Source organism: Bacillus sp. JJ1122, from assembly GCF_036964885.1.
In the GTDB taxonomy this organism is placed as follows: Bacteria; Bacillota; Bacilli; order Bacillales; family Cytobacillaceae; genus Mesobacillus.
The window spans coordinates 142,612-199,918 of the sequence record NZ_JBALQL010000006.1 but is presented as its reverse complement, the minus strand read 5'-3'; the positions used below and the strand labels follow the sequence as shown (position 1 = coordinate 199,918).

Genomic DNA, 57,307 nt, shown 5'->3' with positions numbered 1-57,307 from the left:
GAAACAGCATTCCTGAACCTTGAACGCAGCCAGTTCAAAAAGGCATTGAGTATGTTTAAAAATCCTAAAGCCTTCTTTGAGAAAAACGAAAAGAAACTAATGAGCGATGAAGTAGAAAGACAGCTTCAGTCTCCTGCTGGAGAGTATCTTGAAACAGAAAATACTAGGCTTAAAACACATTATATCCATGAAATGAATTTGGCTTTTGAAAGCATCCGGAATGATATTGCAGAGCAAATCAATGACTATTTTGAGGGAATAAGTTCAGCCCTTGAGGACAATTTTTCAATTGCTATAGTTAAAACTTCATTGGAAAAGATTAAAAACTATCAATAAAGGTGTATAAAGTATGAAGAATAGCCGATTTCATGCATGTGCTACCTGCATTCATTTCAGGCCGGAAAAATCCGGCGACAGTCTGAAGTATTATTGTGCAAGACTGGGCTTTGAAACGAAGACACATTATCAGTTTGACTGCTGGAATCCAAAAGAAAATATTAAAAAATTAATGGCCAGAGAAAGCCAGGTAAACAGGGAGTGATTTTCATGCAATATCAAGTCGACTCCAAATGGTTAAAGGACCATCTAGTTGACAGGAATGTCAGGATCATTGATTGCACCTACAAGCTTGGCGAACCGGAGGCAGGGCGAGCGCAATATGAACAGTGGCACATCCCAGGAGCGGTATATTTCGATTTGGAAAAAGATCTTTCGGGTGCAGTGGAAACACATGGCGGAAGGCACCCTCTCCCTAAGCAGGATCAATTGAAAAAAAAGCTTGAAGATTCGGGAATCTGTAATGATACGATATTAATTGCCTACGACTCGAAAGAAGGAGCATACGCTTCCAGGTTCTGGTGGCTGCTAAAGTATCTAGGGCATGAGAAGGTTTATATACTTAACGGAGGATTTCAAGCATGGAAGAATGCGGGATATCCAGTTGATCATGAAATTCCCAAATATGATAAAGCGGATTTTGTTATTTCTGTTAACAAGGATATATTGGCTTCCTATGAAGAAGTAAAGGACATTGTTCTTAATGGGGATCGGGATACCGTGCTTATTGATTCACGGGAACAAAAGCGCTATCTCGGTATCGAAGAACCAATCGACCGAATTGCTGGTCACATCCCCACGGCTATAAACAAGGCATGGATGGAAGGTCTTGAAAGTGGTTTTTTTAAATCAAAAACTGAACAGGAAAACAGGTTTGCAGATATCGCAAAAAATAAGCAGATTATTGTTTATTGCGGTTCTGGTGTAACTGCTACTCCAAACTACATTGCATTGAAGGAAGCGGGATACAGCAATGTCAGGCTATATGCAGGAAGCTACAGCGACTGGGTATCATATGAAGAAAATCCTGTGGAGAAGGAAAATGCAGGGAGCTGATAGATTGAGAAAAACAGCTCCAGTTTTATGGTATAATAGACAGGTTGAACCACATGCTGCGCTTGCTGAACAGGCAAGAGGCTTCTGAAATTTATGATTAATGGAGGTTTCAGCTTGGAAAATAATAATAAGACTTCACTAATGCTTATAGACGGGATGGCATTGTTGTTCAGGGCGTTTTATGCCACAGCCGTTTCCGGGCAATTCATGATAAATTCTAAGGGTGTGCCGACAAACGCAATTCACGGTTTTGTTAAACACTTTGCTACTGCAATTTCAACATTTAAACCTACCCACGCAGCAGTTTGCTGGGATATGGGAAGCAAGACCTTCCGCACAGAAATGTTTGATTTATATAAGGCAAACAGACCAGAGGCGCCAATTGAGCTTATTCCTCAATTCGACCTTGTGAAAGAAGTCGTTGAAGCTCTTGATGTACCTAACATTGGACTCCCTGGATATGAGGCGGATGACTGCATAGGTACGATCGCAAGGACGGCAAGCCAGGTTGATTCAGTTTCGATCCTGACTGGTGATAAGGATATACTCCAGCTGATTGATGACCGTGTTTCTGTCGTTTTACTGCAAAAGGGTTATGGAAACTATGTCGTCCACAATCGTGAAACACTTTATGCTGAAAAAGGAATTTGGCCTGAACAAATGATCGATTTGAAAGCTTTCATGGGGGACCCAAGTGATAATTATCCTGGAGTCCGCGGGATTGGTGAAAAAACAGCGCTGAAGCTGCTTCAGGATCATGGCAATGTGGATGGAGTCATTGCAAACCTGCATCAATTGACTAAATCCCAGCGCGCAAAGATTGAGGCAGACATGGAGATGCTGCATTTAAGCAGGCAGCTGGCAGAAATTAAATGCGATGTGCCGGTGGAATGTTGTATCGATGAGGCGGTCTTCAGAATCGACAGAGAAAAGGTGCTGGCCAAGTTCAGCGAAGTCGAGCTAAAAGGGCTGCACCGATTATTTGAGAACGACACGATGTATGCATAAAAAGAAAACGGCTGACAACAGCCGTTTTTTTATTGCTTTGTTCTAGCTGAACTAGGCAAAAATCTCAGTATCTTACTTAGTATTTTTCTTCTTAGCGGCATTTTCAAGCTTTGACTTTGGTTCTTCAGCAAACTCTGCATCCTGTCCAAAGCCTTGCGGATTGACACCAGGTGCCTTTGTTCCTCTGTTTCGTTTTTTGCTCATCATTCTTCCCTCCTGAATTTTTTTGTTTAAGATGGCCTGAAAAAGTGAATTAACCTTTATAGGTTGTCTACTAACTGCTTGATTCTTATTATGAACTGCCAAGAATAAAAGCACTCATTTTTCTTCAAAATAACATGGAGGTGACAGTTAATGAATAAAGGTGTAATCATTGCTTTATCAAGTATTGGCCTGGCTCAGGCCTTAAAAATACCGATTCATTATGCAAAGACGAAAGAATGGAAGCCTGATTTGTTTTTGGCTACGGGCGGGATGCCTAGTTCCCATTCGGCTGGTGTTTCTTCACTGACTACCTATATCGCTCTCAAAAAAGGGGTGCGAACAGTTGATTTCGCACTTTCCCTGGTATATGGAATGATCGTCATGTACGATGCCCAGGGCATCAGAAGACAGACAGGCGAGCTGACCCTTAAGGTGAATGACCTGGATGAATTGATCGATAAAATTCACGAAGATGATCCCGTCGAATTTGAAGAAAAATCTCCTGACCCTTTGAAGGAAATGCTCGGACACCAGCCAAAAGAAGTACTTGGAGGTGCGCTTTTTGGGGCGCTGATGGGATTTGCTGGATACCATCTTACAAAAAAACGGTAGAAAATCCTCGACTTATGCGGTAAGATTTTATTAGAAGATGGCTTGAAGAGAGGATTGATTAAGTCAGTGCGGACAGTTGAAGATTACTTGCTTCACTTAAAGAGCAAAGGGTTTCAGTTGCGTGAAGATGCGGTTGGATTTATTTATTTCGGCCAGCACTATACGGATTCTACAGATGAGATCACCAATGCAGCAATCGAAATCACCCTTAAAGCTCAAAAGAATTTTGACGGAAGCTTTTATATTTCATTGCTGGAAACGTTCGCTTCTAATAAAATACATTCTCGCAAAGCAGCTCTGCAGTTTGTAAAAGAGATTGAATTATTGGCTGTATAAAAAAAGCTGACTTCGAAGCAATCATGCTTCGAAGTCGGCTTCTTTTTTTGGATAAATTTTTCTTATCAGACTTTCGAATCGTTGTGGAGGTAATTCAGCAAAGACCATACCTGCAAAAATGAGGCCGCAGCCTATGAGTGCGATGAATGTAAGTCTTTCTCCAGCCCAGAAGAATGCTGTAATCGCAGCGAAGACCGGTTCCATTGCAAAAATAAGAGCTACACGGGTCGCTGTCGTATGCTTTTGAAAATTGGTTTGGATGAAGAATGCGAGTGCCGTAGCAAGAACAGAAGTAATCAATAAGGCAGTAATTACTTTTCCTGTGAAAATGATTTCTGGATTGAAAGCCTTACTCCAATCCTCGAAAAAAACGGCAGAAATCGCAGATAAAAAGGCTACGGTCGCAATTTGTACAGTTGTCAGGAGCAGTGTAGGATAGCTGCTGCTGAATTTTCCAGTGAACAATATATGGAGAGCGAAACCTGCTGCACATATAAGGACAAAACCATCACCGATATTAAGGCTTGTTACATCGGACATTGTCAAAAGATACAATCCTGCAGTGGCAGCAGCAACCCCAGCAATCGAATTTATCCCAGGCCTCTGCTTCAAGACCGCTATCAAGAGCAAGGGAACAAGGACAACGCTGAGACCAGTAATGAAGCCTGCTTTTGAAGAAGTGGTATATAGGAGTCCAAGCGTTTGAAACGCGTATCCAATGAATAGGAAAAAACCTAACATCATGCCAGACATCATCAATTTTTTATTAAGTTTTTTTAGCTGTTCACGTTCAAAAACAACAAGCCAGAAACCTAAAAGAATAGCAGCTGCTGTAAAGCGTACAGCGTTAAAAGAAAGTGGTTCAAGAAATGAAATGGCATTTTGGACAAGAACAAATGTTGCACCCCAAATCAGCGCAACAAATAAAAGGCTTAAATCTGCAAACGTGGATGCTTTCATTATTATTGAGTTCCTTTCATGTTGTTTTCCCTGATGGCTTTCCTGGCAAGCTCATCTGCTGTTTTATTCTCACTTGAAGGTATCCATTTCATGAAAAAAAGGTCAAATTGTCCAGCAAGCTGAAGTGCTTTTTCCAAAAGGGGAGCATATAGTTTATTCTTAACAAATTCCTTTTCCACGGCAGCATTAACCAGCTGTGAATCCGTCCTGAACGAAACTACGCTGAAACCTTTTTCGAGACAAATTTCCAAAGCTTTTATAAATGCATGATATTCAGCTTCGTGGTTAGACATGACGCCAAGAGGAATTGAATGCCTGTATACTTCCCCTTCTCCTTTTATGAAAATGCCTGCTCCGCTGGGACCCGGATTGCCCGCACTCGCACCGTCAATGTAAACTTCGATCAAAGAAGACCCCTCCTGGTTGTTTATACAGATAATAGATAGTGTATCATAATAGGACTGCCTGAATATAAAAAATTGCAATTTCGCAACCGAGGTAATATGCAACCTTTTCATTGTAACTCGCATACAAAATGGGTAAGATAAATAAAAATAATCCAAACGCCAGGGAGGACTCAGGACCCAAGGAGATGGTGAGGGTGAAATCATGAATTATAAATTAGAGTGGGAATTTAAAGCAAAAGGAATAGAAACCATTCTGTTCAGCTCTGACTTCCTTGATGGGGAGCATGCATTGCAAGCCGGGGAAGAGCTCGAAAGATCAGGCAGGGCAGGTGAGATTAACTTTATAGATGAAATCGGCACTTCATGGAGTATGAAAGAGATGCGGAAGCTGCTTGCTGAAGTAGAAGAGGAACCTCATGACCTAACTGTCTATTTTGACGGCGGTTTTGACAGGGAATCAAATAAGGCAGGGCTTGGGGCAATCATTTATTTTAAGCAGGGCAAAAAAAAATACCGGCTGCGAGCCAATGAATTATTTGAAGACCTTGAAACGAACAATGAAGCTGAGTATGCTGCTCTTTATTTTGCGCTTACAATACTGGATGAGATGGGCGTTCGCAATATGTCATGCGAATTTAAGGGAGACTCTCAGGTCGTACTTAAACAGCTCGAAGGAGAATGGCCTTGCTATGAAGAAACTCTTAACCGCTGGCTGGACCGAATAGAAAATAAAATAAAGAATCTCGGCCTGTATCCAAAATATAATCCCGTTGGCAGAAAAGAAAATAAAGAAGCGGACAAATTAGCTACACAGGCACTCCAAGGGAAGTTCATCAACAGTAAAATGCAAATATTATAAAGCCAATGGGAAAGGAAGGCGGGAAGAGTTTGACGCGGAAGGAAATCCTTGCTGAGGTAGAAACATTGCTCAGTACTTATTGTAACGGCTGTTTTTTGAAGAAGCACCACCAGGTAGAAAAGGGGAAAAGGTTTGCGCATAGGTTCTGTATTACTGAATGTACAGTCGGGAACCAAATCAAATCCTGCGGGAATAGACTTAAATAAAATTTTCGGATTATAAAAATATCAAAAAAGGCTGGCGTCGAGCGCCAGCCTTCAAAATTTTTAATTAAAGTTTCACTACGTTTGCAGCTTGTGGTCCACGGTTTCCTTCAACGATTTCGAAAGAAACTTCCTGGCCTTCTTCTAATGACTTATAGCCATCTCCCTGGATTGCTGAGAAGTGAACGAACACATCGTCTCCGCCTTCTACTTCGATGAAGCCAAAACCTTTTTCATTGTTGAACCATTTTACTTTACCATTTTGCATGCTAAACTTTCCTCCCATGTCTTTCGAGACACAAAGCTTGTGTCAAAGTTGTATATTACCATCTAAAGGATACACTTGCTTTTTATCCATTAGGCAAATATATACGTTAAATGATGTATTAAATATACAATAATGGGAACTAAACAGTCAAGAAATGAAAGCGCATTTAGTTATAATAATCTAAAAATTTAATAAATTATAAATAAATTGATTTTTATCTCATTCCCGTTCCTATACACTGAAAAATTTGTTATTATTTTCTTATTAAGGCTAGATTTCTTTTTTATGTTCCATTTGAAAGAGTATAATCTGGAGCCGAAATTATAGCGATTATAGGAGGGTACTAATGAAAAAAGCCGCTCCCTCAGCTTTAACTTCTTTATCAGATCAGGAGATAGACAGGTTATTAGATTCTATAAGAAATAGTGATGTCAATAAGAGCCAGCCAGTACTACGTCAGGTAAATAGCAATCTAGATGAAGTTGCCAAAAAAATTAATGCTGCTTCAAGACAAATGGAAGAAATATTTGATATCGTTGCCAAAACTGGTGTGGTGCCGATTAATGAAATCAAGAATGATATTATGCCGGCAATAAGACAAGCTGCTGAGATTCCACATATTTATCATTTATTCTATGAATTAAAGAGTAAAGACGAATATACTTACAGACATACTGTTTGTGTCGGAATCATTGCAACATTAATTGGAAAGTGGCTGAATTTGAGCCAAACAGAATTGTTTGACCTTTCACTTGGAGCTACCCTTCATGATATAGGGAAAGCAAGAGTGCCTTCAGTTATCCTTAATAAGCCTGGCAGGCTGACTCAGGAAGAATACAGAGAAATGAAACGCCATACAGTGTATGGTTATAAATTGCTGCAGGATATTCCAGAAATAAACGAGCGGGTGGCATTAATTGCCCTCCAGCATCATGAACGGGAGGACGGCGGAGGATATCCCTTCCATTTGCAGAGCGAAAAAATAGACAAGCTAGCTAAAGTCGTCGCAATAGCTGATGTTTACCATGCGATGTCATCATCCAGGGTTTATCATCAGGCTGAACCATTCCACATCGTCATTTCGCAAATGCAAAATGATGTCTTTGGTAAGTTTGACCCAAAAATAATGATGGTTTTCCTGTTTAAGATAATGGACAGCCTTGTTGGCCGCCGGGTGCTTTTAAGCAGCGGTGAAGAAGGTACGATTATTATGGTAGATCCATATGAGCCTTTAAGGGCCCTGATCAAGTCTGAAGATACGCTAATCGATTTAAGGCTGAACCGAGGGTTGAGGATTTCCAGGGTTTTAAATGATTCCATCGTAGGGGTATAATTCCCGGCTGCCATTCATATCTTTTAATAGTCTATTAAGATCTTTAAAAGGGTGAGGGCATGTACCGTTTTTCAATTGGCGATGAGAATTGGATCATAATTTTTTCTCCGCATCTTTCCCTTGAAGCAAAAGAAAAAGAGGACATCATCCGATCGATTGCCCTTATGGGGCAGCAGTGGGCAGGTTTTTCACATGGTGAGTCCTTTGTCATTTTCCATCAGCTGATTGGGGCTATAGTGATCAGGATAGAAAAAGTCCCTTCTTTAATCTTGACAGTCTCCGCTGTTGTTTCCAGGGATCGGTGGTACATCAATGACCAAAACACAATTGAACCTTTTGAGAAATAATTTTTAGAGGGCAGCTGAGGAATCAGCTGCCTGTTTAATTTTCCGAGAAATTCTTTACAGTCTGGTTCATCCTGAGATAAAAGTCCTTTACGCTATTGTCGACGAACATATAAAATAGAATTCTAGACTGAAATTCTAAGAGCTTATTAATGTAACACAGGAGGAGAATATGAAACTGATTGTTGCGGAAAAGCCTGACCAGGGCAGGACGCTGGCCTCCGTATTTAAAACGAAAAAAAGGGAAGGATTCATAGAAATCCTGCCTAACGACATATTTCCAAAAGGGGCATATGTTTCTTGGGCGATTGGACATCTAACTGAGCTGTCTTCCCCGGAAAAATACAACCCTTCGTGGAAAAAGTGGTCACTCGAAACTTTGCCGATCATTCCAGAGCAATTTAAATATGAAGTTGTTAAATCGAAAGCAAAACAATTCACTATTATAAAAAAGCTGGCCTTAGATCCCCAGGTTTCGGAGATTATTCATGCAGGAGATGCTGGGCGAGAAGGTGAGCTGATCATCCGGAACGTTCTCCGCCTTGCAGGATGCACGAAACCGATGAAAAGACTTTGGATCTCTTCGCTTACTCCAAAAGCAATAAAAGAGGGGTTTCAGAAATTACTAAACGAGTCAGATACTAAAAACTTATATTTTGAAGCCTATACAAGGGCATGTGCTGATTGGGTTGTAGGAATGAATGCTTCAAGGCTATACACCATTCTCCTTCAGAAGAAGGGATATTCGGACGTGTTTTCGGTAGGAAGGGTACAAACGCCAACTCTTGCCTTGATTGTCAAGAAAGAGCTGGAGATCGAAAATTTTGTCTCTGAGCCGTTTTGGGAAGTGTTTGGGAAGTTTAATATCAATAGCAAAAAATACAGCGGAAAATGGGAGAAAGATGGAGATTCAAGAATTTCCTCTAAGGAAATGGCTGAGAAGATTGCCGCTTTTTGTAATGGGAAAGAGGCAATTGCTGCTGAAGTGAATTCCGAGAAAAAGGAATTTCTGCCTCCGTTATTGTACAACCTTTCAGCGATACAGGCTGAGGCGAACCGCCGTTTTAAAATGTCACCGAAAAAAACACTGGATATCTTGCAGGGACTCTATCAAAGAGGTATCGTTTCCTATCCTCGTTCCGATTCCAGGTATGTTACACCAGGAGAAGCTGAAGGCTTTCCTGCAATTTTAAACAAATTGCAGACAATATCTGATTACGAAGCTTTTTTCCCTCTGCCGATATCGTCAATTAAAAATAATAAGCGGTATGTGAACGAAAAGAAGGTAACCGACCACTACGCCATTATCCCGACTGAACAGGTGCCTAATCTGAACAGGTTGTCAGGAGATGAGCAGAAGCTTTATGACTTACTTGCGAGAACTTTAATAGCGGCTCATTATGGACCTTATGCCGCGGAGTATACAACGATCAAAACCGTTGTCGATGGCAGGGCTGAATTTATTTCAAAAGGGAAGGTTCAGCTGGAAGAGGGTTGGAAGAAAGTGCTTCCGCAAAAAGAAGCAGATAAAGAGCCTGTGCTTCCGGCAGTTCAACAAGGAGAAACCGGCAATGTAGTGAAAGCTGAGGTAAAGGAAAGTAAAACACAACCGCCCAAAAGACTGACAGAAGGCCAGCTGATTACACTTATGAAAACAGCTGGAAAGCATATAGAAGATAAAGAACTCGAAAAGGTTTTGATGAAGGCGGAAGGTCTTGGAACTGAAGCAACCAGGGCAGGCATAATTACAATGCTTAAGGACCGCGCTTATATTGATGTTAAAAAGAATCTCGTCTATGCAACTGCCAAAGCGAAAATCCTCGTTGCTGCTATTGGCGGACAAGTCCTTGCCTCACCTGAAATGACTGCCAAATGGGAACAGCGGCTGCACCAAATCGGCGAGGGAGAAGCGTCACCTAAACAATTTATTGACCAAACCTCTAAAATGATAAAGCACCTTGTAACTGAAACATCTGAAGGGTCATCGGGCTGGACATTCTCTGAGGAATTGACCAGTGCCTTCGTACCTGGGAAGAAAAGCGGTGGCGCTCGCAGAAGCACGAGCCTCGGCAAATGCAAGAAGTGTGATGGGATGGTAGTCGATAAAGGGGCTTTCTATGGCTGTTCTAACTATCAGAAAACAAAATGTGATTTCACGCTGTCGAAACAGATCCTTGGTAAAACGGTTACACAAAAAAATATCAAAAAACTGTTAGCAGAAGGTAAAACGGAAGTCATTGAAGGTTTCCAGGGAAAAGATAAACAGTTTGCCGCCATGCTATATTGGGACGAGCAGGAAAAGAAATTAAAGTTTGATTTAGCACCTCAGCCAATCAAGCAAGAAGGATAGCGCCTTGTCACTCCTGTTCTTCTATAGTACACTTTAATATGGCTATTGTTTAAGCATTGGAGGTCAAGGGATGACAACACCCAGTATGGAAGATTACATTGAACAAATATATAATTTGATAGAAGAGAAGGGCTATGCCCGTGTATCGGATATCGCAGAAGCATTATCCGTCCATCCCTCCTCGGTAACCAAGATGGTCCAGAAGCTTGATAAGGATCAATTTTTAGTGTATGAAAAATATCGCGGCCTGATGCTGACACCAAAGGGAATTAAGACCGGCAAGCGATTGGTCTACCGCCATGAATTGCTGGAACAATTACTCAAGGTGATTGGCGTTAAGGATGAGAATATTTACAATGATGTTGAAGGAATTGAGCATCATTTAAGCTGGGACGCAATCGACAGAATTGGGGACCTCGTTCAATACTTTGAAGAAGATGAATCCCGAGTAGAAGAGTTAAGGGCAATCCAGAAACAGAATGAAGAAGATTGAAAAAACACCTGACATTAGTCAGGTGTTTTTTAGTATATATCTGGAAATTGATTTAACTCTAGTCCATCAGCAGAAACCAAAGATGCAGGACCCTCTTCAGTTTCATTGATATTAACTCCAGTAATGAAACCTGCTTCAGCTTCATTCAAAGCCTTTCGATAAGAAATAATCCGTCCGCTTGAGGTCTGGAAGCTGATGATCTCTCCGGCATGGTTTTTGTGAATCGCAACTAATTGCTCTGGATCCATAAAATCCTCTCCTTTCATCCTTCTAGTCTTGCACTTAATATTGAAAAATAAACTAAAAGGAAATTATGTTTTTATCGCGAAATAACTAAGGATGCAGTTAATAGAAACTAGGCAGGTGAACAAGAGGACATGTTCAATTGGGAATTGGAATCAGAGAAAAAATGGGACGAAATGGCATCGTCCTGGAACTCCCGAAGCAGGGGAATGTGGGAAACAGGAAGCAGGAAAGATATTGTCCCTTTCATTAAAAAATACGTTCCAGCTGGCGCCGCTGTGTGCGACTTAGGCTGCGGAGATGGAATTGGATCAGAGAAATTAGCAGAAGAAGGATATAAAGTAACAGGAATCGATGTTTCGGATGAAATGCTGGGAAAAGCCCGGGAGAATCCCCGAAATGAAAATATTGCATTTCATAAAGCGGAATTATCAAATTGCGGAATTCGGAGTGAAGCATTTGAAGCGGTTATGGCGATCAATTCCTTTGAATGGACAATAAGTCCATATAAATCATTAAACGAAGCTGCCAGGATATTGAAACCAGATGGCTTTGCCTGCATTGGCATTTTAGGGCCGACAGCGGGTCCAAGAATTAATAGCTACCGAAGACTATATGGCGATGATGTGATTTGCAATACAATCATGCCCTGGGAGCTTGAAAGGCTAGCGGTTGAAAATGGCTGGAAGAAGGTAGGCGAGTATGGTGTTTATAAAAAAGCTGCGGAACAGCTCGCTCTTGGATCACTGCCAAACGAACTTCAGCAAGCCCTTTCCTTTATGTGGGTCTTTATGTTTCAACTGAAATAAGTTAGGAGGAAAAGGGAATGAGCCGATATTCAATCAATGAATTTGTGAGTAATACGAAACAGCAGGATAAAGGCGAAGGGTTATTCGAAATTGAGACTCCTAGAATGCTGGAAATTAACTTGAATGGGCAGGTGTGGTCGAAAGCGGGGGCGATGGTGTCGTTCCGAGGAAATATCAAGTTTGAACGAGAAGGAATTCTCGAGCATGGTCTGGGAAAGATGTTCAAGAAGGCTTTGACAGGTGAGGGTACGTCACTCATGAAAGCAACCGGGAATGGGAAGCTTTATTTGGCAGACCAAGGGAAAAAAATATCGATTTTAAACCTTCAGAATGAATCTATATTTGTTAACGGAAATGATCTTCTTGCATTCGAACCTTCTATCAGCTGGGATATCAAACTGATGCGGCGAGTGGCTGGACTGCTGTCAGGAGGATTGTTCAATGTTCGGCTAGAGGGAACAGGAATGGTAGCAATTACGTCTCATTATGAACCATTGACACTTCTTGTCAGCCAGGATAATCCAGTGTATACAGATCCAAATGCGACAGTGGCATGGTCAGGGAATTTGCAGCCCGATTTCGTCACTGATATTTCGTTAAAAACCTTCCTTGGCCGGGGAAGCGGAGAATCGATACAAATGAAATTCAGCGGTGATGGATTTGTCGTTGTCCAGCCGTATGAGGAAGTATACTATTCTCCTCAAGCATAAACAAAACAGAGGCATCGACCACGATGCCTCTCTTTGCTGTTAATCCCAATCATAAGGTGTTTCCTGGTATACGTAATAATTGAGCCAATTGGAAAAGAATAAGTGTGCATGCGACCGCCAGCTGTTTAACGGCGTCTGAACCGGATTATCCTCGGGAAAATAATATTCAGGCATATGGATTGAAATCCCTTTTGCTTTATCACGGGCATATTCTTCGGCCAATGTAGAGCCTTCGTATTCCAAGTGGCCAGTAATCATGATTTTTTTGCCATCAGCTGATGAGATGATTAAGGGCCCTGCTTCTTCTGAAGAGGCGAGCAGCTTAAGATTCTTATTTTTCATCAATTCATCAATTGATACATCAGTATTTCTCGAATGTGGTGCTTTGAATACATCATCAAACCCTCTCAAGAGTTTCGCTTTCCTATCCAGCACATGATGTATGTAAACCCCAGAGCACTTTTTTGGAAGCTCGTATTTTCCGATTCCATAATGGTAGTACAATGCAGCCTGTGCACCCCAGCATATATGCAATGTGGAGGTAACATTCTGATCTGCCCAGCTAAAAATTTCCGTGAGTTCCTCCCAATACTCAACGCTCTCGAAATCGAGGAGCTCAATAGGTGCCCCAGTAATGATCATCCCGTCAAATTTTTTTTCCTTAACCTGTTCAAAGGTCTGGTAAAATTCAGCTAGATGATAACTTGATGTGTTTTTGGATTCATATGAAGCTGTTTTTAAGAAATTGATATTCACTTGGAGAGGAGTATTCCCAAGCAGTCGAAGCAACTGTCTTTCTGTCTTCTCTTTCTCTGGCATCAGGTTAAGGATTAAAATATTGAGAGGACGGATATCCTGTTGTGCTGCCCGGCCTTCATCCATGATGAAAATATTTTCCTTTTCCAGAATCTCTCTTGCGGGAAGATGATATGGGATTTTTATTGGCATGAGATAACCTCCTTTAAAAAGCAGCTCGAATTGTAATAAAGTTTATTATAATCTGAATTCTTTGACGGAGCAATTGACTAAAGGGGTATTTTTGTGTCATATGAATATTTTTATCCTGATTGCTTTGCTGTGATGGTAGAATATAAATTGGTAAGCATATATAGAATATCTGGGGGTATTGAGGATGGAAACGAATATTCAAGTTAAGTCAGATATTGAAATTGCTCGTGAAAGTAAAATGAAACCAATTACGGAAATTGCAGCTAAGCTCGGCCTCGATGCCGATGAAATTGAGCTGTTTGGAAAATACAAGGCTAAGCTCTCAGCAGAAGCTCTTGCAAAACTTAAAACGAAAGAAAGCGGTAAGGTCATTCTTGTTACTGCAACTAACCCAACTCCGGCAGGAGAAGGAAAGTCCACAGTGACTGTCGGCCTTGCAGATGCTTTGAACAGACTCGGCCAAAAAACAATGATCGCGATGCGTGAGCCCTCTTTAGGACCGACAATGGGGATCAAGGGAGGAGCAACGGGTGGAGGGTTTGCACAAGTTCTTCCAATGGAAGACATCAACCTGCACTTTACTGGTGACCTTCACGCGATAACAACTGCCAATAATGCTCTGGCAGCATTGATTGATAATCATCTGCAGCAGGGCAATCAGCTTAATATTGATCAGCGGAGGATCGTTTGGAAGAGAGCGCTTGATCTTAATGACCGCGCTTTAAGAAAAGTTGTCATTGGTCTTGGAGGACCTATCCAGGGAGTTCCTCGTGAAGACGGCTTTGATATTACAGTTGCTTCTGAAATTATGGCGGTTCTTTGCCTTGCCAGCGATTTGAAAGATTTAAAGCGCAGGCTGGCGAAAATGGTCGTAGCTTATGATTATAACAGGCAGCCTGTCACTGTTGGAGACCTTGGAGTTGAAGGTGCGTTAACACTTCTGCTCAAGGAGGCAGTAAAGCCGAATCTCGTTCAGACAATTGAGCATACTCCTGCATTGATCCACGGCGGACCTTTTGCGAACATTGCCCATGGGTGTAATAGTGTAATAGCGACGGATGCGGCTTCGAAGCTTGCAGACTTTGTCGTAACCGAAGCAGGATTCGGTGCAGATCTGGGTGCGGAAAAGTTTCTTAATATCAAGGCAAGGACTGCTGGAATCCAACCTGCTGCTGTTGTGATTGTCGCTACAATAAGGGCCCTCAAAATGCATGGCGGGCTGAAAAAAACTGAGCTTGTAAAAGAAGATGTGCAGGCATTAAGAGATGGCTTTAAGAACTTGAAGAAGCATGTCGAAACAATTGCCGGTTTCGGTCTTCCGTATATTGTGGCGATTAATAAATTTATAACTGATACCGAGCTTGAAACAAATACATTACTGGAATTATGCGGAGATGCAGGAATTCCGGCTGCGCTGACTGAAGTGTGGGAAAAGGGAGGAGCTGGAGGTCTGGCACTGGCAGAAACATTGCTTGATGTAATCAGCAGCAAAGAAAATACCTTTGCCCATTTATATGACTTGTCAGACCCTCTGGAAGTGAAAATCCAGACAATCGCCCGCCAGGTTTATGGGGCAGATGGAGTAGAATTTTCACCAAAAGCTAAGAAACAGCTTAGTGAGTTTGAAGCCTATGGTTGGGGAGTTCTTCCGGTATGTATGGCTAAAACGCAATATTCTCTTTCGGATGATCCGCAAAAGCTTGGAAGGCCTTCAGGATTCAAGATTACAGTGCGAGAATTAAAGCCATCTGTGGGTGCAGGGTTCATCGTGGCCCTGACAGGTGAAGTGATGACAATGCCTGGACTCCCAAAACTTCCGGCTGCACTCAATATGGATGTTGATGAGGATGGGAACGCAGTAGGACTTTTCTAGGCAAAAAAGGAGTGGGAATTCATGTTTGACCCGACAGCATTTGAAAATATCAAAGTCGTGATCGAAGGCGCAATTTATGACAGAGATTTAAGTGGCGAAATATTGGTCATAGACCGAAATGACTGGATTAACACTGCAAAGCTGTCGCGAAAATATGAAATAACATGCTGTTTGCCTGGAGATGAACATTCAGGTGTGAATGCGACCATGACACTCGAGGCGGGACTTGAAAATCTTTCTGCCGAGCTGATGGACATGAAACATGCTGCGCACCTTGCAGGATGTAAAGTCGTTATTCACTTTTCACTGATCCATCGTAATGAATCAAGTCTTTACAAAAGGATTCATACTGTTTTAGAAGAGATTTGGGGATCTGGCCGGGTAATTGAACAAATCGTCCAGATTCACGCTTTAGAGGACTCATCCCTTGTAAAGAATAAAGCATCAATTTCATTTAACAGACTCATTTACGAGAATCAGATTGACGATCTCACAGAAATGATTGGTTATATGATTCAATCCTTGGTAAAGCTCAAGGCTTCATTGTCCTAAAATTTCAATAGATTCAATGTTTCCTGCCGTGATAGGCAGGAATTCGTCTGCAGTTTTCAGAATAATCTAGTAATACTACGGAGAAATACATTTATTTTATAGACTGTGTTAAAGTACAATGATGATTTTTTAGCACCTGTTGATTGGAGCGGAAGGCGCGAAGACTCCTGGGGGCTCACCTGACGCCCCCCGGAAAGCGAAGCGCCTGGAGCGGAAATCAACAGACAAGATTAACACAGCCATTTTATAAAAGGAGGAAAGCGTTTGAAAAAAATCGCATGGGTAACCGATAGTACAGCTTATTTAGATGAAGAACTAAGAAATCACCCTGATGTATATCAAGTGCCAATGACCATAGTCTTAGACAATGTAGAATATTTAGATGGCAAAGATTTAACTGCTGAAGAATTATACGAAAGATTAAAAAGCTTAAAAACACCACCCAAGACATCACAGCCACCAGTAGGGGTTTTCATGGAATTATACGAGCAGCTGGCAAAAGATTATGATGCGGTTTTTTCTATTCTTGTCTCAGCCAAGCTAAGCGGAACAGTTGCTTCGAGCGTACAGGCTTCTCAATCAGTCGAAATCCCTGTACTAACATTCGACTCGAAAATATTAACATTCCCGCTGACATCCCAATTAAAAAAGGGCATTGCATTGGCAGAACAAGGTGCAAGTATTGAAGAGATTATGGAAAAGCTCGAGATATTGCGCAATTCAAATGAAACGTATGTAATGGTTGGCAGCCTGCAGCAGCTCCATAGAAGCGGACGTATGTCAGGATTACAGTTTTACCTTGGCAGCATGCTGAGCATTAAACCAATCATCAGTATCGAGGACGGCGGCTTAAATACAAAGGATAAGGTGCGAAGCGACAAAAAAGCACGGGAAAAAATGTTTGATTATTTAAGGTCATCCCATGAAGTGTATAAGGTTAAAGAAGTTTATATCCTTTACGGTCTGCATAAAGAGGTAGCGGATGACTGGCAATCCCAGCTGGAAAACGAATTTCCTGATATTAAATTCAAAAGCTGCCCAATAGGAGCAGTCATCGGCGTTCATGCTGGCGAACATACCATAGGTATCAGCTGGAATAACGCAAACGTTTAAGTGCCAATTGGCACTTTTTCTTTTTGGAAATATTAAAAATCTGCATTAGAATATGAGTGGCATGAAAATCGGGCGGTTCAAGATTCAAAAAGGTCCTCTGGAACAAGACATAACAGGAAAACAGATAACAGTAAAACAGGGCAATGAATGATACAACAATGTCCATTGGAATAATGTATGGCAAGAAAACAGGGGAATGAATGTTTCAATAGGTTATTCTCCTATGCAAATCCGTTCTTCCATGGTAAAAATACATATCTACAGTCGATTGCATTCTATATGGTAAAATAGTTTCCGAAGGAAAGTAGGTGCAGTAAATGAGAGAGAAGATTGAAGCCGCAGAGGCATTTGTAAAAAAAGAATTAGGCAAGGATTCATCCGGGCATGACTGGCACCATATTGACAGAGTCAGGAAGAATGCCCGTTTAATATGGAGCAAAGAACAAAAAGGAGATTGGTTCATTATAGAAATGGCAGCCTTGCTTCATGACATACCTGATGAAAAGTTGAACGAGTCAGAAGAAGCCGGATGGTCTAAGCTGGATTCATTTTTGTCAGAACTTGAGCTTGAGAGCAATATTGCCGATTTAATAAAGGATTGTATCGAAACGGTTTCCTTTAAAGGGGGCCGAGAGATCGAACTTAGCAGCCTTGAAGCTGAAATAGTCCAGGATGCAGACCGCCTGGATGCACTTGGGGCGATTGGGATTGCCCGGACATTTGCATATGGGGGCAAGAAAGGCCACCCTATTTTCGATCCTGGCATTTCTGTCAGGGAAGATATGACCCTGGAAGAATATCGTACTGGCGATAGTTCTTCTATCAATCATTTTTATGAAAAATTATTGAAGCTGAAAGATAAAATGAATACTGAACAGGCAAAGAAGCTTGCTAAGGAAAGGCATGCATTCATGGAAAGCTTCCTTGCACAATTTTACAGTGAATGGAATGGTAAGGCATGAAGATGATCACGATTGAGAACGTGACGAAAACATACGGGGAAAAAGAATTATTCAAAGGGATTTCCTTTACGGTTGGTGAGCGTGAAAGAGTTGGTCTTATTGGAGTGAACGGTACAGGTAAATCCTCATTACTTAAAATTGTCGCTGGCATCGACCAGCCTGATTCAGGAGAAATAATATTTGCTAAAGACTATAAAATTTCCTATCTTTCACAGCAGCCAGAAATGGAACCAGGGCGGACGGTCCTTGATCAAGTATTCAGCGGGGATGCGCCAATCCTCAAATTGATGAGGGATTATGAGTTGGTTCTATCTGATTTGGGCAGCAAGCCTGAAGACAATGTACTGCAGGAAAAACTTTTTGAATTGCAGAGGCAGATGGACAGCTCAGATGGATGGGATGCAAATACAGCAGCAAAGTCTATTTTAATGCAACTGGGTATCACTGATTTCTCGAAGAAAATGCATGAGCTATCAGGTGGACAGAAGAAGCGTGTTGCACTGGCGCAAGTTTTAATAGAATCACCAGACTTGTTAATACTCGATGAACCTACGAACCATCTTGATTATGAAACAGTAAAATGGCTTGAAGACTATTTGTCGAGATATTCAGGATCTCTTTTACTCGTGACGCATGATCGTTATTTCCTGGACAGGGTTACGAACAGGATTTTTGAATTGGATGGAGGATCTTTATATAGCTATAAAGGGAACTATGCGAGTTTCCTTGAAGCCAAAGCAATCCGGGAAGAAAATGAAGCTGCATCTTTTGAAAAAAAGAAGAACTTATTCAGGCAGGAGCTTGAATGGATCAGAAGGGGAGCCAAAGCCAGAACGACCAAACAAAAAGCAAGGATCCAGCGTTTTGATCAGCTTGACGACGAGGTTTCAAATGTGAAGTCATCTGAAAAACTGGAAATCTCACTTAGTGGAAGCAGACTGGGAAAACAGGTGCTTGAATTAAAAGATGCTACCAAGAATTATGATGGAAAGGTCATTCTAGATCAGTTCAATTTGCTGGTAAAGCGTGGCGACAGATTGGGAATCATCGGCCGAAATGGCACCGGCAAATCGACTTTGCTGAATATCCTTTCTGGCAGGATACAATTGGATTCAGGAGAAATCATTACAGGACAAACCGTAAAGATAGCTTATTATACACAGGAAAACGAAGATATGGATGAAAATCAACGGGTGATCGAATACCTGAAAGAAACGGCGGAGATTGTCCATACGACTGATGGAAAGACCATTTCAGCCGCGCAAATGCTTGAAAGATTCCTGTTCCCTCCCTATGCTCATGGTACTCCTATCCGGAAACTTTCAGGAGGAGAAAAGCGTCGGCTGTATCTGTTAAAACTATTAATGGAAGAACCAAACGTCCTGCTCCTGGATGAACCGACGAATGATCTTGACACCCAGACTTTGACTGTATTGGAAGACTATCTTGAAGACTTCCCCGGCGTTGTCATAAGCGTATCCCATGACCGCTATTTCCTTGATAAGGTTGTTGATCAGGTATTGGTGCTTGAAGGCGAAGGCAGAACAGCACTTTATTTTGGCAATTATTCAGATTATCTCGAAAAGCGTCCAAAGCCAGCAGCTGATCTTGCTGTTTCAAAGAAAGAAAAAGCAGAACCAGCCGAAAAGCCGAAGAAAAAGAGAATGAGCTACAAGGATAAAAAAGAGTTCGAAGAAATTGATGATAAAATAGCCGAAACTGAAAATCGTCTTGAAGCAATCCAGGGTGAGATGGCGAATATCGGCAGTGATTTTGAAAGAGGACAGGCTTTGGTAAATGAAGAGACTGAGCTGAATGAAAAGCTTGAGTATTTGATTGAAAGATGGAGTTATTTAAGTGAACTTGCAGAAGATGAGTAAAAAGACTGACTCAAAAGGTCGTGAATGTGACCTTCTGAGTCAGTTTTTCTGTTACAAGGGTGAAATCCACGACATGTAACTAAGTATAATACATCAACATAGGTATTGTTGAATTTAGCTGGAAGGTGTATTTGGAATTGCTTACCCATGATAAGTGACTCTCGATGCTATCCGCATAATGTTATGTTAAAATGGCTTCATTCCTAATAATTACAAAGGGGTGGGAATGTGAAAATTTTATCGATTGAACCAACACCGAGTCCGAATACAATGAAAATAAATCTGGATGAAGAGCTTCCTATGGGCAAAAGCAATAATTACAAGAAGGATGCTGCAGCCGGAGCACCTGATGTTATTGTTAAAATACTCGACATCAAAGGTGTGAAAGGTGTTTACCATGTTGCAGATTTCCTTGCAGTAGAGAGGAATGCAAAATTTGACTGGCAGGCTATTTTACCCGAGGTGAGAAAAGCCTTTGGTCAGGAAACTGAGGAATCAAGCGATGGCACACCAAAAATAAATGAGCATTTTGGAGAAATTAAAGTTCAAGTTCAGGTGTACAAAGGTATTCCAATGCAAGTTAAATTAACAGATGGAACTGAAGAGAAGCGCTTCGGCCTTCCGGATCTTTTTATAAAGAGCGTTGGCGAAGTCCAGTCTCCGGAAGATAATATCGTTATGGTCCGCAGGTGGAAGGAGCTTGGAGCCAGATACGGCGAATTTGAACAGGTAGGAAATGAAGTGGTCGAAGAACTTCTCGCGGCCTATCCACCTGATAGGCTGAAGGAGCTTGTAACAGTTACACAAAATCCTGCGCAGGAAGCACAAATAAAATCTGCGAAGAAAAAAATAAGAATTAAAGCAGACGATTTGGATGATCCAGATTGGCGTATAAGGTACCAGCTGCTAGAGCAAATGGAGGCTCCAACTGTTGAGGATTTGCCAATGCTTGAAAAAGCGTTGCATGATGAGAAGCCATCCATTCGCAGGCTGGCAACAGTTTATCTCGGTATGATCGAGGAAAAAGAAGCACTGCCGCTGCTATATAAAGCATTAAAGGATAAAACTGTCACAGTGAGAAGGACCGCTGGGGATTGCTTGTCAGATCTTGGCCATCCTGAAGCGATGGATGAAATGATGGTGGCCTTGAAAGATCCGAGCAAGCTTGTGCGTTGGCGTGCTGCGATGTTCCTCTATGAGGTTGGAGACGAAAGAGCACTACCTGCTCTAAAAGAAGCCGAAAATGATCCGGAATTTGAAGTTAGCATGCAGGTGAAATTGGCAATCGTCCGAATTGAACAGGGTGAGGAAGCCAAAGGATCAGTATGGAAGCAGATGACTGAAGCGAGAAAGCAATAATATTATTATGTAAACAGAGCGGCCAGGGTGCAATTTGCAACCTGGCTATTTTTCGTAAGCCACTAAAAACTCAAAAATTGTGATCTGCTTTATGATCTAATAGGTAATTTTTCTCATTGTAAAAATGAATTCGCTTACATTATTATAATTTTTCGAAAATTATTGCAATTGAATTTAAAAAGGTTTATTGTAATGAATAAAAAATCGGGAGGTACATCCAATGGTAAAGGATTTAAGGATAAAGAGTCATGTATTCAGTGATGATGCGAGAAAGGCACCGAACAGGGCGATGTTAAGGGCAGTCGGCTTTAGTACAGAGGATTTTAAGAAGCCAATGATTGGCATTGCAAGTACCTGGAGCGAAGTGACTCCATGTAACATACATATTGATAAACTAGCTTTAAAGGCAAAAGAAGGAGCAAGAACAGCGGGTGGGGCACCGCTTATTTTCAATACAATTACGGTTTCTGACGGGATATCGATGGGTACAGATGGCATGCGTTATTCACTGCCAAGCAGAGATTTGATCGCAGACTCGATCGAGACGGTTGTCCAGGGTGAAAGTCTTGATGGGTTTGTTGCAATCGGAGGCTGTGATAAGAATATGCCAGGATGCTTGATGGCTATTGCCAGGATGGACCTGCCATCTGTATTCGTTTATGGCGGGACGATCAAACCAGGGAAATTGGATGGGAAAGATATTGATATTGTTTCTGCCTTTGAAGGGGTCGGTGAATACAACAAGGGTGCAATTGGCGATGAGCAGCTTCAAAAAATCGAATGCCATGCATGTCCAGGTTCCGGTTCTTGTGGCGGAATGTACACTGCTAACACAATGGCGAGTGCTATTGAAGCCCTTGGAATGAGCTTGCCAGGCAGCTCCTCCAATCCGGCAGAAACAGAAGCCAAGCACGATGATTGTTTCACAGCAGGTCAGGCCGTCTACCAATTGCTTGAGCAAGACATCCGTCCAAGACAGATTTTAACCAAGAAGGCGTTTGAAAACGCGATTACAGTTGTCATGGCACTGGGCGGATCCACTAATGCCATCCTCCATTTAATGGCAATTGCCCATTGTGCTGAAGTTGATCTTAAACTTGAGGATTTCAATAGACTACAAGAAAGAGTACCTCATATTGCTGATTTAAAGCCGAGCGGCAAGTATGTGATGCAAGATTTATTCGAAGCAGGCGGTGTCCCGGCGGTAATGAAGCTGTTATTAAAAGAAGGCTTGTTGCATGGCGACTGCCTGACCGTTACTGGAAAAACGCTTGAAGAGAACTTGAAGGAATTTCCTGATTTAAAAGCAGGTCAGCAAGTAATCCACCCAGTAGGCGAACCTTTAAGAAAAGACGGTCCGTTAGTAGTTCTTAAAGGAAATCTGGCTCCTAATGGGGCAGTTGCCAAAGTTTCAGGCTTAAAGGTAAAGAGTATGACGGGACCTGCCAAAGTGTTTGATGATGAGGAATCTGCTTCAAAAGCTGTTATGGCAAACCAAATTGTCGCAGGTGATGTCCTGGTTATCCGGTATGAGGGCCCTAAAGGGGGACCGGGAATGCCAGAAATGCTCTCCCTGTCTGGGATTCTTGTCGGAAAAGGCCTTGGAGAAAGTGTAGCTCTACTGACAGATGGAAGATTCTCGGGAGGAAGCCATGGACTTGTTGTCGGCCACATTGCCCCTGAAGCTCAGGTATGCGGACCGATAGCCCTGATAAAAAATGGAGATCTAATCACCATAGATAGTGAGGAAAAGTTATTGAGCGTTAATTTAAGTGATGCTGAGCTTGCGGCCCGGAAACAGACGTGGAACCCACCAGCATTGCCGTCAAGGGGTACTTTGGCAAAGTATGCAAGGTTAGTATCCTGCTCATCAAAAGGAGCAGTTACCGATTCATTTGAAGAAACAGTGGCAGAGCATCCTGTCCATTCTTGAGATTGTTCTTTTATTGCGTTGAACATTGATAATATAGTATGCTAAAACTGAATTATTGTTGGGAGGGATCCTTTAATGTCAATGGCATATGAAGAATATATGAGACAAATGGTAAAACCAATGCGTGAAGAGCTGACACGTGCTGGATTTCAAGAATTACTGACAGCTGAAGAAGTAGAAAAATTCGTTGAGAACACAGAAGGAACTACACTAGTTGTGGTTAACTCTGTATGCGGATGTGCTGCTGGCCTTGCTCGTCCTTCAGCTACACAGGCTATATTAAGATGCGAAAAGAAGCCTGATCATCTTGTAACAGTGTTTGCAGGCCAGGATAAAGAAGCTACAGCTAAAATGCGTGAATATTTTACAGACATCGAGCCATCATCACCATCAATGGCATTATTAAAAGGGAAAGAAGTTGTTCATTTCATCCCACGCCATGATATCGAAGGCCAGCCGATGGAAGCGATTATTGATAACTTGATTTCTGCATTTGAAGCGAACTGCTAAAGTTTTCTGAAAGGATGTCATTTGACGTCCTTTTTCTTTTCTTCTGGGTATTTAAGTCTTTTTAAAATGATTTGAGGTGTTAAGGGTGTTTGTGACAACAGCGGGCAGAACGAATGAAGAAATGACTGCCCACGCCAGAAAAATTGCTGGTGATTTAAATGCGGAATTTGTTCCAAGAAAGAAAAGATCGATCTTCGCAATACAAGAAAAGCTCTCTGATCATTGCCTTGTTATTGGCAAGGAACGCCTGGAACTTTACCCGTTCGGAGAAAAAGAGCCATTCTTTTTTCACCCGAATTCTGCAATGTTCCGAATTAAAAGGCTGATGAATGGTGAAAGCGACCCTCTCACTGAGAGTGGGAAATTGGCAGAAGGAATGAGCTTTCTCGACTGTACACTTGGTCTTGGGTCAGACAGCATTGTAGCCAGTTATGCAGTTGGTACGACAGGTTATGTAACAGGAGTAGAAGCCCGGCCGGAACTGTCTTATCTTGTTAAAACTGGCTTGAAAAGCTGGGATTCCGGCTACAAAGCCATTAATCAGGCGATGGCAAACATTAAGGTTGTAAATGGATATTCCCATGATTTTTTGAAAAGGCTGGATGATAACAGCTTTGACTGTGTTTATTTTGATCCGATGTTTGATGAATCGATTCTTGAATCAGACGGAATCAGAGGATTAAGCCATTTTGCAGTTTATGAGGGGCTATCTAAAGAGATGATGGATCATGCCCTTCGGGTAGCGAAGCAGCGTGTCATTCTTAAGGATCATTTTCGAAGCACAAGGTTTGATGAATTTGGCTTTAAAGTAAACCGCCGGAAATCAGCTAAGTTCCATTTTGGAGTTATCGAAAAAGAATGAGGGGAATTCCCTCACTCTTTTTTATGATGTTCCATTTTAATCTGCGATTGACAAATACACAAAATAGGCAAGCATTAAGAAACTTATTGCAACAATACCCCACTCCATAGATTTAACCTCCTTATAAATAAACGAAAATACTGCCATAATATTTCCTTATAACCATTTTTGAAAAATTTGAAACCCTTTACCCAATTTTACGTATAAACAAGTTATAATAATGCTACAAATATTTTTTACTCTTTTCGGATATTTTGTTATAAGAACATTGATTTAATGAAAGCTCATAAATAGTTTAACTGATAATCAAATTTCTAATACATAAAGGAAGTGATCCACATGCCAGCATGGCTTCGCAAATCGCTAGTCGTCCTGATTTCCATCTTTACATTTGGGATGGTTTCACCAGCCCAGGCGAATGGATTCCTGACAACAACGACTGACCGGGCTGAAAAATCTGCATCTGCTGAAACTTCATATTATGATACTATGGATTCTCCTCTAGATGAGGAGGCCGAAAGGGATAAATTTATAGGCAGGGCAATGAAGGAAGCTGAAATGCAATCGTTTCAGAAATTCGGCAAAAAGATTGGACCAGTAATTGAGGACGAGTTCCGGCAAACGATCCTGCCAAACATTGAAAAGGCAATTGAAATGGTAGCTGTTCAGTATCCTGGAGAAAGATTAAATTATCTTCGAATCACCGAGATGCCGGGCGGAGGGGAATCAGAAAAGATTTTCCACATCATTGATGACAATGGCAAAGACATCATCCGTTTTCACGTAAGGCGAGACCAGCCGCCAAAAGAGGGCTTCTGGTTTAACTTCCATTACCATACTTATCATGATAGTTTCCAGACACATTACGAACTGGGAACGATTTTCTGGGCCAAAAACACACCGCCTAAGTGGAAAAGTTGATATATTTGAATTTAAGAAGGATTTGTGAAAAAATATTTATAGCAAAATGAAACCTTTCTTATAATTAAAACGTAAAAAACTAACGAAATAAATATTTGGAGGTAGAAAAAATGGCAATCAGTTTATCAAAAGGCCAGAAAGTGGATCTGACTAAAACAAACCCTGGTTTAACAAAGGTAGTAGTAGGTCTCGGATGGGATGTAAATAAATATGATGGCGGAAATGATTTTGACCTTGATACGTCCGTTTTCCTTTTGGGAGATAACGGAAAAGTAACTTCTGAAGCCGACTTTGTATTTTACAACAATACGACTGGCGGAAATGGTTCTGTCGTACATACAGGAGACAACCGTACCGGAGCTGGAGATGGTGATGATGAACAAGTCACCGTGGATCTTGGAGCAGTCCCAGCACAAGTTCAACGCGTTGCTTTTACCATAACTATCCATGATGGCGAAGCTCGCCGCCAGAACTTTGGCCAAGTGTCTAATTCATATGTAAGAATCTTGAACGCTGGCTCGAATGAAGAAATAATCCGTTATGATCTTGGAGAAGATTTCTCAATCGAAACGGCAATCGTTGTCGGAGAGCTATACCGCCACAACAACGAATGGAAATTCAGCGCAATCGGCAGCGGTTACCAAGGTGGATTGGCAGCACTTGCTACAGACTTTGGACTGCAAGTAGGGTAAAATTATATAAGTGAGATGAAGATAGGCCCGGCCGATGCCGGGTCTTTCTATAGAGAATATATTCAACATAGTGGGAGGAACTACAAGAATGCCTGAAATAATACAAGGATTTATAGATACTTATGCCCAGTTTTTTGAGTGGGATATGTGGGTTCGAGTTCTAACGGATCCGGTCAGCTGGGGATTGATTGGTACGCTGGTTATCCTGGAAGGTCTATTGTCAGCCGACAATGCGCTTGTTTTGGCTGTAATGGTTAAGCACTTACCGGAGAAACAGCGAAAGAAAGCATTGTTCTACGGTTTGCTTGGAGCCTATGCTTTCCGTTTTATCGCAATCGGCATTGGTGTTTATTTGATCGAATTCTGGTGGGTAAAAGTAATTGGAGCCGGCTATCTTGCCTGGCTGTCAATTAAATACTTCATGGATAAGAGAAAAGGTGAAGAGCCAGATATCGAAGAAGTTGAAGGTGTTAAGCAGGGCGGGCTGCTAATCCGTTTATTCGGCACATTCTGGGGTACTGTTGCAGCTGTTGAAATAATGGATATTGCATTCTCTGTTGACAGTGTTCTCGCGGCATTTGGTATCAGCCAGGAAGTTTGGGTGTTATTACTCGGCGGTATGATTGGCGTATTGATGATGCGTGGAGTTGCCGGTGTATTCCTGAAATTGATTGAACGCGTACCTGAGCTGGAAACGACTGCTTACATCTTAATCCTGATCATCGCTGCAAAAATGTTTGCAGGCGTTTTTGGATTCCATATTGATCACATTTACTTCTTCATTCTTTTGCTTGTAACATTCGGAGCAACATTCGTTGTCCACTATATGAATAAGAAAAAAGCGGAAGAAAATGAGCAACAGAAAAACGTACAATAAAAAATATTACTTTTATTAGGGAACTGACTTAGGTCTGCTCCCTTTCTTTTTATCTATAACACCCAAAAGGGGAATTTTTCCGTGAAATTATTTTCAAATTTATATGAAAAAGAATTGGAAAACCTGTTTTTTATCAAACCAACCAAATTTAATAAATATACAGATCGGGAAGTTTTAGCCTTTGCCCTTGGAGCGACTCTTTACATGCCTGCTACCAGAGAAAATATCCATCAGGAATTGCTGGTAAAGAAGCATGATGGTCTTGCATCAATGGTGATTTGTCTTGAAGATTCAATTGCCGACCATGAAGTGGTAAAAGCAGAATTGCAATTGGTGGCTGAATTAAAGCACCTTAAAGAAGCCCTTGGCAAAGGTTTTTTTTCAGAAGATGAGCTGCCGTTAATTTTTGTAAGGATCCGCAGTCTGGAACAACTTCAACATCTTGCAGAATTAGCAGGGGATGCATTTAATGTTCTCACAGGTATCGTCATACCTAAATTCGATCCTGCTTCAGGCAAGGGGATTTTAAAGTTTATTAAGAACTTAAATGCTGATGGGTCACTTTTATATGCTATGCCCATCCTGGAAACAAAAAGAATCATAGAAAAAGAGACAAGGCTGGAAGAATTGCTTGCCATCAAATCTGTGGTGGACGACTACCGGGAGCTGATTTTGAATGTCAGGATTGGTGCAACGGATTTCAGCGGATTATATGGAATCAGAAGAAATGCAGATACGACAGTATGGGATATAGGCGTTATCCGTGACTGTATTTCAGATATCGTGAATGTGTTCCTCCGTTATGACAGTCCATATGTTGTTTCCGGTCCAGTGTGGGAGTATTTCTCTTCCACACAAAGAATGTTAAAACCACAGTTGAGACAGACTCCATTTAAAACTGCATTCGGGCAGGATGGGTTAAAATGGCGGGCAGAATTGATCGACCGGCATATGGATGGCTTGATCCAGGAAATTTTGATGGACATAGCAAATGGGCTGACTGGAAAAACCATTATCCATCCAAGTCATATTAAAACAGTCCATGCATTGAATGCTGTCAGCTACGAAGAATACATTGACGCAAAAAACATAGTGGATGAGGCAGATAACCACAATGGCGTTAGGAAAAGTGCCTTTGCCAATAAAATGAATGAAATAAAACCGCACTATTACTGGGCACAAAAGATTTTGCGGAAATCACAGGTATATGGGGTGCTTCAAGATGGAATCACAAACATCGATTTACTCAAACAAGAAATATGCATATCGAATTCTTGATAACCTTTCGATTGAATTAGAAATTAAGGAAAATCCGTATAGCCTCCCGTTAGAGGATTTATTTATCATGGCTGCAAGGCGGAATAAAAAACGCTCCTTCTTGTTCGTAAGCAGAATATTAGGAAAACATTTGCCGATAATCCCTTCAAAGGGACTGCTAACTGGCTCGCTCCTGGCAGCCCGATATGCAGCCAAGACGGCAGATTTGGAACTAGGCAAGGAATTCAACCTTCAGGAAAAATTTGCAGAGGAGAATCCAAATGTGCCAGAAGCATTCATACCTTCTGAGCTGTCACCTGTTATCATTGGATTTGCTGAAACAGCGACTGCCCTTGGACAAGCATTCTTTTCCGCATTCAAGAAGGCGGATTATTTTCACACAACCAGGGAGATGCTCTCCAACGAAGATCCTATTATTACGTTCGAAGAAGAACATTCACACGCCACTTCTCACCGCTGCTATATTTCAAGGAATCTATTAGATAACAGAAGGGAAATCGTCCTGGTAGATGATGAGATGTCAACAGGGAAGACGGCTATTAATATTATCCGATCCATCCAGGCGGAATATCCGCGTGACGTTTACTCAGTTGTTTCTATTCTTGACTGGCGTTCTGACGAAGATGTGCAGAAATTTAAAAAGCTTGAAGACGAACTAGGAATTAACATCAATTGTGTAAGTCTATTAAGAGGAAATTTTACCATATCCGGTCATTCACCAGAATCTGGGTTGGATGCAGATGATGAAACATTCGGCATACCCGAACAAAGGGTGAAAAAACATTACGTCGATCAAATAAGTCACGTGCCAAGCTCCAGTTTTTACGGGGGCAAACTTAAAGAAATCCCATATTCTGCTTCCAGTGGAAGATTTGGAATGGATGAAACAGCAAGAAATTTACTTGATGAAATACTTCTGGATGTGGCAGCAAAGCTTTCCGCAATGTCACAAGGAAAAAGGGTATTGTGTATAGGCACAGGAGAATTTATGTACTTTCCAATGAAAACGGCTGCCCTGATGTGTGGGGATGTAAGCTACCAGTCAACAACCAGAAGCCCCATCCATATTGTGAACAAGGAAGGCTATGGTGCTAGATACGGAATGGCATTCCCAAATCCGGAAGATTTAGAAATTCAGCATTACTTGTATAATGTCGCTCCCTTCCAGTACGAAGAAGTTTTTATTTTCTTCGAAAGAGAGGTTCCGGATGAATGGCTGGAACCTATGCTGAAGGAGTTTCAAAGAACTGGCATCCAAACGATTAATCTGGTCTTCTTTCACAGCAGGATGGTGAAAAATAAATGAATGATGTTTTGTACGGTTCCTATGAAGCAGAAGATGTCACCTTTCTTCTAAAGGACCTCTCTGGCATTAACCTGGAAGGTTCATCAGAGGTCAGAGAGAAACAAATTCAAGCTGGAGGCCATTACAGTGAATCGCTTCCTATTGAAGAGAAGCCGGGCAAGGAATATATGGACCTTTTCGGGGGCCTGCTCGAATCACATAAAAAGAGAGTTGCATTATATACGGGTATAGTGGCTGAGCAAATCTATCATAACAAGGGTAAGAATATTGTTCTAGTATCATTGGCGCGTGCGGGCACTCCGATTGGCGCATTGATAAAAAGGTATATTGAGGATAAATACGGGGCTATCCTTCCTCATTACAGCATTTCAATAATCAGGGGCAAAGGACTGGATGAAAATGCACTCCGCTTTATTTTGGCGAAGCATCAGGGTAAGGAAATCCAGTTTATCGATGGGTGGACGGGCAAAGGGGCTATCTCACGTGAACTGCAAAAATCTTGTAGGGAATTTCAGGATAAATACGGGGTTGATCTTGACGACAATATAGCTGTTCTTGCAGATCCGGGCTGCTGCTCGACCATTTACGGGACAAGAGAGGATTTCCTGCTGCCCAGCGCATGCCTGAATTCAACTGTCTCAGGCCTGATCAGCAGGACAGTGCTGAATGAGGAGTTCATAAAGCCTGACGATTTTCATGGAGCAAAATACTATAAAGAATTTGAAGATATTGATGTCTCAAAGCATTTTCTTGAAGCGGTCAATCAGGAGTTTCCCTCCATATTCCTTCTTGCCGAAGAAGGAGCATCCAGGATAGTGGAGAGTCGGAAAAAGGCAGATTTTGCAGGGCTGGAGATTGTTAATGAGATAGCCTTAGAGTATGGGATTGAAAATATTAACCTAATCAAACCTGGTGTGGGGGAGACGACAAGAGTGCTTTTGAGGAGAGTTCCCTGGAAAATCCTCATCAAGGATTTTCACAATCCGGATATCAAGCATATATTATTGCTTGCAAAACAGAAAGAGGTTGAGCTCGTGCACTATCCAAATATGGAATATGCATGCTGCGGCCTAATAAAGCAGTTAAAGGGGTAAGGCATCATGATGTTTGCAACCGACCTGGACAGGACCATTATTTATTCAAGGAAGGCACTTGAAGATTTAGGTCCCTCTATTGATAGCCAAATGCGTGCGGTCGAAAAAAAGGAAGGCAAGTCTATTGCCTTCATGACACAGAAAGCGTTTGAGGAGCTCGAAGAAATTTCGCAGGATCTATTGCTTGTTCCAGTAACGACGAGAACGACGAATCAGTTTAAGCGAATTTTTATTTTTGAGGAGCATATTCCTGTAAAGTATGCTATCACATTTAATGGAGCCGAGATCTTGTATGAAGGAAATCCACTTCCGGATTGGCGTGAAGGAATTTCCGAGAGATTGAAAAGGGAAAGTGCTTCTATTGAAGAATTAAAGGAAATTCTTAAAAAGGATTTTTTCCATGTCAATGGTGAACTAAAATTTGCAGAGGGCCTTTTCCTATATTATCTGCTCGAGGAAAAACTTGAACCTCATCAGATCCGGGAATTTAAGAGAGCGGCCTCTGCATATGGCTGGAAAGTTTCCTACCAGGGGCGGAAACTTTATTTTATGCCTAACCCAATCAGCAAAGGGGAAGCAGTATCCTTTGTTAAAGAGAGGGAAGGAATAAGCACATTGATTGGTGCAGGAGATTCACTTTTGGATGAAGACCTCCTGGTAAAATGTGACCATAGTTTTATCCCTGCACATGGCGAACTCGCCAATGATAATGGATTGTTGACTTATATTGATACAGAGCAGCGAGGGGCATTAGCTGGAGAGGAAATACTAGAAAAAATAAGAGTCATAATCAACGGAAATGTTTAAAGGTGCCGAGCTTATTCATTGCCTTCCGGACTATAAAAAACAGACATGCAAAAGAACTGTACATGAATAAGAACAAGGTGCCAAAATGAACAAATCCTGCATGCACCGGCATGAGTAAAAGAGCAAATATGAATGAATAGAAGAGCAAATCAAAGAGAACGAGGCCACCTGAGCACATTGCTTGCCGGACATCCCGAATTTCCATGTGCAGCTCTTCAGCGGGGGGCCTTTTATATAAGAAACGCATGTGAAATCCACCTTCCTGATCGTGGTACTCAACTATATGCATGGACAAGAATAAAGGTGAAAAATCAGTAATTCTGTGGTTTTATGAAACTTTTAGACGGTTTCATCCGTACTAGCTATTACAAAACGGGAAAAATGAGCTTTATGTATGTTATGATGGTAAATAAAGGCTGTTACTCTTATAAATTGTTCTCTCACAGACGGAAACAATGGTGAACAAAAGAGGCCTATGTTTATAAATGGGAAATTTGACTTTCTCTCTTAGTAGGAAGTGATTTTATGTATCCATCAATCAACCAATTAGAAATACATACATTACCTGTTACATATGACAATTGGTTAAGCATTGTCGAGAAAAAGGCAAGTGAGCGGCAGCTTTTTAAGAAAGAGGGGACCGCCCTGCATATCGGCCAGGTCCTTGCCAGGTTCATTGGCATACCTCTTGATGAAGATGAGTATTACAACCAGCTGTTTGATTATGTGCAAAAACATGGCCTTATCTTATTAAGTGAAGAATCACTTGATAAAACAATTGATAACGCACATTTCCAGTCAATCCAAAAAATTATTAATATCAATAAAGAACAGAATCTTTCTATAAATCGGTTTGTCGCCTTCCTGGATGGCGAAAAATTGATTATATCTTCTAGCAATTCGCTTATTCACAGGAAAATCAGGGAGGCAGCAATCAGTATGATTGAATTGTTTGCCCGCACCGAGGAAGGCGGATTGAAGAGCCCAGAGTTAAGAAGGATCCTAGTTGATGTCATTAAGTGGTCATTCAATCATCTTGAGACACCTTTGAAGAATGCAAATCCTGAGAACAACATGCCAGGTTTCCTGTGGTATGGCAATTTCAACAAAAGCCATCAGTACTTCCTTTATTTCCTAATGAAAATTGGGTGTGATATTGTTTCTTTCACCCCTGAAGGAAATGATGTGTTTTCACTTGCAGATCCTCAAAAAGAGCAAACTTTTGTTCATTCTTTTCCTGAAAAAAAGGCTCCTGAGCCCTTTCCAGCTGAAAAGAGAAAGCGAACGGCAACGGTTGCTTACAGGGCATCCCGAGAAATCGAGAACATTTTGAATCATGAGGGCTCGGGACTTTATAAGCCTTGGCAGCTAAGAGACTATGAGCCATCGTCCGTAACTTTGAAGACAACCTATGATGAACTGTTTTTGCTTGCCAGGGAAAAAGCAATGATACGGCCGAATTTTGAAGTGAAGAATGGGACAGTCAAGATTCCCGCCCTCTTCTCAAAAATTAATGGCGTCAGCAGGAGCCGCCGGGAATATTGGGATCGTCTTCACGCCTTAGTTGGATATGAGAATGCAGTGTTGATCAAGAATTTTCCTTTTTCATCGGGTGCCAACAGTGATTTCCGCTTTCACTATCGAAATGCATTAGGGATGGACGGACTGCTTGATCCTGATAAAATGGCTGGAACTCATTATTGGAAGTATAACCACTTGCCAACTGGACTTCAAAAGGGTCTGGCAGCTGCCATCAGAAACCTTTGCGCTAGACCTAAAATAAAGCCTCAGCATCATGAAAATGAAGAGGAGTTAAGAATCTATCTTTTCACTCAGGCTATGCAGGTGCCGGAAAATATTTTAAAGATGCTGCAAAAGTTTGATTATTCCCAGGACATTCCAAAGCTGATTTTATACAACAATGAACTAAATGGGACGATGACAAGATCGGATGCCGCACTGCTGTTATTGATGAACCAGCTTGGCGTTGACCTGGTTATATACAATCCTCCTGGGCATAATGATGTCGAGAATTTTATCGATGGAAGTGCTTTTGATTCACATTGGCTCGAGGATGTAGTTTTTGAACAGGAATTCAAAGAACCATCGATTATAAAGAAAGTTCTTTTTCAAGGTATATTAAAAAATTTAAGGGGAGATTGACTTGATGAACCAAACACAGAATCAAGATATCAGCCTTGCAACTGCAAATCCTGACGATAGATTATCCGAAGCGAAGGTTTCGGATTTAAAGCTTGCCCTCCGGAACGAGCCGGAGGTACAAAATCTAGCCCGCAGCATTGATGAGCGTGACCAGATTCAAATCCTTGAGTTTGGTAAAGAGCCAGCAGTAGAAATCTCCAGATTTTCTGACCAGATCCTTGGCAATATGCGGACAACTAAGGTAGAAGATTCCGGAGAACTTTTGAAGCAGCTTGGCAAAATCATGGATCGCTTCGATAAGAAGGATTTTGAGAAAACATCTGGGGGGCTGTTTGGCAAGCTGTTCAAAAAAAGCGAGAAGCTTGTTGAAAAGCTTTTTGGCAAGTACCAGACAATGGGCAGGGAAATTGATAATGTTTATGTTGAAATCTCCAAATACCAAAGTGAGATGGTTGAATCAACAACCATGCTGGAACGTATGTATGATCAAAACTATCAATTTTATATGACGCTCGAAAAGTATGTTGTAGCTGGCGAACTTAAGCTGAACGAACTTAAATCCAACGACCTTCCGCAGCTTGAAGCTAAGGCTGCTGCAGGTGACCAGATGGCATCCATGCAGCTTGATACTCTTCGCAATGCAGTAGAACTGCTAGAACAGAGAATTTATGATCTGGAAATGGCTAAAATGGTAGCCTTGCAGACAGCTCCGCAAATCAGGCTCCTGCAGCGAGGAAACACAAAGCTGATTGGGAAAATTAATTCAGCCTTTGTTACAACAATTCCTATTTTCAAGAACGGCTTGATTCAGGCAGTCGCAGCCAAAAGGCAGAAACTTGTGGCAGATTCCATGAATGAACTTGACCGCCGCACAAATGAGATGCTTGTAAGGAATGCCCAGAACATCTCTAGCCAAAGTGTTGATATTGCCCGTCTTTCAGGTGCTCCGAGCATTAAAATTGAAACAATCGAAGAAAGCTGGAATATCATCATGAAGGGCATGCAGGAAACAAAGTCCATCGAGGAAGAAAACAAGCGACTCAGAGAAGAAGGTACAAAACGCTTGATGCAGCTCCAGGAAAATTTTAAAAAAATGAAGCAGCCATAAAAATCACTGCTCATTTTTATGGCTCTTTCTGTAATCGCCCATTAAGGTAAAAAAACGGAAAAGAGCCTGATAAATAAATCTACTAAAATACTTACAAGAGGTGAAGGAAATGGCTATTAATTTACAAAAAGGTCAGCGCGTTGATTTAACAAAAGGAAATCCGGGACTTTCTAAAATTATGGTAGGTCTTGGCTGGGACCCAGTCCAAAAGAGCGGCGGAGGCGGAGGTCTGTTCGGCGGCCTATTCGGCGGCGGAGGCAGCGGAGCGAACGTTGACTGTGACGCATCTGTCATTATGCTTGGTGCAAACGATAAATTGCAAAATAATAATGATGTAATCTACTTCGGTAATCTCAAAAGCAAGGACGGCAGCGTCATTCACTCCGGTGATAACTTAACAGGGGATGGCGACGGAGATGACGAGCAAGTGTCAATTGAACTTGGCAGAGTTCCCGGCCATGTTGAAAAGCTAGTATTCGTCGTAAATATTTATGATGCAGTAAAGCGTAAGCAGCATTTTGGAATGATTCGCAATGCATTTATCAGGGTCGTGAATCCGAATAGCAATCAGGAATTAATTAAGTACAACTTAACTGAAGACTATAGCGGCAAGACAAGCTTGATTGTCGGTGAAATTTATCGTCACGGCAATGAGTGGAAATTTGGTGCTGTCGGCACTGGAACAAATGCTTCGGGCTTAAGCGAAGTAGTTCGTTCTTATACTTAATATGTTTATTTAATGAAAAAATTTTGCTACTAAATTGAGGGGTGAATGGAATGGGAATCAACCTGTCAAAAGGTCAACGGATTGATCTGACAAAAACGAACCCAGGGCTGACGCGTGTGATTGTGGGCCTGGGATGGGATACAAATCGCTATACCGGCGGCAGCAGCTTTGATCTTGATGCCTCCGCTTTTTTAGCAGATGAAAATGGAAAGTGCAAGCAGGATTCCGACTTCATTTTTTATAATCAGCTTCAGCATCCGAGCGGGGGTGTCGAGCATACTGGGGACAACCGGACAGGTGAAGGCGACGGGGACGATGAGCAAATCATGATCGACTTCTCCAAAGTACCATCGCATGTCCACAGGATTGCCATTGCCGTCACAATCCATGACGCCGAACAAAGAAGTCAAAACTTTGGCCAGGTCTCAAACGCATTTGCCAGAGTGGTAAATGAAGAAGATGGGCAGGAAGTTCTGAGGTTTGATCTTGGTGAAGATTTCTCTGTTGAAACAGCTGTTGTCATTTGCGAATTATACCGCCACGGCAGCGAGTGGAAATTTAACGCAATCGGCAGCGGCTTTTCAGGTGGACTAGCTGCACTATGCCGGAATTTTGGGCTAGATGTTTAAATGATAGACAAACTCCATTCTTTATTGAATGGGGTTTATTTTTTTGCGTAAAAGTCATTTCTGTTAGTGACTTCTTCGTGTCAGGTCCCTTCCTAAAATTCTCAGCAAACAGACAAGGCTCCATATGTTATAATTTTAATAGTTTACTACTCTCGGTTTTCCTTAATCGGGCCCTATTTTACTTCTCTGGATTACACCTCAGGAAAGGGAGATAATCAATGCGGAAAATAGCACAGGTTTTCATTGTTATCTTACTTTCCTTTACTCTGCTCGGAAGCTCAAACGCAAATATGGATGGCATTTTTCTCAATGAATTCCCGAAACATTCCATTTTATATCATTTAATAGATATGGAAACTGTCAGTCTCGTAGGACAGATGATCGTCCTGCCTGAAGATGATTTTAACCAGGAAGAGGCTGCTGGCATTATTAACAGGATTGCGATGCTGCCTGATTCAATGCTGCAAAAAGCTGTTAATCATAATATTAGAGTCAAATTATTTGAAGGGAATTTGACGGATAATCCATCAGCACGGCATTTGAAGGGTGTCATTCCCAGAGGCTACACAACTAATCGAACTTGGGACCAAGTACCAGGGATTGGCGGATCAAGGACGGTGCTTGTGAAAATTGGCAGCAGCGATAAAGGTAAGGGACACAGCTCTGTCAATCTCGAATTGCATGAATTGGCTCATTCCCTTGACCGCCATGTTTATGGAGGAATAAGGGAGGAAGATCAATTTTTAAAGATTTGGCGACAAGAAAGCCGCCTGTTGTTCCCAGGGCGGGCGTATTTTCTGGAGTATCCGGAAGAGTATTTCGCAGAAAGCTTTGCGATGTTCTATATTGGCGGCATGCCAACCCGGCTTTTACAGCAAGCCGCACCCCAAACCTATCAATATATTAAAAGTCTAAATTAAGAGCTGTATGAAATCCTTCATGCGGCTTTTCGCGATTAACAGCTTAATCAATAAAATATATTTTGTTTTAAGTGAGTGGGTTTCGACTCGAATTAATATTTGCTAAAATAGAAGGAATAAATGGTTGTCTGAAAGGCAGGGTAATTCATGAAACAGTATTTAGAACTATGTGAACATGTATTGAAAACCGGTGTAAAAAAAGAGGATCGGACAGGTACCGGTACAATCAGCACCTTTGGTTATCAGATGCGGTTTAATCTCCAGGATGGATTTCCTTTGCTTACCACCAAAAAACTACATGTTAAATCTATTATCCATGAGCTACTTTGGTTTCTTGACGGGGATACGAATGTTAAATACCTTCAGGACAATGGTGTCCGCATTTGGAATGATTGGGCCGATGAAAATGGGAACCTTGGACCTGTGTATGGCCATCAGTGGCGATCATGGGCAAGGGCAGATGGGGAGACGGTTGACCAGATATCAGAATTAATCCATACAATCAAAACAAATCCAGATTCCAGAAGGATGATCGTCAATGCCTGGAATGTTGCCGAAATTAATAAAATGGCTTTGCCACCCTGTCACTGCATGTTCCAGTTCTATGTTGCGGATGGCAAGCTTTCCTGCCAACTTTATCAGAGATCGGCTGATGTATTCTTAGGAGTTCCATTCAATATAGCTTCCTATGCACTGCTTACTTTGATGATTGCACAGGTTTGCGATCTTGAACCAGGTGAATTCATCCACACATTTGGAGATACTCATATTTACACAAATCATCTGGAGCAGGTTCAGCTTCAGCTTACACGCGAGCCTAAACCATTGCCACAGATGAAAATCAACCCTAATGTACAATCAATCTTTGATTTTAAATTTGAAGATTTTGAGCTGGTTAATTATGAAGCACATCCACATATTAAAGGGGTTGTAAGTGTATGATTTCTCTTATTTGGGCAATGGATGAAAACCGCGTAATCGGACTTCATAACGAACTCCCATGGAGACTGCCTGAAGATCTGAAGTTTTTTAAGCGAGTAACGATGGGACACCCAATCGCTATGGGCAGGAAAACGTATGATTCAATTGGGAAGCCACTTCCAGGAAGGGAAAATATCGTCATAACAAGGGATGGGTCGTTCCGTCCTGAGGGCTGTGTAATAATGAACTCAATCGATGAATTCTTTGAATATGCAGGACAAAAGGATGACGAGATTTTTGTCATTGGCGGTGCAGAAATTTTCAAGGAAGTCCTGCCTAAAGCGGACAGGCTATATCTCACGATGATTCATGAGCAGTTTGAAGGAGATACATATTTCCCTGTATTTGACATAGATAAATGGCAGCTGGAAACCAGGGAAAAAGGTTTGAAAGATAATAAAAATCCATATGACTATGAGTTCTTGATCTATAAGCGAAAATAATGGATGAACAGCCCTTGCAAAATGGGCTGTTTTTTTATGAAGTATTTTCCGATTCATATAGTTTTACCTGCTGAAATCCATTATAATGTCTACAGAAAAACCTTAGGAGGAAACAATGCTTCGATTAATTGCGTGTTTTTTGTATATGGGCGGCTATCTCGTCTGCAGTATTCCCAAGCTTTCACGAATAAAAAAGTTGCCGGCAGATTTGCCGCTTGAACAAAGAAATCTTCTTATTCACGAAACACCTAAAAATTGGTCTAAAACATTCTTGGCAATAGCTGGGTCTGAAGTAACCGTTAAAGGTAGCCACTATATTCCAGATGGTCCTGTTCTTTTTGCAAGCAATCATGAGGGGGATTTTGATATACCCGTCCTGATTAGCAGTATTGATAAACCTTTTGGCTTTATTTCAAAAGTAGAAGTTAAGAAAGTACCCATTCTTTCTTCCTGGATGGAAGCTATTCAGTGCGTCTTTATTGACCGGAAGAACCGTGCAAAAGCAGCAGGGTCTATTTTGTCTGGGGTAGAATTATTGAAAAATAGACATTCTCTGGTCATTTTTCCTGAAGGAACAAGAAGCAAGGGTGGTCCCATTGGACTTTTCAAGGCAGGGGGCTTCAGGCTTGCAAAGGATTCTGGTGTTCCGATTGTTCCTATATCGATTGAGGGAACAGCGGATGTCTTTGAGAAAAATGGCAGGCTGATTAAACCAGCGAAAATTACAGTCACCATTTGCCGTCCTATTTACAGCCCTGAATATAAGGATAAAGAGTTAATTGAACTTGCTGGTTTTGTTCGTGATATCATTATCGACTCGAGGAAGGTAAAGCGGATCGCATCATAATTTTCCCAGTAGAAAACCCCTGCAAATTCGAATAAATGCAGGGGTTTTCTGCCGGCTAATTAAGTGCCAGGAAATTTGGCTGGATGAAATTCATCGTTCAATTATTCGAATTGAGCAAGACTATCCATCATCTGTGTAAATTCGGCTGGGATACAAAAATCATCAGGACGAAAATTTGCGCGAATCCATTTTACCATTTCCAGGGGACTGTTGAAGAATTCACCGCTCGTGTCACTTTTTCGAATCATGTACCTCCCATTGTCCTCATCCACCGTTACTTCTACAGGCAGAGCCCCATCATAACTGTTCAATGAAAATTCCATTCATTATTCCCTCCAACAAATTTTCCTTATTATATGTTAGTTTACTACCATTCTATTCAATCAGACATGGTAAGATTTTAAATATTTTAAAAATTCACTCGGGATTTCAAAAAAACATGTTATAATGGACAAATTAATATTTTTGGAGAAGTGAGGGTGACAATATGGAACAAGAAACTATAAAGAAAAAATGGGTGAATGTTGAGGATATTCTAATAGCCTATAGGCATCTTAAAGACATTGTTGCCCATACACCGATACAATTGAACCAGAGGCTTTCAGAAAAATACGAAGCAGAAATATATTTGAAACGCGAAGATTTGCAGCATGTTAGATCTTTTAAATTACGTGGCGCTTATTATGCCATGAAAATTCTATGGGACGCGGGACTCCAAAATGGAGTGGTTTGCGCAAGTGCGGGCAATCATGCTCAAGGTGTAGCATACGCCTGCAGGCAGCTTGGAATTAATGGGAAGATCTATATGCCAGCAACAACTCCAGGCCAAAAGGTTAGCCAGGTAGAAATGTTCGGGCGTGAGTTTGTCGAAATCGTCCTGACGGGTGATACGTTTGATGATTCTTACCGGGAGGCACGTGTCTGTGCAGAAAGAGAAAACAGAGAGTTTATCCACCCTTTCGATGATGAAAAAGTTATTGCCGGACAGGGAACTGTTGCAGTTGAGATAATGAATGACTGCCAGGCATCTGTAGATTTTGTCGTTGCCAGCATTGGCGGCGGAGGATTATTGGCAGGTTTGAGTACATACATAAAAAGTGTATCCCCCACAACCAAGTTGATCGGTGTCGAACCAGGAGGAGCAGCTTCGATGCGGGCAGCCTTTGATCAGAATAATGTTTTTCCGCTAGAGCAAATTGACACCTTCGTTGACGGTGCTGCTGTTAAGTGTGTAGGCAGTAAAACATATGAGATTTGCCGGGAAAATGTCGAAGAGCTAGTTCAGGTTCCTGAAGGAAAGGTTTGTACATCCATATTAGAATTATATAATGAACATGCGATTGTAACTGAGCCAGCAGGAGCATTGCCTATTGCCGCTCTTGACTTGATAAAGGATCAAATCAAGGGGAAAACTGTTGTCTGTGTTATAAGCGGGGGAAATAATGATATCAGCAGAATGCAGGAAATAAAGGAACGCTCCCTGCTATATGAAGGCCTGCTTCATTATTTCATTGTAAATTTCCCTCAGCGCGCAGGTGCATTAAGGGAATTCCTTGATGACGTTCTAAGCCCTGGAGACGATATTACACGATTTGAATACACGAAGAAAAATAATAAAGAAAGCGGCCCTGCACTAGTCGGCATCGAATTGAAAGATAAGAAGGATTACACAAGGCTGATTGCCAGTATGGAAAGAAAAGGCTTTGCATTCATGGAATTAAACAAGGACAATCAGCTGTTTAATTTATTGGTATAATATTAATAATAGATAATAAAGGAAAGATAATATAAAATAGGAACTGTGAAATAACATTAGGTATTGGCATACTTTGTGAATTTCTTATGAACTTTCACTGCATTCCTCCAAACTGGGGAGTAAAAGTACTATAATCATAGTAGATTTACTATATGAAAAGGAGATGTTGATATGTTATCAAACATCGGAGTTCCTGGATTAATTTTAATCCTTGTCTTAGCATTGATTATTTTTGGACCAAAAAAACTTCCTGAGATAGGCCGAGCGTTTGGCCAGACTCTTCGCGAATTCAAGAAATCAACTCGTGAATTGACAAGTGACGTTATGGAAGAGTTTGAAGACGAAAAAAAGGAAATTTCGAAAATCACTAAATAAGATGTAAGATGTTTTTATCTTACATCTTTTTTTCTTAAGGCATTTTTACAAAGCTAGTCCTTTTGTAATTTATGCCTTACTTCACAAATTTAAAAAGCAGCAAATGGAATTGGCAGGGGATTGGTATGGAAGATAAAGAATTAAATCTTGTAGATCATCTGGATGAGCTTCGCAATAGGCTCATTATCTCGGTAGTAGCATTCATTGTATTTTTTGGAGTAGGTTTCTACTTCGTTGAAGATATTTATTATTACTTTGTTCGTGACCTGGATGTAAAGCTGATTGTTTTAGGTCCGAGTGATATCATATGGATTTACTTTATGCTGGCCACCATTATCGCGATTGCTGGAACAATACCGGTTTTGGCATTGCAAATTTGGCTGTTTGTAAAACCGGCTCTCATGCCGAATGAGAGAAAAATTTCATTATCTTACATTCCAGCACTATTCATTTTGTTTGTAGTCGGTCTTGCATTCGGTTATTTCGTCATCTTTCCTAATGTCTTGAACTTCCTTGTAGAATTAAGCGGGGATATGCTTGTAACGAACTTTACGGCCGACAGGTATTTTAAATTCATCATGAACATGACAATCCCATTTGGTGTTCTGTTTGAACTTCCTGTCGTCGTTATGTTTTTAACTTCACTCGGGGTAATCAATCCATATGTGCTTACTAAAATCCGAAAGTATGCGTATTTCGTCCTTATCGTAATCGCAATTGTCATTTCTCCACCAGATTTCATGTCAGACTTTCTCGTGATGATTCCACTTCTTCTTCTATACGAAATCAGCATTAACCTTTCTAAGGTTGTCTTTAGACGGAAACTGAAGAAAGAACAAGAATCGCAGGAGCAATATGGTGACATGGAAGAAGAAATATAAAAGCAAGCTGCCAGATTAAATATCTGGCAGCTTTTTTGTACTCTAAAAAAAGAAACATTCACATCTCTATAGAGGAACAAGCATAGGATTTAAAGAAGAACACTTATAACTTAAGGATGATTCGTCTTTGAGCCAATCGGCAACAGAAGGTTCTTTGTGAGGATGATCTTATGCATGAAATGTCTTTAATGTATGACATTTTACAGATGATTCAGGATGATGCAGTGAAACATGGAATTATAAAAATTGAAAAGATAGAACTGACCGTAGGGGAAATCTGCAATGCAATGCCGGATGCCCTGATGATGGCATTTGAGGTATTCAAGGAACAAAATCAGTATTTTATTTCAGATAATTCGGAGCTTATCATCGAAATCGAAAAGGCAGTAGCACAATGTGTCGTTTGTCAGAAAAGATACGTTCCTGACAATCGGATATCGTTTTGTCCAGACTGTGACATGCCTTCTGGAAAAATTATTTCTGGTGAAAAACTTCAAGTTTTATCATACGAAGGGAGGAAGTGTATTGAAGATTACATTGCGGACAGACGTTCTGACAAATAACAATATCGCAGCTGAATATAACCGGAACTTGTTCATGTCCACTAAAACGCTTGTTATTAATTTAATGAGTTCACCAGGGGCAGGTAAAACAACCATATTAGAAGAAACGGTCCGGGTTTTATCTGATAGATTTCGGATAGCTGTTATCGAAGGGGATCTTGCTACAGAGAGGGATGCGGACAGAATCAGGGCTCTTGGTGCCAGTGCAGTTCAAATCAATACACAAGGTGGATGCCATCTTGATGCCAGGATGGTTGCGGCAACACTTCCTGAGTTCGATCTTGAGAATACCGATCTATTATTCATTGAAAATGTAGGAAACCTTGTATGTCCATCTGGATATGACCTTGGACAGAACCATAAGGTTGCAGTATTAAGTGTGCCTGAGGGCAATGACAAGATCCCTAAATATCCGGTGATGTTCAGGAGGACCGAGTTGGTTCTATTAAATAAAATAGATCTGCTGCCCTATCTCGATTTTAGAATTAACGAGGCCGTTAGTGATCTGGAAGGTATAAATCCTGACTCGAAAATCATTCCTGTTTCGGCAAGAACAAAAGAAGGCCTCAATCAATGGTATAGCTGGATTGATGAGGCTTATCAATCATGCTATCAGCATTGAAGGCAGTAGTCAGGGGCAGAGTCCAGGGAGTGGGATTCAGGCCATTTGTTTTTCAATTAGCAAAAAAACATCTGATAAAAGGGACAGTCCAGAATAATATGGACGGAGTGAAGATTCATATCGAGGGAGAGGATTCGGATATACTATCTTTTTTATCTGATATGGACTTCAAATCTCCAAGACTCTCCAAAATCGAGAAAATAATCGTTGAACCGGCAACAGTTGTTGGCTACGATGAATTTGTTATTATTCCCAGTGAACGTTCCGGGTCCTCCTTGTTGGTTTTGCCAGTGGATTCAGCAGTCTGTAAGGAATGCCTTGAAGAGCTGGATAATCCATATGACAGACGATTTCATTATCCGTTCATTAATTGTACACAGTGTGGACCGCGTTATACGATCATAAACGACCTTCCGTATGACAGGCAATATACGTCAATGAAATTCTTCCCCATGTGCCCTGATTGCCAGAGAGAATACGAGGATCCAATAAATAGAAGGCATCATGCCCAGCCAATAGCATGTGAAAAGTGCGGACCTTCAGTAACAATTTTAAACTCTGGTGGAGAAATGATCTCGGCGGATCCGCTTCGGAAAACAGCCGAGCTATTAAAGCAAGGCGCGATTATTGCCATCAAGGGTCTGGGAGGCTATCACCTCTGCTGTGATGCTGGTAATGAGGAAGCCGTCGCACTATTAAGGAAAAGAAAATGGCGCCCAGCAAGACCTCTTGCAGTCATGGCCAGGGATCTGCATGCAATAAAGAAAATCGCGATGTTCAGCGATGAAGAAAAAAATATCCTTGAAAGTCCCGAAGCTCCAATAGTTGTATTAAGAAAACGCCCTAGTGTTTATTTAGCTGAAGAAATTGCGCCAGGAATGTCTACTGTAGGTGTTATGCTGCCATATACACCGCTTCATCATCTCATTTTTAAGCATAGTGAATTGGATTATTTAGTCATGACCAGTGCTAATCCTTCTGGACAGCCAATTTTATACCATGATCATCAAGCGATCAATTACCTAAATGGAATAGCTGACTATTATTTAACCCATAACAGGGAGATTCTTCACCCGGTTGATGATTCAGTAATCCAGATATCAGGGGAGCAACGAGATTTTCTTAGGAGGTCAAGAGGGTATGTGCCGGACCCTTTGAGTTCAAAAGCGAATGGAAATGGAATCGTTGCTTTTGGCGGACAGCAAAAGTCTGCTTTTACCATTGGCAGGAACGATCAAATCTTTGTTGGTCCGCATATTGGCAATCTGGAGAATATGGAAACGATCGACTATTTTAAATCAGAACTGGACCACTTATTAAGCTGGATTCAAATTCCTTTTAAAACTGCAGCCATCGACATGCATCCAGGATTTAATACGAGAGAAATAGTAAAGGATTATCCTTTCACTGAAATCATCGAGATTCAGCATCATCATGCTCATATGGTCAGCTGCATGGCTGATAATCAACTCGATGGAAATGTTTTGGGGATAATTCTAGATGGTACCGGCTATGGTACAGATGGACAGATCTGGGGGTTTGAAATTCTTTTTGGCAATGAAGTAGAGTTTGAGAGGAAGGCTCACCTGGCTTACACTCCGTTGCCAGGAGGAGAAAAGGCCATAAGAGAGCCATGGAGAAATGCTGCAGCCATGCTTATGAGTCTTTTAGGCAAAGAGGGAGAAGAACTATCATTACACCTCTTCCCTGAGAAAAAATTTGAACTTCAAACTTTGAAGGCCATGATTGCAAATCAACTAAATAGTCCGCTGGCTGGTACTTGCGGCAGGCTGTTTGATGCCGTTAGCGCAATATGCGGGGTTTGCACATATTCAACATATGACGGAGAAGCGGCAATAAAATTTTCAGAGCTTGCCACAGCGGACATTGAATTTGACTCTGTATACCCTTATGAAATTAAAGATATAAATGGATTATTAAGATATGACTTTAGCTTGATGCTTAAGCAGATCTCTATTGATTCCCTAAATGGGAAAGCAGTCACTGAGATATGCATAAGATTTCATGAAACGATTATCCAGGCAATTAGTTCCGGGATGGAAAAGCTGAAATTAAAACTAGATTCTGGCTCAAGGAAGGTTGTTTTATCAGGCGGGAGTTTCCATAACAAATATTTGCTTACTAGATTGAAGGCTGAACTTGCAGGAAAGGGATTTGAGGTGTATTCACATCGGAATTTTCCATGTAATGATGGGGGCTTGAGTTTAGGGCAGTTAATCGTGGCGGCTGCAAGGAGGGGGAAATGATCATGTGTGTCGGAGTTCCTGCAAGGGTGATTGAAAAGAATGAATATACTGCGGTAGTTGATGTAATGGGAACGACTACAACGGTGGGCATCATTTTTATTCCGGAAGTAAAACTTGGTGAATATGTCATCATACACGCCGGACAGGCGATGTCAATCATTGATGAAGAATACGCTAGACAAAGCGTCGCGGAATGGAGGAATCTCATAGATGTTAGAACTCCTTAAGCAATCTTCTAGTACCGAGATTTGCAGGCCATTGGCTGATGCTGTAAAGGAAAAGGCCAGGGAATTTTTCAGGATACATGGCAGAAAGCCGGCATTTATGGAAGTATGCGGTTCACATACAATGGCACTTGCTAGGTCAGGTGTTAAACAGGCAATAGCAGATGAAGTTAATTTAATCTCCGGTCCTGGCTGCCCTGTTTGCGTGACAGACCAGAAGTCTATTGATGCGATGATTGCCTTGGCAGAAGGAGAGGGAAGAATCATTTGCACCTTTGGAGATATGATGAGGGTGCCGGGTTCAAAACAAACACTGCTGTCCGCCAAGACAGCAGGAAAGGATATCCGTGTATTGTATTCGCCAATGGATGCAATAAAAATTGCTGAGCAACAACCGGATAAGGAAATTGTTTTTTTAGGCGTAGGTTTTGAAACAACGATTCCGATCCTCTCACTGCTGATTGATGAAGCTGCTTCAAAAGGACTCGAAAACTTCAGTGTGTGGATGACAACAAAGCTTGTTGAACCCATTCTTCGTCATTTGCTTGCTCTTGGGGAAATTCAGCTGGACGGCTTTCTCCTTCCAGGACATGTCTCTATCGTAATAGGGGAGGATTCTTATTGCTATCTAGCGGAGGAGTATAGGGTATCGGGAGTAATTACAGGATTTGAGCCAGCCGAATTACTGAGTGGAATTTACAAACTGCTTAATCTGGCCATTAGCAATGAGATAAAAATCGTAAATGATCACAGAGCAATCGTGACCAAAAAAGGGAACCTACTTGCCCAGGAGTGGATGCGCAAGTATTTCAAATTTAGTGATGAAGCATGGCGGGGAATAGGAATCATTCCTGAAAGCGGTTTGGACTTGAAGAAAGAATTCGCCAAATACGATGCGAAAAAGAGATTCAAGGTTAACCCAGGTGAACCAAGAAAAACAAAGTGCAGGTGCGGAGAAGTGATCAGAGGGGTGATATCTCCAAATGAATGCAGTTTATTTGGCAAGGCATGCAAGCCTTTGAACCCGATTGGTCCATGTATGGTTTCAGCTGAAGGAAGTTGTTCTGCTCATTATCAATTCATGAGGGAGAGTTAATAATGGAAAAGGTAATCAGTCTGGCTCATGGTGATGGCGGTGAGTTAAGCCATAGATTGATCAAGGAGGTCTTTGTAAAGTCATTTGGGAATAAAATGGAGTCGATGCACGATGCTTCTACCCTGGAGGTTCCGGGCAGCAATATTTCCGTTACGACCGATTCTTTTGTGATAAAGCCTTTATTCTTTCCGGGGGGATCCATCGGAAAGCTTGCTGTTGCAGGTACCGTCAATGATCTGGCTGTAAGTGGAGCAGTTCCCTTATTCCTGACATGCGGCTTTGTGATTGAGGAAGGATTTCCCATTGCTGACCTTAAGAAAATCACTGTAGATATGGCGGAAGAAGCATGTAAGGCGGGGGTGAAAATTATTGCAGGTGATACAAAAGTGGTGGAACGCGGAAGCGCTGACGGTGTATATATCAATACTACAGGCATAGGAGCCTTGGATAGTAAACGGGGCAACAGCCTTCATTTTAAAGAAGGTGATGTTGTCATTATTACTGGAACAATCGGTGACCATGGAATTGCTGTCCTTACTTCAAGAGGTGAACTGGGAATTAATGTCCCGATAGAGAGTGACTGCGCATCGCTAAACCATATGCTTGCAAAAGTATATGAAAATTCCATTGGGGTAAGGATTGTTCGTGATCCAACACGTGGCGGGCTTGCAACTACTCTAGTAGAAATTGCTGAAGATTTTTCACTTGAAATTGTCATTAAAGAAGAAAGTATACCTGTGAAGGATCAGGTGCATGGAATGTGTGACCTGGTTGGATTCGACCCATTGTATTTAGCTAATGAGGGTAAAGCAATCTTAATTGTTTCTGATGAGGAGAAACTCAGTATATTGAATATGTTAAAAGAATTTCCGGAGGGGGCAGAGTCTGTTGTAATTGGTGAAGTGACCGGCATAGACCGAGGCCGTCTCCTGTTAGAAACGCCAATTGGATCAAAAAGGCTTCTTAACAGGCTTTCTGGGATGATGTTGCCACGAATATGCTGAGGTCGGAAAACAAGATGCAGGTTATCTTCATCCCCATTATCAATAGCTAAAAGTAAGTCAGTAAGACAGTAAAAAAATTTTATTATCCGCACAAACAGACACATTTCGACCGTGATTTGGGGTATAATATAATCAAACGGGTATAAAAGAGGATTGATACTTTGCTATTCAAAAGCCTAGAGTTCAAAAATGTTGTTGGACAGAAGGTTAAAGTCGTTGATATTCCTGTATTGGAGGAAGAGAGCCCCTATTATTTTATGATCCAAGTCCGTTTGCAAACTTTCATCACATCGATCTATCAGGAACGAAACGCCAAGAAATTTTATTCATTCAAGGAATATTTAAAAAGAGCAATAAAATGGCCAGATTACGAACAATTATTTAAGGCGGCCGAATTAAAAAATAACGCATAATGGTTTACCTTTGAAGCGCCTGGATAGGCGCTTTTATTCTTTATAAGCATTCTTTTTCACTGAAATTCTCCCCTTAGGATTCACTTTATGATTACCTGATAAAGAGTCTTCCAAAAAGTATACGATCCAGTGAGGGATATAGGTGGAAAATGACAATAGGCTGTAGCAAATCATCTTGGCAACACGGGATATAGATGTAATTGCAACTAATATTTTTATTTTTTTTTAAAGAAAATGTATATATAGTGTTTTTTGATAGGGATGTGAACTAATGACTAAAATCAAAATTGTGACAGATTCCACATGTGATTTAAGTGATGATTTAATTAAAAAAATGGGCATTACCGTAGTGCCTTTATCCATTTCCATTAATGGAGAGAACTATTTAGATAGAGTCGATATTACTCCAAAGGAATTTATTGAAAAAATGAAAGCTTCGCCTGAATTGCCAAAAAGCTCACAGCCCCCTGTTGGGGAATTTCTTAAAGTGTATGACCAGTTGGGCAGCGAGGGCTATGAAGTGATTTCAATCCATATGACTGGCGGGATGAGCGGTACTGTTCGTTCCGCAGAAAGTGCGGCGCAAATGACTTCCGCAAAAGTGAATGTAGTCGATTCGAGATTTATTTCAAGGGCATTGGCCTTTCAAGTGCTCGAGGCAGCTGAAATGGCATCTTCGGGTAAGAGTATAGAACAAATACTCACCAGATTGGATGCTGTCAGGGAGCATACTCGTCTTTTTGTAGTGGTGGATACCCTCGAAAACTTAGTGAAGGGCGGAAGGATTGGAAAAGGCAAGGCATTGATTGGTTCATTATTGAACATTAAGCCTATTGCTTCGCTTGAAGGTGGAGAATATACACCTGTTTCTAAGGCAAGGAGCCACTCGCAGGTTGTTAAATATCTTAAAAACCAGTTCTCGGAGGATGTGAAAGGCAAGAAAATCAAAGGTGTTGGCCTCGTTCACGCCGAGGGTTTGAAGTTGGCCGCTACACTTAAGGAGGCAATCCAGGAAGCAACAGGTTATGGAGATATAGACATTGAGGATACAACACCCATTATAAGTACCCATACAGGTGTTGGTGCAATCGGGTTTATGTATTATTTTGAATAAGGTTATCCATTGCGCTTTAATAAGTACATAGCATAGCTAAAGTTAATGAGTAATAGAGTGAAACAGAATATCAATCTTTTTTAGCCAAAGCGGCAAGGTTCTGAACATTAGTGGTTCAGGACCTTTTTCTTTGCATATGTTAAAGCTGAATGTTGTTTTTAATACCCTGGTGATTGTAGTGGAAGGCGCGTAGACTACTCCGAAAATGCTAACACATTTCCATCGTGCGGGGGCAGTTTCGAGGAGCTAATCAATGTCCAGCGGGTTCAGCTCCAGCCCCGCGGAAAGCGAAGCGCCTGGAACGAAAATCACAAACTTGTTTAACAGACTCTTTTCTTTTTGAGGATGAAAACAGGATTTATAGAAGATTTCGTCGAATACTCACAGTAATTCATTTTTCAAACGAATGGAATGTGACAATTCACTTATGAAGCTTAATATTAAAAACATGCCATTGTTCAATAAAATATTGCTGTTCTCCTTTATGATCACCACACTCGTAGTGGTGTCGACCATAGGAAGCAGTTTTTACCTCCAGGCTAAACAGATGGAATCCCATATGAAAGACAGGGTAGAAGGAGTAGCTGGCCTTTGGTCTTCTACACTGTCTCCTGCTGATATAAAGGTAGCGGCAGAAATGAAAAATAACGCTAATCCTGCCAGTAAGCGTCTGGTGAAACTTCTTACAATGGTAAACAACAACAATGCATCATTTCTCGGAGCCTTTCTGGTTTTGCCTGATATTTATCCTAATAATAAAGTATATATTCTGGCAGCATCAGACATTTACAAAGAGTATTCGTTTGAATCACTCATGTATTATGATGCGGGGAACGAATTCATGGATGCCTTCAGAAAAGCAAAGGAAGGAAAAACGATTACAAGCACAGGGATATTCAAAGATCAATATGGGTCATGGATTTCCTCCTTCGCTCCTATAATGGATGACAAGGGAAATGTTGTTGCCATTCTTGGCATCGATGCAAAGGCTGCGATTATCAGAAACAATCAAACGGAAATACTGAAAATTTTGCTGATAGAATTGGCTGCCATTATTTTTCTCGTCTTTATTACTTTGAATTGGGGTCTAAAAAGGGTGCTGAAGCCCGTAAATGATTTGTTTTATGGAATCAAGGAAATCAGCACGGGCAATTTCAATGTCCGGCTCCCAGTTCAAGACCAGTCGGAACTTAGCTTGTTAAGTGATCGTTTTAATGAAATGGCTGCTCAGCTTTCGCAATTGTTTGAACGGGTTTCCGCGGCGTCTAAGCAATTGGGACAATCATCAATGAACGAAAGTGATTCGCTGCTTTTAGAAGAAGCCATTAATACGATGGAGGATATTTTCGAAAGAACGAAACTGCAGCAGGAGCTCCAGAGGGCGGAAAAAATGAATGCGATTGGACAGCTTGCTGCATCCGTCGCCCATGAAATCAGAAATCCGATGACAGTCGTCAAAGGCTTCCTGCAAATTTTTCTTGCAAAAGACATGAGTGATGAAGAGCATATGTTTTTAAAGCTGATGATAGAGGAGTTAAATAGAGCGGAAACCATCATAAATGATTATTTGAGTCTGGCAAAACCTGATGTTGACAAACTGGAGGTCATTGATAGCAGGGATATGGCAGAAAAAGTGATGGATTTGATGACCTCATATGCAATGATGTCAAAGAATATTTCTTTACGTACTGAAATTAAAGAAGATATGAAAATCAGGGGCAATAAGAATGAATTAAAGCAGGTTCTGATCAATATCCTGAAAAATGGCATAGAGGCGATGAAGAACGGAGGCAAGTTAAGCTTGACTTTGGAAAAAAAAGGTTCATATGGTGTTTTCATAATTCAGGATACTGGCATTGGCATGTCGGAGGATGAACTTTCAAGACTGGGAACCGCATTTTATTCTCTGAAGGAACGTGGTACAGGCATGGGATTGATGGTCTGTTACCAGATTGTTGAACGGATGAAAGGGCATATTAAGGTATGCAGCAAAAAAGGTGAAGGTACAACCTTTGAGATCATGGTGCCATTATTAATAGAAGGGTCTGAGTAAATCCAGGAGCTTTTAAATTTTTGCCATCATTTTTCATTACCCTCAATATACATAAAAAGGGGGTGTCAGTTATGGTAAAAAAAGTGCTGTTTTTCAGTGATTTTGGAATTGATGATAATTTAGCCATTTTATATGCGTTCTTCAATAAAGAAATTAAAATTGTTGGTGTGGTGGCTGATTATGGAAATGTTTCCAAACAGGACGCCCTTAGGAATGCAGCCTATATCCAAGAACTTACTGGCATTCGTGATGTTCCTGTTTTCGCTGGTGCAGAATTGCCACTTACCGGCAATCCGCCGCAATTTTATCCAGACGTTCATGGGGCAGAAGGTTTAGGCCCTATTATTCCGGAAATTGATATAGATCTCTCGCTTGAGAACTTCCATGGAATCAAGGATGTCATCGAACAAAATCCGAATGAAATCATCATCGTGAATGTTGGCAGACTTACTTCTCTGGCTACAGCTTTTATCCTGTATCCTGAGACGATGAAAAAAGTGAAGGAATTCTACCTGATGGGCGGCGCATTCAATGAACCAGGAAATGTTACACCCGTTGCAGAGGCGAATTTTTACGGTGATCCTTATGCAGCCAATATAGTGTTGAATCAGACAGCAAGAAGGGTGAAAATCATTCCTCTCAATGTGACTAGCGGCTCAATTGTTACACCCGCCTTGATCAATGAGCTGGATACTTATTATAACTCTGTCGGAAGCAAGGTTGGAAAACTTGTCAAACCGATGTTTGATTACTACTATAAATTCTATAAAAGTAGGACTCCTAAATTGACAGGCGCCCCGCTGCATGATGTCCTTACTCTCTGGGCGGTTGTTAATGAAGATCATGTCACATACAGAGATGTACCAGTAAAGGTCATCGTGAATGTTGGCGAAGCATTTGGCCAAAGCATTGGAGATTTCAGGAACATGGTAGACAAAGCTGAGTTTCCGTTTCATAAAGTGGCTGTTAATTTCAATTATCCTGAATTCATAAAGGATTTTTTCCAAACGATGAAAAACTCCAAAAGTACTGAGGGCAATCATTAAGTCGCGACAATTATTTTCACTGGTTTAGCTTATCTTTTTCTTTCTTCTCTCAAAAACGTTTGCTAGAATGATTGTGGACATAATTAGAGAGAATGCAGGTGGTTGTATGAAAAAGGGTATTTTATTTTTTGTTTTGGCAGCAGTGATAGCACTTGCTGCTGGATGTGGAAATAACGGACTAAAGGATGCCAAGAACTATCCGATCGAAGATTTCAAGTTTACCGACCAGGATGGTCAGCCTTTTAGCAAAAATGATCTTAAAGGGAAAGTCTGGGTAGCTGATTTTGTTTTCACTAACTGTGCGGACGTATGTCCTCCGATGACAGCTAATATGGCAAAGCTTCAAGACATGATAAAAGAAAAAGGTCTTGAGGATGTCGAAATAGTCTCATTTAGTGTGGATCCTACTGTTGACAAGCCGGAGGTCTTAACTGAATACGGCAAGAAGTTTAATGTGGATTTTAAGAATTGGAATTTCCTAACTGGCTACTCTCAGGGAGAAATAGAAAAATTCGCACTTGAAAATTTCAAGACGATTGTTAAAAAACCACAATCAGGTGACCAGGTTATTCATGGAACTGATTTTTATCTTGTGGATCAGAACGGTGACATGAGGAAATATTATACAGGTCTGAAAGAAGTTCCTTTCGAGCAAATCATTGAAGATATAGAAGCACTGCAATAGGCCAACAAATTGGCCTGTTTTTTTTGCCTATGTTTATACTTATATAAAAACATTGTCAATAAAAATTTTTAGGCTGGGACTCAAATGTTATAATAGGAATACGTTTAAAGGCAGGTGAACTGGATTGAAGAAAAAACTCACCTTACTTTATTTTATTCTGGCCGTTGTTTTAGTCTCTTGCAGTTCGTTTGAGAGCCTGCAAAAAGGGAATCTTAATAAAGTTAAGGAAACTGGATTGGAATTGAAGGATGCCTTGCCTTCTTCATTTTTTCCGAAGGATTTACATATAGTGGCTGCCGGAGACTCACTTACACAGGGAGTTGGCGACAGTACCAACTCAGGAGGATATATCCCTTATTTAGCTCAGCAGCTCGAACAGGAAAAGACCATCAGGAATGCTAATTTCGAAAATTTTGGAGTAAGGGGTAACAGGGCAGACCAGCTGCTGAAAAGGCTAGAAAGCAAAGAATTACAAGCTTCGATTGAGGATGCTGACTTGATTATTTTGACGATCGGCGGTAACGACTTGATGAAGGTTGTGAAAGAGAATTTTTCCAGCCTGAAATTGAATCTTTTCAAAGCTGAACAACAGATTTTTAAGGAGCGGCTGCAATCAATTTTCAACTTAATCAGAAAGCAGAATCAAGATGCTCCGATCATTTTGATCGGGCTTTATAATCCATTTTACAATTGGTTTGCTGATGTAAAAGAAATGAACCAGATTGTAGATGAATGGAATAGACAAAGCCAATCATTAGTCGATCAGGATGGAAATGCCTACTTTGTCGATATTCATGATATTTTCCTTAACAATGAAGAAAACTTGCTTTATACTGATTATTTTCATCCAAATGACCGCGGCTATCAATTGATTGCAGACAGGGTATATGGAATCCTGAGTCAGGAAGTGGTTGATTTACTAGAAAATTGACCACAAATAGGTAGGGAAGAGGAGTTAAAAGTTTTATGAAAAACAAATGGAAGATTGGTTTTTTTATATTATTAGGACTTATCGCCGCAGTAATTTTATTTTTGTATATCTTGATCGCATCTCCTGCTGAAGATTCCAAAATAGAGCCAGTTAAAAACAGCCAGGATTCAGACGATGTGGCTTTTAAAGTGGCAACAAACAAGCGTGATTTGAACCGAGTGATCAATCATTATATTGAAGAAGAAGGAAAGAACAGCAATATCGATTATCAAGTTTTGCTTACAGATGAAGTAGAACTTTATGGAACCCTTCCGCTTTTCAGCGAAGAATTGGAATTAAGACTAACATTCGAACCCAAAGCTTTGGAAAACGGGGATTTGGTCCTGAATCAGAAATCGATTTCCGTTGGCCGTCTGCGCCTCCCGGTTTCAACCGTGCTTAAATTTGTCCGCGACAGCTACGACCTACCTGAGGCAGTCAGTATACAGCCAGAAGAGGAAAGAGTTTATGTATCCATGCAGAGGCTTAAGCTTAAAAGTGACATAAAGGTAAGAGTAAATGAATTCGACCTTAAAAAAGACAACATCAAATTTACTTTGTTCGTTCCTGCTAATTAGGCGCTCCAGTGTGGAGTGTCTTTTTTTATAGAAAAAAGTGATTATATATTGATAAAGGAATTGAAAATGAAAATAGGCCGGTGGTCCGGCCTTAGGCAATCAGCCTTGTAATAGCAAAACCTCGAGAGGCGGTTCACCTTTTACCGTCCCGACTGCTACTATAGAATATGAGTTATTTGGCTCTAGCTTAACATCAGGTATCGTCATGACAGTATTCTTCGTACCTGCTACTCTTACCTCGAGTGTGACTGTCATCGGAGTCAAGCCTAAATATGTTGTGGCTTGCCTGAATGAAACATTTGGGAAAATGATTTCACCATTTTTATCTGCGATGTCCACTGCTGGTGCATCTGGGGAAAGGTGGATAAACCTTGCCTTTGATTCACCGATTGGTGTCATTGGCTGGTCTTCAAAAATAATCAGTCTTAACTTTGTGGCAGGACCACTGATAGCGGCCGTATAAATTCTTGCTGGCTCAATTGTGATTTTTTTGCTGATGACCGTCGATACCGTTTCACCTGCAGGATAAATATCTACCTGATATTTCCCTGGAGCAAGCTGCATGTGGCTGCTGTTAATTTTATAATCAAAGTCGCGCAAAACTCTGCTTCCATTGATATAGATATCAATTAATTGCACATCAGGAGCAGCATGCAAAAAACGCAGCCTGCCTGGCATTGTGGTTTCCGGTCGTGCAGGAACTGCTTCTGAGCGCATTAATTGGACTGCTTTCTTCATGTTTCGAAGGTGTTTATGATAATACATTACATGTAAATTTGAATCCAGGTATTTATAATAGTCAGCCAATAATGAATACATAGTAGCTTTATGCAAGTAATCATTTTGGTTTCTTTTATGAGCCATACCCCTCACTCCTAATGTGTTCGTTCTCCACTCTAAATTATGTAAAATGGGCATGTCAGGTGTGAATAATCTTAAACCGCAATTTTAATTAAAAAATAGGCTTTACAACAGGAATGTATTTCCATATACTATAATTAATTAAACGAGAGGCAGGTGGAGTGCAATGAGAAAATTATCAATTGTTTTAAAGCTGACTTTTACTGATTGCACAGCCCACTAACCTAAGCGGATCAATTGACTAATGTCTTTTTGTCTACATGCTTAAAACCATGGGCTGTGTGTGCCTGTGGTTTTTTATATTTTATAAGCATGATGGAGGAAAATAATAATGATGAAACTTGAACAATTTGGTTTGACAGAAGAAATTAAAAGTCATTTTGAAGAATATAAGATTAAAGGATATGAGCTTGGGAGGATTGCATTAGAGCATAAGCATTTGTACAGGGTATGGCTGGATAAGGGGGAATATTTGTGTACTCTTGCAGGCAGGCTGACTTATGATGCTGTAAATCGTGAAGACCTGCCCGCTGTTGGTGATTGGGTCGTGATAAAAACATCACCAGGTGAAAAGAAAGGCGCCATCCACGGGATATTGCCGAGAAAAAGCAAATTTTCACGTAAAGCTGCAGGCATGGTAACAGAAGAACAAATTGTTGCTGCCAATATAGATACAGTTTTTATCGTCAATTCATTGAATGATGACCTGAATCTGCGAAGAATTGAAAGATATTTACTTCTTTCATGGGAAAGCGGAGCAAATCCAGTAATCATATTAAGTAAAGCAGATTTAGCATCTGAGCTCGATGTTAAAATCCAGCAGGTAGCAGATGTGGCTCTTGGGGTGCCTGTGATAGCCGTAAGTGTACTGGAGAATACCGGAACCGAGGAATTGCAGGAATTCCTAGCCCCAGGCAAAACAGTGGCCCTTATCGGGTCATCGGGTGTAGGAAAATCCAGTCTGGTAAACTTTCTGACTGGTTTTCAAAAGCAGGTAGTCCAGGAAATTCGGGTTAGCGATGATAAAGGAAAGCATACGACTACACACCGTGAAATGGTCCAGCTCCCCGGCGGCGCCGTGCTCATCGATACACCTGGAATGAGGGAAGTCCAGCTTTGGCAAAGTGATGAGGGAATCAGCGAAAGCTTTGCAGATATTGAAGAATTTGCCTCTTCCTGCAAATTCCGTGACTGTAACCATAATAACGAACCAGGATGCGCTATATGGACTGCCATCAATGAAGGGGCATTGGATGAGAATCGGTTCAGCAGCTATAAAAAGCTGCAAAAAGAGCTTGCCTTTATAGACAGGAAGGTCGATAAAAAGGCACAAGCGGATGAAAAACGCCATTGGAAAAACATAAATAAAGAAATACGCCAAAAAACCAAATTCAAAGGAAAATAAACGTAACCTCTTCTTCGGAAGAGGTTTTTTATAAGATAAGAAACTATAAATATCACTTCAAGAAATGTCCAGCTCCAG

The 57,307-nt window shown here is 41.1% G+C and carries 64 protein-coding genes (1 of these 64 cut by a window edge); 56 read left to right on the top strand and 8 right to left on the bottom strand.

Annotated elements, in window-relative coordinates; genetic code table 11:
- The 4 genes from V7201_RS04705 to V7201_RS04690 all read left to right on the top strand — a co-directional run.
- On the top strand, positions 1-336 hold the 3' end of the coding sequence (locus tag V7201_RS04705; RefSeq protein ID WP_335375628.1) for a dynamin family protein. 3,324 nt of this gene lie to the left of the window's left edge; only the last 336 of its 3,660 coding nucleotides appear in the window; its start codon lies off the left edge, out of view; it ends in the stop codon at positions 334-336.
- A 13-nt stretch (positions 337-349) separates the two neighbouring features.
- Positions 350-541 (top strand): hypothetical protein, encoded by a 192-nt coding sequence (locus tag V7201_RS04700; protein WP_335375627.1) that lies wholly within the window; start codon positions 350-352, stop codon positions 539-541.
- Between the two features lie 5 nt (positions 542-546).
- A complete protein-coding gene (locus V7201_RS04695; protein ID WP_335375626.1) occupies positions 547-1,392 on the top strand; it encodes a sulfurtransferase in 846 nt (281 codons plus the stop codon).
- A 141-nt stretch (positions 1,393-1,533) separates the two neighbouring features.
- Positions 1,534-2,400 carry a 5'-3' exonuclease gene (locus V7201_RS04690; protein WP_335375871.1) on the top strand — a complete coding sequence of 289 codons (867 nt, stop codon included), beginning with the start codon at positions 1,534-1,536 and terminating at the stop codon, positions 2,398-2,400.
- 72 nt (positions 2,401-2,472) lie between these two features.
- Here the strand turns inward: V7201_RS04690 and sspL are convergent, their stop codons facing one another.
- The gene (gene sspL / locus V7201_RS04685; RefSeq protein WP_335375870.1) at positions 2,473-2,604 is read right to left on the bottom strand and encodes a small, acid-soluble spore protein L; all 132 of its coding nucleotides are present in this window, start codon (positions 2,602-2,604) and stop codon (positions 2,473-2,475) included.
- 150 nt (positions 2,605-2,754) lie between these two features.
- Between sspL and V7201_RS04680 the strand changes: the two genes are divergently transcribed.
- Together V7201_RS04680 and V7201_RS04675 are read left to right on the top strand one after the other, a co-directional pair.
- The gene (locus V7201_RS04680) at positions 2,755-3,216 is read left to right on the top strand and encodes a divergent PAP2 family protein (RefSeq protein WP_335375625.1); all 462 of its coding nucleotides are present in this window, start codon (positions 2,755-2,757) and stop codon (positions 3,214-3,216) included.
- A 54-nt stretch (positions 3,217-3,270) separates the two neighbouring features.
- A complete protein-coding gene (locus V7201_RS04675; protein ID WP_335375624.1) occupies positions 3,271-3,552 on the top strand; it encodes a DUF6123 family protein in 282 nt (93 codons plus the stop codon).
- A 21-nt stretch (positions 3,553-3,573) separates the two neighbouring features.
- Here the strand turns inward: V7201_RS04675 and V7201_RS04670 are convergent, their stop codons facing one another.
- Both V7201_RS04670 and V7201_RS04665 read right to left on the bottom strand, forming a co-directional pair.
- The gene (locus tag V7201_RS04670) at positions 3,574-4,512 is read right to left on the bottom strand and encodes a DMT family transporter (RefSeq protein ID WP_335375623.1); all 939 of its coding nucleotides are present in this window, start codon (positions 4,510-4,512) and stop codon (positions 3,574-3,576) included.
- A gap of 2 nt (positions 4,513-4,514) precedes the next feature.
- Positions 4,515-4,919 (bottom strand): reverse transcriptase-like protein, encoded by a 405-nt coding sequence (locus V7201_RS04665; protein ID WP_335375622.1) that lies wholly within the window; start codon positions 4,917-4,919, stop codon positions 4,515-4,517.
- A gap of 202 nt (positions 4,920-5,121) precedes the next feature.
- Between V7201_RS04665 and V7201_RS04660 the strand changes: the two genes are divergently transcribed.
- A complete protein-coding gene (locus tag V7201_RS04660) occupies positions 5,122-5,778 on the top strand; it encodes a reverse transcriptase-like protein (RefSeq protein WP_335375621.1) in 657 nt (218 codons plus the stop codon).
- 5 nt (positions 5,779-5,783) lie between these two features.
- Positions 5,784-5,984, top strand: coding sequence for a zinc-finger domain-containing protein (locus V7201_RS04655; RefSeq protein WP_335375620.1), 201 nt, complete (start codon positions 5,784-5,786; stop codon positions 5,982-5,984).
- 64 nt (positions 5,985-6,048) lie between these two features.
- Here the strand turns inward: V7201_RS04655 and cspD are convergent, their stop codons facing one another.
- Positions 6,049-6,249 carry a cold-shock protein CspD gene (gene cspD / locus V7201_RS04650; protein WP_023627628.1) on the bottom strand — a complete coding sequence of 67 codons (201 nt, stop codon included), beginning with the start codon at positions 6,247-6,249 and terminating at the stop codon, positions 6,049-6,051.
- 346 nt (positions 6,250-6,595) lie between these two features.
- Between cspD and V7201_RS04645 the strand changes: the two genes are divergently transcribed.
- The 4 genes from V7201_RS04645 to mntR all read left to right on the top strand — a co-directional run bounded on the left by V7201_RS04645 (position 6,596) and on the right by mntR (position 10,769).
- Positions 6,596-7,582, top strand: a complete 987-nt coding sequence (locus V7201_RS04645) for an HD-GYP domain-containing protein (protein WP_335375619.1) — start codon at positions 6,596-6,598, stop codon at positions 7,580-7,582.
- Between the two features lie 59 nt (positions 7,583-7,641).
- Positions 7,642-7,929, top strand: coding sequence for a hypothetical protein (locus tag V7201_RS04640; protein ID WP_335375618.1), 288 nt, complete (start codon positions 7,642-7,644; stop codon positions 7,927-7,929).
- A 169-nt stretch (positions 7,930-8,098) separates the two neighbouring features.
- Positions 8,099-10,276, top strand: coding sequence for a DNA topoisomerase III (locus V7201_RS04635; RefSeq protein ID WP_335375617.1), 2,178 nt, complete (start codon positions 8,099-8,101; stop codon positions 10,274-10,276).
- 70 nt (positions 10,277-10,346) lie between these two features.
- The gene (gene mntR / locus V7201_RS04630; RefSeq protein ID WP_335375616.1) at positions 10,347-10,769 is read left to right on the top strand and encodes a transcriptional regulator MntR; all 423 of its coding nucleotides are present in this window, start codon (positions 10,347-10,349) and stop codon (positions 10,767-10,769) included.
- A gap of 29 nt (positions 10,770-10,798) precedes the next feature.
- On the opposite strand, the gene V7201_RS04625 is transcribed toward mntR, so the two are convergent.
- Positions 10,799-11,017: a DUF3892 domain-containing protein gene (locus tag V7201_RS04625; RefSeq protein WP_335375615.1), complete on the bottom strand. Its 219-nt coding sequence runs from the start codon at positions 11,015-11,017 to the stop codon at positions 10,799-10,801.
- Between the two features lie 129 nt (positions 11,018-11,146).
- On the opposite strand from V7201_RS04625, the gene V7201_RS04620 reads away from it, so the two are divergent.
- The gene (locus V7201_RS04620) at positions 11,147-11,821 is read left to right on the top strand and encodes a class I SAM-dependent methyltransferase (RefSeq protein ID WP_335375614.1); all 675 of its coding nucleotides are present in this window, start codon (positions 11,147-11,149) and stop codon (positions 11,819-11,821) included.
- Positions 11,822-11,838: 17 nt separating this feature from the next.
- On the top strand, positions 11,839-12,531 hold the full coding sequence (locus tag V7201_RS04615; protein WP_335375613.1) for an AIM24 family protein: 693 nt from the start codon (positions 11,839-11,841) through the stop codon (positions 12,529-12,531).
- 39 nt (positions 12,532-12,570) lie between these two features.
- On the opposite strand, the gene metA is transcribed toward V7201_RS04615, so the two are convergent.
- The gene (gene metA / locus V7201_RS04610; protein ID WP_335375612.1) at positions 12,571-13,479 is read right to left on the bottom strand and encodes a homoserine O-acetyltransferase MetA; all 909 of its coding nucleotides are present in this window, start codon (positions 13,477-13,479) and stop codon (positions 12,571-12,573) included.
- A 184-nt stretch (positions 13,480-13,663) separates the two neighbouring features.
- Between metA and V7201_RS04605 the strand changes: the two genes are divergently transcribed.
- From V7201_RS04605 to V7201_RS04485, 25 genes are all read left to right on the top strand, one after another.
- Positions 13,664-15,352 (top strand): formate--tetrahydrofolate ligase, encoded by a 1,689-nt coding sequence (locus tag V7201_RS04605; RefSeq protein WP_335375611.1) that lies wholly within the window; start codon positions 13,664-13,666, stop codon positions 15,350-15,352.
- A 21-nt stretch (positions 15,353-15,373) separates the two neighbouring features.
- Complete coding sequence (locus tag V7201_RS04600; protein WP_335375610.1) at positions 15,374-15,904, top strand: hypothetical protein; 531 nt, start codon at positions 15,374-15,376, stop codon at positions 15,902-15,904.
- Between the two features lie 264 nt (positions 15,905-16,168).
- Positions 16,169-17,017 carry a DegV family protein gene (locus V7201_RS04595; protein WP_335375609.1) on the top strand — a complete coding sequence of 283 codons (849 nt, stop codon included), beginning with the start codon at positions 16,169-16,171 and terminating at the stop codon, positions 17,015-17,017.
- Between the two features lie 317 nt (positions 17,018-17,334).
- Positions 17,335-17,979, top strand: coding sequence for an HD domain-containing protein (locus tag V7201_RS04590; protein ID WP_335375608.1), 645 nt, complete (start codon positions 17,335-17,337; stop codon positions 17,977-17,979).
- Positions 17,976-19,859 (top strand): ABC-F family ATP-binding cassette domain-containing protein, encoded by a 1,884-nt coding sequence (locus V7201_RS04585; RefSeq protein WP_335375607.1) that lies wholly within the window; start codon positions 17,976-17,978, stop codon positions 19,857-19,859. The genes V7201_RS04590 and V7201_RS04585 overlap by 4 nt, the downstream gene beginning before the upstream one ends.
- A gap of 228 nt (positions 19,860-20,087) precedes the next feature.
- The gene (locus tag V7201_RS04580; RefSeq protein WP_335375606.1) at positions 20,088-21,218 is read left to right on the top strand and encodes a conserved virulence factor C family protein; all 1,131 of its coding nucleotides are present in this window, start codon (positions 20,088-20,090) and stop codon (positions 21,216-21,218) included.
- Positions 21,219-21,438: 220 nt separating this feature from the next.
- Entirely contained in the window at positions 21,439-23,151 is a 1,713-nt protein-coding gene (gene ilvD / locus V7201_RS04575) for a dihydroxy-acid dehydratase (RefSeq protein WP_335375605.1), read from the top strand.
- A gap of 75 nt (positions 23,152-23,226) precedes the next feature.
- Positions 23,227-23,661 carry a BrxA/BrxB family bacilliredoxin gene (locus V7201_RS04570; RefSeq protein ID WP_335375604.1) on the top strand — a complete coding sequence of 145 codons (435 nt, stop codon included), beginning with the start codon at positions 23,227-23,229 and terminating at the stop codon, positions 23,659-23,661.
- Positions 23,662-23,746: 85 nt separating this feature from the next.
- Positions 23,747-24,523 carry a class I SAM-dependent methyltransferase gene (locus V7201_RS04565; protein WP_335375603.1) on the top strand — a complete coding sequence of 259 codons (777 nt, stop codon included), beginning with the start codon at positions 23,747-23,749 and terminating at the stop codon, positions 24,521-24,523.
- A gap of 339 nt (positions 24,524-24,862) precedes the next feature.
- Positions 24,863-25,444, top strand: a complete 582-nt coding sequence (locus V7201_RS04560) for a YpjP family protein (protein ID WP_335375602.1) — start codon at positions 24,863-24,865, stop codon at positions 25,442-25,444.
- Between the two features lie 110 nt (positions 25,445-25,554).
- Positions 25,555-26,136, top strand: a complete 582-nt coding sequence (locus tag V7201_RS04555; RefSeq protein WP_335375601.1) for a TerD family protein — start codon at positions 25,555-25,557, stop codon at positions 26,134-26,136.
- 88 nt (positions 26,137-26,224) lie between these two features.
- The gene (locus V7201_RS04550) at positions 26,225-27,013 is read left to right on the top strand and encodes a TerC family protein (RefSeq protein WP_335375600.1); all 789 of its coding nucleotides are present in this window, start codon (positions 26,225-26,227) and stop codon (positions 27,011-27,013) included.
- Between the two features lie 81 nt (positions 27,014-27,094).
- Positions 27,095-28,291: an HpcH/HpaI aldolase/citrate lyase family protein gene (locus V7201_RS04545; RefSeq protein WP_335375599.1), complete on the top strand. Its 1,197-nt coding sequence runs from the start codon at positions 27,095-27,097 to the stop codon at positions 28,289-28,291.
- Positions 28,236-29,597 (top strand): phosphoribosyltransferase domain-containing protein, encoded by a 1,362-nt coding sequence (locus V7201_RS04540; protein WP_335375598.1) that lies wholly within the window; start codon positions 28,236-28,238, stop codon positions 29,595-29,597. Before V7201_RS04545 ends, V7201_RS04540 begins: the two co-directional genes overlap by 56 nt.
- Positions 29,594-30,691, top strand: coding sequence for a cysteine protease StiP family protein (locus V7201_RS04535; protein ID WP_335375597.1), 1,098 nt, complete (start codon positions 29,594-29,596; stop codon positions 30,689-30,691). Before V7201_RS04540 ends, V7201_RS04535 begins: the two co-directional genes overlap by 4 nt.
- A gap of 6 nt (positions 30,692-30,697) precedes the next feature.
- The gene (locus tag V7201_RS04530) at positions 30,698-31,498 is read left to right on the top strand and encodes an HAD family hydrolase (protein ID WP_335375596.1); all 801 of its coding nucleotides are present in this window, start codon (positions 30,698-30,700) and stop codon (positions 31,496-31,498) included.
- Between the two features lie 132 nt (positions 31,499-31,630).
- Positions 31,631-31,816: a hypothetical protein gene (locus V7201_RS04525; protein ID WP_335375595.1), complete on the top strand. Its 186-nt coding sequence runs from the start codon at positions 31,631-31,633 to the stop codon at positions 31,814-31,816.
- A gap of 207 nt (positions 31,817-32,023) precedes the next feature.
- Complete coding sequence (locus V7201_RS04520; protein ID WP_335375594.1) at positions 32,024-33,661, top strand: YceG family protein; 1,638 nt, start codon at positions 32,024-32,026, stop codon at positions 33,659-33,661.
- Positions 33,662-33,665: 4 nt separating this feature from the next.
- A complete protein-coding gene (locus tag V7201_RS04515) occupies positions 33,666-34,769 on the top strand; it encodes a toxic anion resistance protein (protein ID WP_335375593.1) in 1,104 nt (367 codons plus the stop codon).
- Between the two features lie 109 nt (positions 34,770-34,878).
- Positions 34,879-35,496: a TerD family protein gene (locus V7201_RS04510; protein ID WP_335375592.1), complete on the top strand. Its 618-nt coding sequence runs from the start codon at positions 34,879-34,881 to the stop codon at positions 35,494-35,496.
- 50 nt (positions 35,497-35,546) lie between these two features.
- Complete coding sequence (locus tag V7201_RS04505; protein WP_335375591.1) at positions 35,547-36,125, top strand: TerD family protein; 579 nt, start codon at positions 35,547-35,549, stop codon at positions 36,123-36,125.
- A 218-nt stretch (positions 36,126-36,343) separates the two neighbouring features.
- Positions 36,344-37,045, top strand: a complete 702-nt coding sequence (locus tag V7201_RS04500; RefSeq protein ID WP_335375590.1) for an anthrax toxin lethal factor-related metalloendopeptidase — start codon at positions 36,344-36,346, stop codon at positions 37,043-37,045.
- A gap of 147 nt (positions 37,046-37,192) precedes the next feature.
- The gene (locus V7201_RS04495) at positions 37,193-37,987 is read left to right on the top strand and encodes a thymidylate synthase (protein WP_335375589.1); all 795 of its coding nucleotides are present in this window, start codon (positions 37,193-37,195) and stop codon (positions 37,985-37,987) included.
- Positions 37,984-38,469, top strand: a complete 486-nt coding sequence (locus V7201_RS04490) for a dihydrofolate reductase (protein ID WP_335375588.1) — start codon at positions 37,984-37,986, stop codon at positions 38,467-38,469. Before V7201_RS04495 ends, V7201_RS04490 begins: the two co-directional genes overlap by 4 nt.
- A 115-nt stretch (positions 38,470-38,584) precedes the next feature.
- Complete coding sequence (locus V7201_RS04485; RefSeq protein WP_335375587.1) at positions 38,585-39,316, top strand: lysophospholipid acyltransferase family protein; 732 nt, start codon at positions 38,585-38,587, stop codon at positions 39,314-39,316.
- 101 nt (positions 39,317-39,417) lie between these two features.
- Here V7201_RS04485 and V7201_RS04480 read toward each other — a convergent pair whose 3' ends face one another.
- Positions 39,418-39,639, bottom strand: coding sequence for a hypothetical protein (locus V7201_RS04480; RefSeq protein ID WP_335375586.1), 222 nt, complete (start codon positions 39,637-39,639; stop codon positions 39,418-39,420).
- A gap of 164 nt (positions 39,640-39,803) precedes the next feature.
- Between V7201_RS04480 and ilvA the strand changes: the two genes are divergently transcribed.
- From ilvA to V7201_RS04400, 16 genes are all read left to right on the top strand, one after another.
- The gene (gene ilvA / locus V7201_RS04475; RefSeq protein ID WP_335375585.1) at positions 39,804-41,072 is read left to right on the top strand and encodes a threonine ammonia-lyase IlvA; all 1,269 of its coding nucleotides are present in this window, start codon (positions 39,804-39,806) and stop codon (positions 41,070-41,072) included.
- Between the two features lie 171 nt (positions 41,073-41,243).
- On the top strand, positions 41,244-41,447 hold the full coding sequence (locus tag V7201_RS04470) for a twin-arginine translocase TatA/TatE family subunit (protein WP_335375584.1): 204 nt from the start codon (positions 41,244-41,246) through the stop codon (positions 41,445-41,447).
- A gap of 125 nt (positions 41,448-41,572) precedes the next feature.
- Positions 41,573-42,328, top strand: a complete 756-nt coding sequence (gene tatC / locus V7201_RS04465) for a twin-arginine translocase subunit TatC (protein ID WP_335375583.1) — start codon at positions 41,573-41,575, stop codon at positions 42,326-42,328.
- Positions 42,329-42,498: 170 nt separating this feature from the next.
- On the top strand, positions 42,499-42,891 hold the full coding sequence (locus V7201_RS04460) for a hydrogenase maturation nickel metallochaperone HypA/HybF (RefSeq protein WP_335375582.1): 393 nt from the start codon (positions 42,499-42,501) through the stop codon (positions 42,889-42,891).
- Entirely contained in the window at positions 42,854-43,513 is a 660-nt protein-coding gene (gene hypB, locus V7201_RS04455; protein WP_335375581.1) for a hydrogenase nickel incorporation protein HypB, read from the top strand. Before V7201_RS04460 ends, hypB begins: the two co-directional genes overlap by 38 nt.
- Complete coding sequence (gene hypF / locus V7201_RS04450) at positions 43,498-45,780, top strand: carbamoyltransferase HypF (protein ID WP_335375580.1); 2,283 nt, start codon at positions 43,498-43,500, stop codon at positions 45,778-45,780. The genes hypB and hypF overlap by 16 nt, the downstream gene beginning before the upstream one ends.
- A gap of 2 nt (positions 45,781-45,782) precedes the next feature.
- Positions 45,783-46,007, top strand: coding sequence for a HypC/HybG/HupF family hydrogenase formation chaperone (locus V7201_RS04445; protein WP_335375579.1), 225 nt, complete (start codon positions 45,783-45,785; stop codon positions 46,005-46,007).
- Positions 45,991-47,100 (top strand): hydrogenase formation protein HypD, encoded by a 1,110-nt coding sequence (gene hypD / locus V7201_RS04440; RefSeq protein ID WP_335375578.1) that lies wholly within the window; start codon positions 45,991-45,993, stop codon positions 47,098-47,100. Before V7201_RS04445 ends, hypD begins: the two co-directional genes overlap by 17 nt.
- A 2-nt stretch (positions 47,101-47,102) precedes the next feature.
- The gene (gene hypE, locus V7201_RS04435) at positions 47,103-48,104 is read left to right on the top strand and encodes a hydrogenase expression/formation protein HypE (protein WP_335375577.1); all 1,002 of its coding nucleotides are present in this window, start codon (positions 47,103-47,105) and stop codon (positions 48,102-48,104) included.
- Positions 48,105-48,265: 161 nt separating this feature from the next.
- Positions 48,266-48,517 (top strand): DUF2535 family protein, encoded by a 252-nt coding sequence (locus V7201_RS04430; protein ID WP_335375576.1) that lies wholly within the window; start codon positions 48,266-48,268, stop codon positions 48,515-48,517.
- A 271-nt stretch (positions 48,518-48,788) separates the two neighbouring features.
- Positions 48,789-49,631: a DegV family protein gene (locus tag V7201_RS04425; RefSeq protein WP_335375575.1), complete on the top strand. Its 843-nt coding sequence runs from the start codon at positions 48,789-48,791 to the stop codon at positions 49,629-49,631.
- Positions 49,632-50,058: 427 nt separating this feature from the next.
- Positions 50,059-51,684: a HAMP domain-containing sensor histidine kinase gene (locus tag V7201_RS04420; protein WP_335375574.1), complete on the top strand. Its 1,626-nt coding sequence runs from the start codon at positions 50,059-50,061 to the stop codon at positions 51,682-51,684.
- A 71-nt stretch (positions 51,685-51,755) separates the two neighbouring features.
- A complete protein-coding gene (locus V7201_RS04415) occupies positions 51,756-52,730 on the top strand; it encodes a nucleoside hydrolase (RefSeq protein ID WP_335375573.1) in 975 nt (324 codons plus the stop codon).
- Between the two features lie 106 nt (positions 52,731-52,836).
- On the top strand, positions 52,837-53,415 hold the full coding sequence (locus V7201_RS04410) for an SCO family protein (protein ID WP_335375572.1): 579 nt from the start codon (positions 52,837-52,839) through the stop codon (positions 53,413-53,415).
- 124 nt (positions 53,416-53,539) lie between these two features.
- Positions 53,540-54,346, top strand: a complete 807-nt coding sequence (locus V7201_RS04405; protein ID WP_335375571.1) for an SGNH/GDSL hydrolase family protein — start codon at positions 53,540-53,542, stop codon at positions 54,344-54,346.
- A gap of 35 nt (positions 54,347-54,381) precedes the next feature.
- A complete protein-coding gene (locus tag V7201_RS04400) occupies positions 54,382-54,963 on the top strand; it encodes a YpmS family protein (protein ID WP_335375570.1) in 582 nt (193 codons plus the stop codon).
- Positions 54,964-55,062: 99 nt separating this feature from the next.
- Here the strand turns inward: V7201_RS04400 and V7201_RS04395 are convergent, their stop codons facing one another.
- Entirely contained in the window at positions 55,063-55,827 is a 765-nt protein-coding gene (locus tag V7201_RS04395) for a DUF4397 domain-containing protein (protein ID WP_335375569.1), read from the bottom strand.
- A 331-nt stretch (positions 55,828-56,158) separates the two neighbouring features.
- Here V7201_RS04395 and rsgA point away from each other — a divergent pair, with 331 nt between their 5' ends.
- Positions 56,159-57,229 (top strand): ribosome small subunit-dependent GTPase A, encoded by a 1,071-nt coding sequence (gene rsgA, locus V7201_RS04390; protein ID WP_335375869.1) that lies wholly within the window; start codon positions 56,159-56,161, stop codon positions 57,227-57,229.
- Positions 57,230-57,307: the final 78 nt, after the last annotated feature.

Excerpts from the sequence above, each read along its gene's own strand:
- mntR (WP_335375616.1), top strand. The coding sequence starts at position 10,347 with ATGACAACACCCAGTATGGAAGATTACATTGAACAAATATATAATTTG.
- V7201_RS04495 (WP_335375589.1), top strand. The coding sequence starts at position 37,193 with ATGAAACAGTATTTAGAACTATGTGAACATGTATTGAAAACCGGTGTA.
- V7201_RS04415 (WP_335375573.1), top strand. The coding sequence starts at position 51,756 with ATGGTAAAAAAAGTGCTGTTTTTCAGTGATTTTGGAATTGATGATAAT.
- V7201_RS04535 (WP_335375597.1), top strand. The coding sequence starts at position 29,594 with ATGAATGATGTTTTGTACGGTTCCTATGAAGCAGAAGATGTCACCTTT.
- hypF (WP_335375580.1), top strand. The coding sequence starts at position 43,498 with ATGCTATCAGCATTGAAGGCAGTAGTCAGGGGCAGAGTCCAGGGAGTG.
- hypE (WP_335375577.1), top strand. The coding sequence starts at position 47,103 with ATGGAAAAGGTAATCAGTCTGGCTCATGGTGATGGCGGTGAGTTAAGC.
- V7201_RS04490 (WP_335375588.1), top strand. The coding sequence starts at position 37,984 with ATGATTTCTCTTATTTGGGCAATGGATGAAAACCGCGTAATCGGACTT.
- V7201_RS04635 (WP_335375617.1), top strand. The coding sequence starts at position 8,099 with ATGAAACTGATTGTTGCGGAAAAGCCTGACCAGGGCAGGACGCTGGCC.
- V7201_RS04445 (WP_335375579.1), top strand. The coding sequence starts at position 45,783 with ATGTGTGTCGGAGTTCCTGCAAGGGTGATTGAAAAGAATGAATATACT.
- V7201_RS04605 (WP_335375611.1), top strand. The coding sequence starts at position 13,664 with ATGGAAACGAATATTCAAGTTAAGTCAGATATTGAAATTGCTCGTGAA.
- V7201_RS04540 (WP_335375598.1), top strand. The coding sequence starts at position 28,236 with ATGGAATCACAAACATCGATTTACTCAAACAAGAAATATGCATATCGA.
- V7201_RS04695 (WP_335375626.1), top strand. The coding sequence starts at position 547 with ATGCAATATCAAGTCGACTCCAAATGGTTAAAGGACCATCTAGTTGAC.
- V7201_RS04690 (WP_335375871.1), top strand. The coding sequence starts at position 1,534 with ATGCTTATAGACGGGATGGCATTGTTGTTCAGGGCGTTTTATGCCACA.
- V7201_RS04620 (WP_335375614.1), top strand. The coding sequence starts at position 11,147 with ATGTTCAATTGGGAATTGGAATCAGAGAAAAAATGGGACGAAATGGCA.
- ilvD (WP_335375605.1), top strand. The coding sequence starts at position 21,439 with ATGGTAAAGGATTTAAGGATAAAGAGTCATGTATTCAGTGATGATGCG.
- hypD (WP_335375578.1), top strand. The coding sequence starts at position 45,991 with ATGTTAGAACTCCTTAAGCAATCTTCTAGTACCGAGATTTGCAGGCCA.
- V7201_RS04590 (WP_335375608.1), top strand. The coding sequence starts at position 17,335 with ATGAGAGAGAAGATTGAAGCCGCAGAGGCATTTGTAAAAAAAGAATTA.
- V7201_RS04680 (WP_335375625.1), top strand. The coding sequence starts at position 2,755 with ATGAATAAAGGTGTAATCATTGCTTTATCAAGTATTGGCCTGGCTCAG.
- V7201_RS04625 (WP_335375615.1), bottom strand. The coding sequence starts at position 11,017 with ATGGATCCAGAGCAATTAGTTGCGATTCACAAAAACCATGCCGGAGAG.
- V7201_RS04550 (WP_335375600.1), top strand. The coding sequence starts at position 26,225 with ATGCCTGAAATAATACAAGGATTTATAGATACTTATGCCCAGTTTTTT.
- V7201_RS04420 (WP_335375574.1), top strand. The coding sequence starts at position 50,059 with ATGAAGCTTAATATTAAAAACATGCCATTGTTCAATAAAATATTGCTG.
- V7201_RS04425 (WP_335375575.1), top strand. The coding sequence starts at position 48,789 with ATGACTAAAATCAAAATTGTGACAGATTCCACATGTGATTTAAGTGAT.
- V7201_RS04410 (WP_335375572.1), top strand. The coding sequence starts at position 52,837 with ATGAAAAAGGGTATTTTATTTTTTGTTTTGGCAGCAGTGATAGCACTT.
- V7201_RS04510 (WP_335375592.1), top strand. The coding sequence starts at position 34,879 with ATGGCTATTAATTTACAAAAAGGTCAGCGCGTTGATTTAACAAAAGGA.
- V7201_RS04645 (WP_335375619.1), top strand. The coding sequence starts at position 6,596 with ATGAAAAAAGCCGCTCCCTCAGCTTTAACTTCTTTATCAGATCAGGAG.
- ilvA (WP_335375585.1), top strand. The coding sequence starts at position 39,804 with ATGGAACAAGAAACTATAAAGAAAAAATGGGTGAATGTTGAGGATATT.
- V7201_RS04640 (WP_335375618.1), top strand. The coding sequence starts at position 7,642 with ATGTACCGTTTTTCAATTGGCGATGAGAATTGGATCATAATTTTTTCT.
- metA (WP_335375612.1), bottom strand. The coding sequence starts at position 13,479 with ATGCCAATAAAAATCCCATATCATCTTCCCGCAAGAGAGATTCTGGAA.
- V7201_RS04485 (WP_335375587.1), top strand. The coding sequence starts at position 38,585 with ATGCTTCGATTAATTGCGTGTTTTTTGTATATGGGCGGCTATCTCGTC.
- V7201_RS04600 (WP_335375610.1), top strand. The coding sequence starts at position 15,374 with ATGTTTGACCCGACAGCATTTGAAAATATCAAAGTCGTGATCGAAGGC.
- V7201_RS04660 (WP_335375621.1), top strand. The coding sequence starts at position 5,122 with ATGAATTATAAATTAGAGTGGGAATTTAAAGCAAAAGGAATAGAAACC.
- V7201_RS04615 (WP_335375613.1), top strand. The coding sequence starts at position 11,839 with ATGAGCCGATATTCAATCAATGAATTTGTGAGTAATACGAAACAGCAG.
- V7201_RS04500 (WP_335375590.1), top strand. The coding sequence starts at position 36,344 with ATGCGGAAAATAGCACAGGTTTTCATTGTTATCTTACTTTCCTTTACT.
- V7201_RS04515 (WP_335375593.1), top strand. The coding sequence starts at position 33,666 with ATGAACCAAACACAGAATCAAGATATCAGCCTTGCAACTGCAAATCCT.
- V7201_RS04570 (WP_335375604.1), top strand. The coding sequence starts at position 23,227 with ATGTCAATGGCATATGAAGAATATATGAGACAAATGGTAAAACCAATG.
- V7201_RS04400 (WP_335375570.1), top strand. The coding sequence starts at position 54,382 with ATGAAAAACAAATGGAAGATTGGTTTTTTTATATTATTAGGACTTATC.
- V7201_RS04555 (WP_335375601.1), top strand. The coding sequence starts at position 25,555 with ATGGCAATCAGTTTATCAAAAGGCCAGAAAGTGGATCTGACTAAAACA.
- V7201_RS04560 (WP_335375602.1), top strand. The coding sequence starts at position 24,863 with ATGCCAGCATGGCTTCGCAAATCGCTAGTCGTCCTGATTTCCATCTTT.
- V7201_RS04460 (WP_335375582.1), top strand. The coding sequence starts at position 42,499 with ATGCATGAAATGTCTTTAATGTATGACATTTTACAGATGATTCAGGAT.
- tatC (WP_335375583.1), top strand. The coding sequence starts at position 41,573 with ATGGAAGATAAAGAATTAAATCTTGTAGATCATCTGGATGAGCTTCGC.
- V7201_RS04525 (WP_335375595.1), top strand. The coding sequence starts at position 31,631 with ATGAATAGAAGAGCAAATCAAAGAGAACGAGGCCACCTGAGCACATTG.
- V7201_RS04395 (WP_335375569.1), bottom strand. The coding sequence starts at position 55,827 with ATGGCTCATAAAAGAAACCAAAATGATTACTTGCATAAAGCTACTATG.
- V7201_RS04505 (WP_335375591.1), top strand. The coding sequence starts at position 35,547 with ATGGGAATCAACCTGTCAAAAGGTCAACGGATTGATCTGACAAAAACG.
- V7201_RS04700 (WP_335375627.1), top strand. The coding sequence starts at position 350 with ATGAAGAATAGCCGATTTCATGCATGTGCTACCTGCATTCATTTCAGG.
- sspL (WP_335375870.1), bottom strand. The coding sequence starts at position 2,604 with ATGAGCAAAAAACGAAACAGAGGAACAAAGGCACCTGGTGTCAATCCG.
- V7201_RS04585 (WP_335375607.1), top strand. The coding sequence starts at position 17,976 with ATGAAGATGATCACGATTGAGAACGTGACGAAAACATACGGGGAAAAA.
- V7201_RS04670 (WP_335375623.1), bottom strand. The coding sequence starts at position 4,512 with ATGAAAGCATCCACGTTTGCAGATTTAAGCCTTTTATTTGTTGCGCTG.
- V7201_RS04655 (WP_335375620.1), top strand. The coding sequence starts at position 5,784 with ATGGGAAAGGAAGGCGGGAAGAGTTTGACGCGGAAGGAAATCCTTGCT.
- V7201_RS04480 (WP_335375586.1), bottom strand. The coding sequence starts at position 39,639 with ATGGAATTTTCATTGAACAGTTATGATGGGGCTCTGCCTGTAGAAGTA.
- rsgA (WP_335375869.1), top strand. The coding sequence starts at position 56,159 with ATGAAACTTGAACAATTTGGTTTGACAGAAGAAATTAAAAGTCATTTT.
- V7201_RS04470 (WP_335375584.1), top strand. The coding sequence starts at position 41,244 with ATGTTATCAAACATCGGAGTTCCTGGATTAATTTTAATCCTTGTCTTA.
- V7201_RS04520 (WP_335375594.1), top strand. The coding sequence starts at position 32,024 with ATGTATCCATCAATCAACCAATTAGAAATACATACATTACCTGTTACA.
- cspD (WP_023627628.1), bottom strand. The coding sequence starts at position 6,249 with ATGCAAAATGGTAAAGTAAAATGGTTCAACAATGAAAAAGGTTTTGGC.
- V7201_RS04530 (WP_335375596.1), top strand. The coding sequence starts at position 30,698 with ATGATGTTTGCAACCGACCTGGACAGGACCATTATTTATTCAAGGAAG.